This is a genomic window from Thiomicrospira pelophila DSM 1534, assembly GCF_000711195.1.
Lineage (GTDB): Bacteria > Pseudomonadota > Gammaproteobacteria > Thiomicrospirales > Thiomicrospiraceae > Thiomicrospira > Thiomicrospira pelophila.
In genome coordinates this window covers 1,785,533-1,843,203 of record NZ_JOMR01000001.1, presented here as the reverse complement: position 1 = coordinate 1,843,203, position 57,671 = coordinate 1,785,533, and the positions used below count along the sequence as shown (strand labels likewise).

General features: G+C 43.8%; 56 protein-coding genes and 2 tRNA genes (2 of these 58 running past the window's edge). 35 read left to right on the top strand and 23 right to left on the bottom strand.

Features of this window, described 5'->3' with window-relative positions:
• Nucleotides 1-198, top strand: partial view of a methyl-accepting chemotaxis protein gene (locus tag N746_RS10715; protein ID WP_051678605.1) — the final stretch only. 2,448 nt of this gene lie to the left of the window's left edge; 198 of the gene's 2,646 nt are visible here — the last part of the coding sequence; its start codon lies off the left edge, out of view; its stop codon occupies nt 196-198.
• Nucleotides 199-286: 88 nt separating this feature from the next.
• Here N746_RS10715 and rlmD read toward each other — a convergent pair whose 3' ends face one another.
• Nucleotides 287-1,564, bottom strand: a complete 1,278-nt coding sequence (gene rlmD / locus N746_RS0108870; protein WP_029935888.1) for a 23S rRNA (uracil(1939)-C(5))-methyltransferase RlmD — start codon at nt 1,562-1,564, stop codon at nt 287-289.
• Between the two features lie 68 nt (nt 1,565-1,632).
• Nucleotides 1,633-1,709, bottom strand: a tRNA-Arg gene (locus N746_RS0108865).
• Nucleotides 1,710-1,869: 160 nt separating this feature from the next.
• On the opposite strand from N746_RS0108865, the gene N746_RS0108860 reads away from it, so the two are divergent.
• Both N746_RS0108860 and N746_RS0108855 read left to right on the top strand, forming a co-directional pair.
• On the top strand, nt 1,870-2,817 hold the full coding sequence (locus N746_RS0108860) for a PilZ domain-containing protein (protein ID WP_029935887.1): 948 nt from the start codon (nt 1,870-1,872) through the stop codon (nt 2,815-2,817).
• Nucleotides 2,807-3,262 (top strand): hypothetical protein, encoded by a 456-nt coding sequence (locus N746_RS0108855; RefSeq protein ID WP_029935885.1) that lies wholly within the window; start codon nt 2,807-2,809, stop codon nt 3,260-3,262. The genes N746_RS0108860 and N746_RS0108855 overlap by 11 nt, the downstream gene beginning before the upstream one ends.
• An 85-nt stretch (nt 3,263-3,347) precedes the next feature.
• Here N746_RS0108855 and N746_RS0108850 read toward each other — a convergent pair whose 3' ends face one another.
• Nucleotides 3,348-4,529, bottom strand: coding sequence for a pyridoxal phosphate-dependent aminotransferase (locus N746_RS0108850; RefSeq protein WP_029935884.1), 1,182 nt, complete (start codon nt 4,527-4,529; stop codon nt 3,348-3,350).
• A gap of 131 nt (nt 4,530-4,660) precedes the next feature.
• Here N746_RS0108850 and uvrB point away from each other — a divergent pair, with 131 nt between their 5' ends.
• The 3 genes from uvrB to N746_RS0108835 are packed head-to-tail and all read left to right on the top strand — an operon-like array spanning nt 4,661 to nt 8,749.
• Nucleotides 4,661-6,697, top strand: a complete 2,037-nt coding sequence (gene uvrB, locus N746_RS0108845; protein ID WP_029935883.1) for an excinuclease ABC subunit UvrB — start codon at nt 4,661-4,663, stop codon at nt 6,695-6,697.
• 38 nt (nt 6,698-6,735) lie between these two features.
• A complete protein-coding gene (locus tag N746_RS0108840; RefSeq protein WP_029935882.1) occupies nt 6,736-7,650 on the top strand; it encodes a L,D-transpeptidase Cds6 family protein in 915 nt (304 codons plus the stop codon).
• Nucleotides 7,637-8,749, top strand: coding sequence for a L,D-transpeptidase family protein (locus N746_RS0108835; protein WP_051678604.1), 1,113 nt, complete (start codon nt 7,637-7,639; stop codon nt 8,747-8,749). The genes N746_RS0108840 and N746_RS0108835 overlap by 14 nt, the downstream gene beginning before the upstream one ends.
• Before the next feature lie 122 nt (nt 8,750-8,871).
• Here the strand turns inward: N746_RS0108835 and N746_RS0108830 are convergent, their stop codons facing one another.
• Together N746_RS0108830 and N746_RS0108825 are read right to left on the bottom strand one after the other, a co-directional pair.
• Nucleotides 8,872-9,741, bottom strand: coding sequence for a M14 family zinc carboxypeptidase (locus tag N746_RS0108830; RefSeq protein WP_029935879.1), 870 nt, complete (start codon nt 9,739-9,741; stop codon nt 8,872-8,874).
• A gap of 122 nt (nt 9,742-9,863) precedes the next feature.
• Complete coding sequence (locus N746_RS0108825; protein WP_029935877.1) at nt 9,864-10,907, bottom strand: type IV pilus twitching motility protein PilT; 1,044 nt, start codon at nt 10,905-10,907, stop codon at nt 9,864-9,866.
• 150 nt (nt 10,908-11,057) lie between these two features.
• Between N746_RS0108825 and N746_RS0108820 the strand changes: the two genes are divergently transcribed.
• A complete protein-coding gene (locus N746_RS0108820) occupies nt 11,058-11,687 on the top strand; it encodes a response regulator (protein ID WP_051678603.1) in 630 nt (209 codons plus the stop codon).
• Nucleotides 11,688-11,730: 43 nt separating this feature from the next.
• On the opposite strand, the gene N746_RS0108815 is transcribed toward N746_RS0108820, so the two are convergent.
• Both N746_RS0108815 and N746_RS0108810 read right to left on the bottom strand, forming a co-directional pair.
• Complete coding sequence (locus N746_RS0108815) at nt 11,731-12,156, bottom strand: DNA polymerase III subunit chi (RefSeq protein ID WP_029935870.1); 426 nt, start codon at nt 12,154-12,156, stop codon at nt 11,731-11,733.
• Between the two features lies 1 nt (nt 12,157).
• Complete coding sequence (locus tag N746_RS0108810; RefSeq protein WP_029935868.1) at nt 12,158-13,645, bottom strand: leucyl aminopeptidase; 1,488 nt, start codon at nt 13,643-13,645, stop codon at nt 12,158-12,160.
• 91 nt (nt 13,646-13,736) lie between these two features.
• Here N746_RS0108810 and lptF point away from each other — a divergent pair, with 91 nt between their 5' ends.
• The 3 genes from lptF to N746_RS0108795 are packed head-to-tail and all read left to right on the top strand — an operon-like array spanning nt 13,737 to nt 16,963.
• Nucleotides 13,737-14,813 (top strand): LPS export ABC transporter permease LptF, encoded by a 1,077-nt coding sequence (lptF, locus tag N746_RS0108805; RefSeq protein WP_051678602.1) that lies wholly within the window; start codon nt 13,737-13,739, stop codon nt 14,811-14,813.
• Entirely contained in the window at nt 14,810-15,904 is a 1,095-nt protein-coding gene (gene lptG, locus N746_RS0108800) for an LPS export ABC transporter permease LptG (protein WP_029935866.1), read from the top strand. The genes lptF and lptG overlap by 4 nt, the downstream gene beginning before the upstream one ends.
• 54 nt (nt 15,905-15,958) lie before the next feature.
• Nucleotides 15,959-16,963: a YbgA family protein gene (locus N746_RS0108795; protein WP_029935865.1), complete on the top strand. Its 1,005-nt coding sequence runs from the start codon at nt 15,959-15,961 to the stop codon at nt 16,961-16,963.
• A gap of 81 nt (nt 16,964-17,044) precedes the next feature.
• Here the strand turns inward: N746_RS0108795 and N746_RS0108790 are convergent, their stop codons facing one another.
• Nucleotides 17,045-17,692, bottom strand: a complete 648-nt coding sequence (locus N746_RS0108790) for a protein-L-isoaspartate O-methyltransferase family protein (protein WP_029935863.1) — start codon at nt 17,690-17,692, stop codon at nt 17,045-17,047.
• A 242-nt stretch (nt 17,693-17,934) separates the two neighbouring features.
• On the opposite strand from N746_RS0108790, the gene N746_RS0108785 reads away from it, so the two are divergent.
• The 14 genes from N746_RS0108785 (at nt 17,935) to N746_RS0108720 (ending at nt 30,809) form a co-directional block, all read left to right on the top strand.
• Nucleotides 17,935-18,786: an HDOD domain-containing protein gene (locus tag N746_RS0108785; RefSeq protein WP_029935861.1), complete on the top strand. Its 852-nt coding sequence runs from the start codon at nt 17,935-17,937 to the stop codon at nt 18,784-18,786.
• A gap of 98 nt (nt 18,787-18,884) precedes the next feature.
• Nucleotides 18,885-20,819 (top strand): threonine--tRNA ligase, encoded by a 1,935-nt coding sequence (thrS, locus tag N746_RS0108780; RefSeq protein ID WP_029935859.1) that lies wholly within the window; start codon nt 18,885-18,887, stop codon nt 20,817-20,819.
• 24 nt (nt 20,820-20,843) lie between these two features.
• Nucleotides 20,844-21,401 (top strand): translation initiation factor IF-3, encoded by a 558-nt coding sequence (infC, locus tag N746_RS0108775; RefSeq protein WP_029935857.1) that lies wholly within the window; start codon nt 20,844-20,846, stop codon nt 21,399-21,401.
• 201 nt (nt 21,402-21,602) lie between these two features.
• Complete coding sequence (gene rpmI, locus N746_RS0108770; protein WP_029935855.1) at nt 21,603-21,800, top strand: 50S ribosomal protein L35; 198 nt, start codon at nt 21,603-21,605, stop codon at nt 21,798-21,800.
• Nucleotides 21,801-21,816: 16 nt separating this feature from the next.
• Nucleotides 21,817-22,173: a 50S ribosomal protein L20 gene (rplT, locus tag N746_RS0108765; RefSeq protein WP_029935853.1), complete on the top strand. Its 357-nt coding sequence runs from the start codon at nt 21,817-21,819 to the stop codon at nt 22,171-22,173.
• Between the two features lie 143 nt (nt 22,174-22,316).
• The gene (gene pheS, locus N746_RS0108760; protein ID WP_029935851.1) at nt 22,317-23,315 is read left to right on the top strand and encodes a phenylalanine--tRNA ligase subunit alpha; all 999 of its coding nucleotides are present in this window, start codon (nt 22,317-22,319) and stop codon (nt 23,313-23,315) included.
• 57 nt (nt 23,316-23,372) lie between these two features.
• A complete protein-coding gene (gene pheT / locus N746_RS0108755) occupies nt 23,373-25,751 on the top strand; it encodes a phenylalanine--tRNA ligase subunit beta (protein WP_029935849.1) in 2,379 nt (792 codons plus the stop codon).
• A gap of 12 nt (nt 25,752-25,763) precedes the next feature.
• The gene (locus tag N746_RS0108750) at nt 25,764-26,051 is read left to right on the top strand and encodes an integration host factor subunit alpha (protein WP_029935847.1); all 288 of its coding nucleotides are present in this window, start codon (nt 25,764-25,766) and stop codon (nt 26,049-26,051) included.
• Nucleotides 26,044-26,442 (top strand): MerR family transcriptional regulator, encoded by a 399-nt coding sequence (locus N746_RS0108745; RefSeq protein WP_029935845.1) that lies wholly within the window; start codon nt 26,044-26,046, stop codon nt 26,440-26,442. The genes N746_RS0108750 and N746_RS0108745 overlap by 8 nt, the downstream gene beginning before the upstream one ends.
• 197 nt (nt 26,443-26,639) lie before the next feature.
• Nucleotides 26,640-28,238, top strand: a complete 1,599-nt coding sequence (locus N746_RS0108740; protein WP_029935844.1) for an ArnT family glycosyltransferase — start codon at nt 26,640-26,642, stop codon at nt 28,236-28,238.
• Between the two features lie 3 nt (nt 28,239-28,241).
• Nucleotides 28,242-29,243, top strand: coding sequence for a glycosyltransferase family 2 protein (locus tag N746_RS0108735; RefSeq protein ID WP_081836014.1), 1,002 nt, complete (start codon nt 28,242-28,244; stop codon nt 29,241-29,243).
• Between the two features lie 3 nt (nt 29,244-29,246).
• The gene (locus N746_RS0108730) at nt 29,247-29,606 is read left to right on the top strand and encodes a GtrA family protein (RefSeq protein ID WP_029935840.1); all 360 of its coding nucleotides are present in this window, start codon (nt 29,247-29,249) and stop codon (nt 29,604-29,606) included.
• Nucleotides 29,607-29,745: 139 nt separating this feature from the next.
• Nucleotides 29,746-30,381 (top strand): glutathione S-transferase N-terminal domain-containing protein, encoded by a 636-nt coding sequence (locus N746_RS0108725; protein ID WP_029935838.1) that lies wholly within the window; start codon nt 29,746-29,748, stop codon nt 30,379-30,381.
• 47 nt (nt 30,382-30,428) lie between these two features.
• Complete coding sequence (locus tag N746_RS0108720; RefSeq protein ID WP_029935836.1) at nt 30,429-30,809, top strand: ClpXP protease specificity-enhancing factor; 381 nt, start codon at nt 30,429-30,431, stop codon at nt 30,807-30,809.
• Nucleotides 30,810-30,814: 5 nt separating this feature from the next.
• Here N746_RS0108720 and mvaD read toward each other — a convergent pair whose 3' ends face one another.
• The 7 genes from mvaD to N746_RS0108685 form a co-directional block, all read right to left on the bottom strand.
• Nucleotides 30,815-31,828, bottom strand: coding sequence for a diphosphomevalonate decarboxylase (gene mvaD / locus N746_RS0108715; RefSeq protein ID WP_029935835.1), 1,014 nt, complete (start codon nt 31,826-31,828; stop codon nt 30,815-30,817).
• Complete coding sequence (locus N746_RS0108710; protein ID WP_051678601.1) at nt 31,825-32,808, bottom strand: mevalonate kinase family protein; 984 nt, start codon at nt 32,806-32,808, stop codon at nt 31,825-31,827. Before N746_RS0108710 ends, mvaD begins: the two co-directional genes overlap by 4 nt.
• Before the next feature lie 10 nt (nt 32,809-32,818).
• Complete coding sequence (locus N746_RS0108705; RefSeq protein WP_029935831.1) at nt 32,819-33,826, bottom strand: mevalonate kinase family protein; 1,008 nt, start codon at nt 33,824-33,826, stop codon at nt 32,819-32,821.
• 21 nt (nt 33,827-33,847) lie between these two features.
• On the bottom strand, nt 33,848-35,020 hold the full coding sequence (locus N746_RS0108700; protein WP_029935829.1) for a hydroxymethylglutaryl-CoA synthase: 1,173 nt from the start codon (nt 35,018-35,020) through the stop codon (nt 33,848-33,850).
• Nucleotides 35,017-36,066, bottom strand: a complete 1,050-nt coding sequence (gene fni / locus N746_RS0108695; protein WP_029935826.1) for a type 2 isopentenyl-diphosphate Delta-isomerase — start codon at nt 36,064-36,066, stop codon at nt 35,017-35,019. The genes N746_RS0108700 and fni overlap by 4 nt, the downstream gene beginning before the upstream one ends.
• Nucleotides 36,067-36,070: 4 nt before the next feature.
• Nucleotides 36,071-37,111 carry a hydroxymethylglutaryl-CoA reductase gene (locus N746_RS0108690; protein WP_029935824.1) on the bottom strand — a complete coding sequence of 347 codons (1,041 nt, stop codon included), beginning with the start codon at nt 37,109-37,111 and terminating at the stop codon, nt 36,071-36,073.
• Between the two features lie 147 nt (nt 37,112-37,258).
• Complete coding sequence (locus tag N746_RS0108685; protein ID WP_029935821.1) at nt 37,259-38,827, bottom strand: inorganic phosphate transporter; 1,569 nt, start codon at nt 38,825-38,827, stop codon at nt 37,259-37,261.
• 194 nt (nt 38,828-39,021) lie between these two features.
• Between N746_RS0108685 and N746_RS0108680 the strand changes: the two genes are divergently transcribed.
• Nucleotides 39,022-39,873, top strand: coding sequence for a 23S rRNA (adenine(2030)-N(6))-methyltransferase RlmJ (locus N746_RS0108680; RefSeq protein WP_029935819.1), 852 nt, complete (start codon nt 39,022-39,024; stop codon nt 39,871-39,873).
• Nucleotides 39,874-39,883: 10 nt separating this feature from the next.
• Here the strand turns inward: N746_RS0108680 and N746_RS0108675 are convergent, their stop codons facing one another.
• Genes N746_RS0108675 through N746_RS0108665 form a run of 3 tightly spaced genes read right to left on the bottom strand, consistent with a single transcriptional unit; the run spans nt 39,884 to nt 42,365 of the window.
• Nucleotides 39,884-41,008: a ChaN family lipoprotein gene (locus N746_RS0108675; protein WP_051678600.1), complete on the bottom strand. Its 1,125-nt coding sequence runs from the start codon at nt 41,006-41,008 to the stop codon at nt 39,884-39,886.
• Nucleotides 41,008-41,451 (bottom strand): NfeD family protein, encoded by a 444-nt coding sequence (locus N746_RS0108670; RefSeq protein ID WP_029935816.1) that lies wholly within the window; start codon nt 41,449-41,451, stop codon nt 41,008-41,010. Before N746_RS0108670 ends, N746_RS0108675 begins: the two co-directional genes overlap by 1 nt.
• Nucleotides 41,448-42,365, bottom strand: coding sequence for an SPFH domain-containing protein (locus N746_RS0108665; RefSeq protein ID WP_029935814.1), 918 nt, complete (start codon nt 42,363-42,365; stop codon nt 41,448-41,450). The genes N746_RS0108670 and N746_RS0108665 overlap by 4 nt, the downstream gene beginning before the upstream one ends.
• A 95-nt stretch (nt 42,366-42,460) precedes the next feature.
• Here N746_RS0108665 and N746_RS0108660 point away from each other — a divergent pair, with 95 nt between their 5' ends.
• The 5 genes from N746_RS0108660 to N746_RS0108640 all read left to right on the top strand — a co-directional run bounded on the left by N746_RS0108660 (nt 42,461) and on the right by N746_RS0108640 (nt 46,060).
• Nucleotides 42,461-42,955 carry a GlcG/HbpS family heme-binding protein gene (locus tag N746_RS0108660; RefSeq protein WP_029935812.1) on the top strand — a complete coding sequence of 165 codons (495 nt, stop codon included), beginning with the start codon at nt 42,461-42,463 and terminating at the stop codon, nt 42,953-42,955.
• A gap of 98 nt (nt 42,956-43,053) precedes the next feature.
• Nucleotides 43,054-43,527, top strand: a complete 474-nt coding sequence (locus N746_RS0108655; RefSeq protein WP_029935810.1) for a DsrE family protein — start codon at nt 43,054-43,056, stop codon at nt 43,525-43,527.
• Between the two features lie 48 nt (nt 43,528-43,575).
• Nucleotides 43,576-43,666, top strand: a tRNA-Ser gene (locus tag N746_RS0108650).
• A 198-nt stretch (nt 43,667-43,864) separates the two neighbouring features.
• On the top strand, nt 43,865-45,205 hold the full coding sequence (locus N746_RS0108645; protein ID WP_029935809.1) for a dihydroorotase: 1,341 nt from the start codon (nt 43,865-43,867) through the stop codon (nt 45,203-45,205).
• A gap of 9 nt (nt 45,206-45,214) precedes the next feature.
• Entirely contained in the window at nt 45,215-46,060 is an 846-nt protein-coding gene (locus N746_RS0108640) for a DUF6671 family protein (protein ID WP_029935807.1), read from the top strand.
• Nucleotides 46,061-46,071: 11 nt separating this feature from the next.
• On the opposite strand, the gene N746_RS0108635 is transcribed toward N746_RS0108640, so the two are convergent.
• Nucleotides 46,072-46,971 (bottom strand): LysR family transcriptional regulator, encoded by a 900-nt coding sequence (locus N746_RS0108635; protein ID WP_029935805.1) that lies wholly within the window; start codon nt 46,969-46,971, stop codon nt 46,072-46,074.
• Nucleotides 46,972-47,106: 135 nt separating this feature from the next.
• Between N746_RS0108635 and N746_RS0108630 the strand changes: the two genes are divergently transcribed.
• From N746_RS0108630 to N746_RS0108620, 3 genes are all read left to right on the top strand, one after another.
• Complete coding sequence (locus N746_RS0108630) at nt 47,107-48,120, top strand: sodium-dependent bicarbonate transport family permease (RefSeq protein ID WP_029935803.1); 1,014 nt, start codon at nt 47,107-47,109, stop codon at nt 48,118-48,120.
• A gap of 33 nt (nt 48,121-48,153) precedes the next feature.
• Nucleotides 48,154-48,447 (top strand): P-II family nitrogen regulator, encoded by a 294-nt coding sequence (locus N746_RS0108625; RefSeq protein ID WP_029935801.1) that lies wholly within the window; start codon nt 48,154-48,156, stop codon nt 48,445-48,447.
• 286 nt (nt 48,448-48,733) lie between these two features.
• On the top strand, nt 48,734-50,674 hold the full coding sequence (locus N746_RS0108620) for a TIGR00341 family protein (protein WP_051678599.1): 1,941 nt from the start codon (nt 48,734-48,736) through the stop codon (nt 50,672-50,674).
• A gap of 61 nt (nt 50,675-50,735) precedes the next feature.
• Here the strand turns inward: N746_RS0108620 and nrdB are convergent, their stop codons facing one another.
• The 3 genes from nrdB to N746_RS0108605 all read right to left on the bottom strand — a co-directional run bounded on the left by nrdB (nt 50,736) and on the right by N746_RS0108605 (nt 55,808).
• Nucleotides 50,736-51,869, bottom strand: a complete 1,134-nt coding sequence (gene nrdB / locus N746_RS0108615) for a class Ia ribonucleoside-diphosphate reductase subunit beta (protein WP_081836012.1) — start codon at nt 51,867-51,869, stop codon at nt 50,736-50,738.
• A 108-nt stretch (nt 51,870-51,977) separates the two neighbouring features.
• Nucleotides 51,978-54,263 carry a class 1a ribonucleoside-diphosphate reductase subunit alpha gene (gene nrdA / locus N746_RS0108610; RefSeq protein WP_029935797.1) on the bottom strand — a complete coding sequence of 762 codons (2,286 nt, stop codon included), beginning with the start codon at nt 54,261-54,263 and terminating at the stop codon, nt 51,978-51,980.
• Nucleotides 54,264-54,773: 510 nt separating this feature from the next.
• Complete coding sequence (locus N746_RS0108605) at nt 54,774-55,808, bottom strand: GGDEF domain-containing protein (RefSeq protein WP_029935795.1); 1,035 nt, start codon at nt 55,806-55,808, stop codon at nt 54,774-54,776.
• A 162-nt stretch (nt 55,809-55,970) separates the two neighbouring features.
• On the opposite strand from N746_RS0108605, the gene N746_RS0108600 reads away from it, so the two are divergent.
• Nucleotides 55,971-56,363: a winged helix-turn-helix domain-containing protein gene (locus tag N746_RS0108600; RefSeq protein WP_029935793.1), complete on the top strand. Its 393-nt coding sequence runs from the start codon at nt 55,971-55,973 to the stop codon at nt 56,361-56,363.
• Nucleotides 56,364-56,519: 156 nt separating this feature from the next.
• Complete coding sequence (locus N746_RS0108595; protein ID WP_029935790.1) at nt 56,520-57,218, top strand: TorF family putative porin; 699 nt, start codon at nt 56,520-56,522, stop codon at nt 57,216-57,218.
• Nucleotides 57,219-57,412: 194 nt separating this feature from the next.
• On the opposite strand, the gene N746_RS0108590 is transcribed toward N746_RS0108595, so the two are convergent.
• Nucleotides 57,413-57,671 carry the 3' end of an anhydro-N-acetylmuramic acid kinase gene (locus N746_RS0108590; RefSeq protein ID WP_081836011.1) on the bottom strand. It continues 836 nt past the right edge of the window, so 259 of the gene's 1,095 nt are visible here — the last part of the coding sequence; its start codon lies beyond the right edge, outside the window; it ends in the stop codon at nt 57,413-57,415.

Here is a 57,671-nt window from a genome sequence, read left to right as displayed (position 1 = left end):
ATAAAACCTCAAGCCAAAATTGGGGTCAAGCCAGCTACGCAAACTCAGCTACCGTCTGCTCGTTCAGACGAAAAAACTGAGGTTAAAGCTAAATCCTTAGATCAGCCAAAAATGTCTGAAACGAAAATTAAGACTAAGACAGAAGCAAAACCCCAAGCTAGGTCGGAAAAAAATGAGAGTGAGTGGGAAGAGTTTTAATAATAGCTTGTAACTTTTACAGCGATAAAAAAAGCACCGTAAGGTGCTTTTTTTATCGGTTAGCATTTAAAATGGCAAGCTTGCCTATTTAGGTTAGCTTTTCCATTAATACTAAACTTTCAATATGACTGGTGTTGGGAAACATATCGAACAATTGAATCCGCTTGAGGCGGTAGCCTTGCTGTTCAATAACCTGTAAGTCACGAATTAAAGTATCACTTTGACAAGATACATAAACAATACGCTGTGCATTTAACTCACCTATGTTCTGACACAATGTTTTCGCACCCAAACGGCCAGGATCAAGCAACACGGCATCGTAGTCTGACCACCAGGCCTGGTGGTCAGACTTTTCAAATAAATCAGCTTTGTGAAAGGTCAAATTATTTAATTTATTTAGACTAGCATTGCTTTTAGCTAGCTCAACCGCTGCGCTATTGCCTTCAACCCCCACTACTTGGTTGGCCATTTTTGCGGCAGGTAAACTAAAGTTGCCCACACCACAAAACAGATCAAGCAGAGTTGAACCTGGCGAAAGCGCTAACCAGCTCAAAGCTTGCTCGACTAATGATTCGTTCACAGGGCTATTAACCTGGATAAAACCTGTCGGGTCAAATTGGATTTTTAAGTCTCTTAGGTTGTAATAAGGCGGTTGATTTTTGGTGTTGTTAGGGCTCTTTTTATAAACGTTTGAATCCACCCAAATGCCTTGCTCCGATTCACTTAAATGAATTTCTTTAGATTGGCGGCTGGCCAACGGAAGCAGCTCAAAACGAATTGATTGCATAGTTTTTTGTAAAGCGGGCGTTAACACAGGGCAGTTTTCAATATCGACAACTTGTTCACTATTGAGTTCGCGAAACCCTAGTTTAGCCTGTTTATCGAGCCCTTTTGGTTGAGAGGCTTGCTTTACAAGAAACATTCGAGCGCGTCGGCGATAACCTTGGGGATCAGAAGTTTGCATAGGTTCGATAACCAATCGGCGAGTATCGAGACTTTTAGTGAGTTGCTCAATGAGATTTTTTTGTTTCCAAAAAACCTGTTTGTCATAGCTTAAATGCTGAAGGCTACAACCTCCACAACGATCGTAATTTTCACAAAAAGGTGTTACCCGATCAGCTGAAATCTCCAGCCACTTCATCACACGAGCTTGTGCAAATTGGGCTTGATCCTGCTGAATTTTTATATCAACCACTTCGTCGGGTAAGGCATTTTTAATGAATACGGCTTTGCCGTTAATATGACCCACACCACGACCATCGTGCGTAAGGCCTTCAATCTTTAAGCCAGAGTAAACTCCAGATAAAGTACTGGGTCTTTGGGTTTTGTGTTTTTTGGGTTGAGTACGTCTTTGGGGAAGTTTCATATTAAAACCAGTTGATGATTAAATGAGTTTTAGGATGGTAGGGTATAAAGGCTTGGGTTGATTCTTAATGGTGCGCCCGAAGGGATTCGAACCCCAGACCTCTGCCTCCGGAGGGCAGCGCTCTATCCAGCTGAGCTACGGGCGCTTATTCTTGTGAGCTCATTATAAAGGATTTTAAATACGAGTTTTGAAAACAATCTGCGAAGTTGGCGGATGGACTAGGACTCAGAAATTCCCTGAGTGTTTTTGCCAAGCGAAGCGAACTTTGAGTATAATCGGTATTAATGTATTAACAGGCGTTATAAATGAGTTCAAGCACAATAGATAGCCGACGTTTTTTTCGACTCGATATGCCGGTTTATGCTCACATTCTGCCGCGTAATCGTATTCCGGCTTGTGATTTCTTTGCGACGCCCACCATTTACTTGACTAAGCAACGCCAGGCTTTAGCTAGCGATAAACTAGTCGAAGCCAAAGATTGGTTAGCGAAAGTTAAAGAAGATACCGATTTAGCGGGTGTCGTATTAAAAGACATCATAAAACGCATCGCTTTTTTCAATGATGTGATGCAGGCTGTGCAGGCTGGGCGAGCTCCTTTTAAACTTGAGGACTATAGTCGAAATTTAAGATTAGCTAAAGCTGAAAATGAGCATCTTGAAGCCTACAAGGTCAGCGCGCCAAAAAGTTATGCCTTTTTTAAAGGCATTGAAAATAAAATAAAAGCTTACCTGAACGAACTCCATTATATGGCACAGAACTCAGACAGTCGTGAAATCAAATACCGTCAGCTTTTGTGCATTACACCAACGCAAGCCGATCAAAACTTATCAATACTAAAAAACTCAAAATTTGATGGCTTGGCTTTACCTCAGTTTATTCGCGTATTAACTGAGTATGTAAATCTAAGTTTAGACAGTTTTTTAGAATTTCAGAAAGACTCCGTATTGAAGCGCTATCCAACTCAATGGGAATCGATTACGGCCAACTTAAGTGAAGGTGGCATAAGGCTAGAGCAGTCAAAAGCGCTTAAGCCGGGTGAGTCAGTATGTGTGGCTTTTCATTCGGATAGTTATGCTTCGGTAATCGGTATTAAGGGTTCGGTAGTGGCTTGTGATCCGGTGGCAAAAACGGCTCATTATTGTTTGCGTATTAACTTTGATTTTCCGGATCGCTCGCAACAGATGTTAATTCAGAAAATCATGAATCAATTCGAAATTAGCCAGTGTGCTGACTGGATGGCCAATGCTGGATAAAAACTATAAACTCGAGAAAGGTTTTTTAGCAGAAATTCCGTTAAGATTTAGAAAGGGTTCAATGGCTATGTTGGGCATAGAACCCATGATTAATATTTTGAATTGGTCACAACCAGGCCTGGTTGAACGCTATTTTAAAGATAAAATGCCGGAAGGTGATGACTTGGATCTAGTTCGTTCACGCATTGTATTAAGTAAGATAACTTATTTTAATCCGCAAACGTTAGACGCAGATAATATGCAGATTATTTTCCGATTGGCGGCGCGTATGCTGGACTTTCCAAGTTCGGACCCAGAGAAAATGGCCGAGTTAACGCGACAAACTTATCCCGTTTTTTCTAACTGGATGTTGACCGCTAGCAAGTTCACCCGTCAGTCTAAAACAATGAATGGCAATGGTTCCGTGAAAGACAGCAGTGATGTTTCTGTGGATTGGTGTCGTTAAGGTAGGTTTGTATGTAAAAAAGCCGAGTAGATATTTAAATATTTTGCTCGGCTTTTTTGTTTAGCGGGAAAACATGATTGCGGAACTAGCTTTGCATGAAGTGATCCATGCGATCTAACGCCACTTTTAAATTGTCTAAGCTGGTGGCGAATGAAATACGTAGGTGGCCTTCAGCGCCAAATCCAGAACCTGGAACGGCCGCCACTTCGACTTCTTCTAAAATCGCCGTGGCCATATCCGCATCACTCGTAAAGCCTTTCATTTGCATCGCTTTGGCAATATTAATAAACATATAAAAAGCCCCATCGGCAGGCAAGCATTTAAAGCCAGGAATCTGGTTAACACGTTCAACCACGAATTGGTGACGCTGTTTAAACGCATCTAACATGGTGTTAATACAATCCTGTGGGCCATTTAAAGCAGCCACGGATGCCGCTTGTGAAATCGAGCAAGGGTTTGATGTGCTCTGTGACTGCACGGTTTTCATGGCTTTAATAATGGCTTCTGGACCAGCGGCATAACCAATTCGCCAACCGGTCATTGAATAGGCTTTGGAGACGCCATTTAAAACCAAGGTGCGATCTTTTAAGTCTGGACAAGCCTCAAGTAATGTCGTGAAAGGTGTGTCACCTAACACAATATGTTCATACATGTCATCACAAGCGATTAGTACCTGGGGGTGTTGGCGCAATACTTCCGCTAGGGCACTCAGTTCGTTGCTACTGTAAATGGCACCTGTTGGGTTAGACGGGCTATTGATAACAAATAACTTGGTTTTTGCATTGATTGCATCGGATAATTGCGCGGGTGTAATTTTAAAACTCTGTTCAATTCCGGTTTCGATAATCACCGGCTCACCGCCCGCTAATAATGCCATGTCAGGGTAGGAAACCCAATATGGTGCCGGGATAATCACTTCATCACCATCGTTTAGTACCGCTTGGCATAAGTTGTAAAAACTTTGTTTGCCACCACTCGAAACTAGGATTTCATTTAAATCGTAGTCTAAGCCGTTGTCACGTTTAAACTTAGCCTGAATCGCCACTTTCAGGTCGGGTGTGCCATCTACTGCGGTATAACGCGTATCACCTTGTTCAATAGCCTTGATGCCGGCGGCTTTGATATGATCGGGCGTATCGAAATCAGGTTCGCCCGCTCCCAAGCTTATAATATCTTTGCCAGCGCGTTTAAGTTCAGCCGCTTTAGCTGAAATAACGAGGGTTAAGGAAGGTTTTACGCGATTAACACGATCGGAAAGCAAGGCCATTTCTCTCTCTCAGGTTTGTATAATGGTGCACATCTGAAGCGCACAGGTTTTTTAGATGTAAAATAAGGTTTTATTTTACTGCATTTAAGCGTTATTTAAAGCCGTTTGCGAAATAAGTTTTAAGGGGTTATATGGCAAAAGCATTTGAATTGGTTTCACAGTATCAACCTGCAGGGGATCAGCCTACTGCTATTGCAGGCCTGGTGGAAGGTTTGCAGGACGGCGAAGCTTTTCAAACATTGCTGGGTGTGACCGGTTCGGGCAAAACCTATACGATTGCAAACGTGATCAAAAGGGTTCAGCGCCCTACCATTATTATGGCGCACAATAAAACGCTGGCGGCTCAGCTTTATGGGGAGATGAAAAGTTTTTTCCCAAATAATGCAGTTGAGTATTTTGTATCTTATTACGATTATTATCAGCCTGAAGCTTATGTACCAGCCTCCGATACTTATATTGCAAAAGATGCCTCGGTTAATGAGCAGATCGAACAGCTTCGTTTATCTGCTACTAAAGCTTTAATGGAACGCCCAGATGTGATTTTGATTGCCACGGTATCGGCAATTTATGGTTTGGGTGATCCTGATCAATACCTAAGTATGATTTTGCAATTACGCTTGGGTGACCCGATTACGCAGCGCGATATTTTAGCCAAGCTGGTGACGATGCAATACACACGTAATGATTTTGAAATGTATCGTGGTACGTTCAGAGTTCGCGGTGATGTGGTTGATGTTTATCCAGCCGAAGCCGAACAATACGCGGTTAGGATTGAGTTGTTTGATGATGAAGTTGAAGCATTAAGTTGGTTTGATCCTTTAACAGGTGAAATTATTAGTAAGGTAACGCGTGTCACCGTTTATCCCAAGTCGCATTATGTTACGCCCCGAGAGCGTGTGATCGAAACGATTGAAAAAGTCAAAGTCGAGTTAAAAAGTCGACTCGACGAGTTGCGTAGTTTAAACAAGTTAGTGGAGGCTCAACGTTTAGAAGAGCGAACTCGGCTCGATATTGAAATGATGATGGAACTTGGGTATTGCCAGGGCATCGAGAATTATTCGCGCTATTTATCTGGTCGAGAGGAGGGGGCGCCGCCACCGACCTTAATTGATTATTTGCCTAAAAATGCCTTGATGGTGATTGATGAAAGTCATGTGACGATTCCGCAAATTGGCGGCATGTATAAGGGAGACAGATCACGTAAAGAAAATTTGGTGAATTATGGCTTTCGCCTCCCGTCCGCCATGGATAACCGGCCAATGAAGTTTGACGAATTTGAAGGGCTAATGCCTCAAACCATATTCGTATCGGCCACCCCCGCAAACTATGAGTTAGAACACAGCTCAAAAGTCGTAGAACAGGTTGTGCGTCCAACAGGTTTGTTAGACCCTGTGATTGAAATTCGGCCCGCTACCACACAGGTAGATGATTTATTGGGTGAAATAAGGTTGATTGTTGAAAAAGGTCAGCGTGTTCTTGTGACAACTTTGACCAAGCGTATGGCAGAAGATTTAACCGATTATTTAGAAGATCACAATGTGCGAGTACGTTATTTGCATTCGGATATTGATACGGTTGAGCGGATTGAAATAATACGTGACTTGCGTAATGGTGAATTTGATGTGCTTGTTGGGATCAACTTGTTACGTGAAGGTTTGGATATTCCCGAAGTATCCTTGGTGGCGATTTTGGATGCCGATAAAGAAGGGTTTTTACGCTCAGAGCGCTCTTTAATTCAAACCATGGGACGAGCGGCGCGTAATCCAGATGGTCGGGCGATTTTGTACGCCGATAAAATGACCCGTTCTATGCAAGCCGCGATTGAAGAATCGGAGCGTCGACGTCAGAAGCAGGTTGAATTTAATTTGGAGCATGGTATTACGCCGACGGCGTTGCGTAAAAAAGTCGCTGATATTCTGGAGCACTCTCCCTATGCTAGCAAACCTTCTAGAAAGCCTGGAGAAAGTAAGGTGGCCGAAGCAACAGGTGATTATACAGAACAGGATTTATCGACTTTGCGCCCGGCTGAGTTGGCTAGGATGATTAAGCAAACTGAAAAGTCGATGTATGCGGCGGCTAAGTCATTGAATTTTGAAGAAGCAGCACAATTAAGAGATCAATTGAAAAGGCTGAAAGCAGGTATGGTGGGAATTGGTGATTTACGTTAAAATAGTTAAGTTATACCAAAAATTTAAAGGAAAGCTGTGTGTTAAAAAAAGTGGTGCAACCCAAATCGATAAAATGGCCTGTTGGCTTAGCATTAATGGCGGTTTTATCCCTGGCTCTTGCTAACTTAGATGCGGATAGCGGCGCCGGTTCTGTTGATCCGGCTTTAGAGGTTCAACAAGCAATTGATGATGAGCAGTTTGAATTAGCTAAAAATCTTTTAGACAAGGCCGAGCTTTCCAAGTTCCAACGAGGTTATTTACAAGGCTGGTTAAGTTTAAAACAACAAGATTCGAAGGCCGCACTAGAAACTTGGCAAGCGTTGCGTTTGCAGTTTCCAAACAGTTTAGAACTTGGCAACAATGTGGCTGTATTGTTAATGCAACAAGGTGAATATCAACAAGCGCAAACTATTTTAGAACAAAGTTTACATGCAAATAAACAGGTATCGAAAGCGCTGGGTAATCTTAATCAGTTGTACGCCTTCCAAGCGCAAAAAGCCTATAAACAGGTATTTAGCCGGTTAGATGTGGTTGCACCAAAAGGTCAATGGCTGGCCTTAACTGAAGCCTCAGACGTTAAAGTGGTTAATTCTGACTTTGCTGAGCAGCAACAAGTGACGCAGGCTGTTGAAGCGTGGCGTCAGGCATGGTCAAGTAAAAATGTAACGGATTACTTGGCGTCATATAGCGATAATTTTGTGCCAGCCAACAGCCAAAGTCTCAAAGCGTGGCGAAATGCACGTGAACGCAGTGTGACAGGGCCTCGTTTTATAGAGGTTTATGTATCAGATGTGAAATTGACGCCTTTAAGTGAAACCCTGGTAAGATTTACCTTTAATCAGCGTTATAGATCTAATATAGTGCAGGACGAAGTAATCAAAGTTTTGTTGTTGGAAAAAACAGCAGGGCAGTGGAAAATTGTGCAAGAGGTTGTTACCAATGAAATCCGTTAAGTCATGTTTTGCGCTTAGTTCCGTTTGGTGGAAAACCGTGCTTTTATCGGCTTGTATAGCTTGGGCTCCGGCAGCTTTAACTTCTGGTTCACCCGAGTCTGCGTTAGCTGAAAAAATGCTCATCGAAACGTTAAAAAATATTCAGTATTTAGAGTTGGATGAGGCTATTGCATTATCGGCCGAGTTAACCAAAAACTATCCGGACTACCGTTTAGCTCAGTTGATTCATGCAGATTTGTTATCAATGCGCGCAGGTAATTTCGGTTTACTTAATCAAATCCACACAAGTAATCCACGTACCGTTGGCCGTTATAAACAAGAAGCTGAAGTGCGTTGGCGTCATGCACATAGTGATGAAAATCAAGCGAACGTGACCTTAGCCCATTCAGTTTTAAAAGTGGGCAATCAACCTCATGTAATTGTGGTTAATTTAGCTAAAAGTCGCTTGTATTTGTATCAAAACAACCAGGGTCAGCTAGATTTGTTAACGGATTATTACGTTTCGATGGGGACGGCTGGTGGGGGAAAACAAGTTGAAGGTGACCGTAAAACCCCTATTGGGGTTTATCATATTACGGACTGGGTTCCCGGTGAGCGTCTAGCGGATTTATTTGGTGTCGGTGCGTTACCCTTAAACTACCCAAATATTTGGGATCAATCCCTGGGTCGTACAGGACATGGTATTTGGTTACATGGTACGCCGAGCAATACTTTTAGTCGGCCACCTCAATCTAGCCAAGGCTGTGTGGTACTCAATAATGATGAGATGAGTAGCCTAGTCGCAAAATATAACGTGAGCTTAGCAACGCCTGTTGTGATTCTAGATGAAAAGGTAGAGTCGGTATTTTTTGAGGCTGAGAAGTTAGCTGTACTAACAGAAATTAATGCTTGGTTGGTAGATCAAGGGCAAAACTTCGATTGGGGTAAAGTCAGTGTGTATCGTTATCCAAGTGAAGAAGGTTTGTATTATGCGACCTTTCCGTCAGTTGAAAACGATGGACATTTAGTTCACCAATATTGGCGTCGCGGTCATGATGGTGGTTGGCAGTTGGTATTACAAACCACGGATCCAGTGATGATTAAAACAAGCTTATCTTAATGAGTAGTTGAGTCATTTAAATCTACGTTGTGTTAATAAAAAAGCCTAGGTTGCTATTTGCAATCTAGGCTTTTTGGTTTGTAGAAACTTGTTTTGCTTGTTTGTGTGCTTTATAAAACGTGTTAAAAATCAAACTCGGTTGGTTTAAGTTTGCCGTCTATCCAAATACCCATATCATGCCAGATTTGTTTAATTTCATCTTCACTGGGTAGGCGTCCGGCGGAATCCAGTTCAATCGTTAATACTGGGATATTCAGTTCTTCACCTGCGTAACGACCAAGTGAGCCTGGAAAGGTACCTAGTTGATGAAGCCTTAAATGACCTACTTTATCTGGTCTTACAAAGTCTGGGCCATCGTAATCCAATAAACCATAAGGTGCGTGGATAGAAATAATGGCATCTGGCTGAAATGCTTTGATGATGCTAACCTGCCATTGGGTCTCTGGTTCGCTGGCTGGTCCGCTTCCGGGATTGCGTCTTGGGTTGGCAGCATAAAAACTATGCCAAAAACGTACAGCCTTTTCTTCCCAGTCGCTGGTTGGGAAGTTTCGGTTTAAGTCCACACCATTAGCGTTTTGACGAGTCGCCGGTTGCACAAATAATCCATCTGGATTAGCCAAAGGTAAGAACAACCAATGATGATCCACGTCTTGTGGATTTTTAAGCATCGTTTTCATCCACAAATAACTGATGCTAATAGCTGAGTACTCATCACCGTGTACACCGCCAATTGCCAACACACGTGCTTTAGGACGCTTACCGTTAATTGGGGTGAATTCGCGATGTAATAATGGTAACCCATGCACACTTTTGTGGTCGTTCCCAATTAGTTTAAACTCTTTACATTGCTCATATTCAACGGTGCGCAGCTTTTCAGACCAGTTCTGGCAAAACTCATCAATCGCCGTAATTTTAGTTTCGGCATGAAGTGGTAAGCCGAAGGATGCACCCAATAGGCAGCCTATGATTGTGCGTAAATAAGATGATTTCATCAACGACCCTTAGTATGCAATATACTGTTCATTTTAGCTTGTTCTTCTGTGTTTTGTTATTTAGATAAAACAAACTTAAAGGTTTATCTCGGATAAGGTTCTATTTTGACGCACCAAAAATACTATGCATCGTTAAAAAGCTGTTTGTTGACCGCTTTGTGTTTTGCTTCTTGAAAACTAATTTGCTGGCTTTCAACGAGCTTTTGCAAGTGTTGGTCAAGTGTTTGCATGCCAAGTTGTTGTGAGGTTTGAATCGCCGAATACATTTGAGGCACTTTATCCTCACGAATTAAATTACGAATAGCCGATGAGCCTAGCATGATTTCATGTGCCGCCACACGGCCACCATTTAGAGATTTAAGAAGGGTTTGAGATATAACCCCTCGTAGAGACTCAGCTAGCATTGAACGAACCATTTGCTTTTCTTCGGCGGGGAATACATCAATAATACGATCAATGGTTTTAGCGGCCGAACTAGTGTGTAGGGTACCAAATACCAAGTGGCCTGTTTCAGCTGCCGTTAAAGCCAAGCGAATCGTTTCAAGGTCACGTAATTCGCCTACCAGAATTACATCTGGGTCTTCTCTTAGTGCTGAGCGCAACGCATTGTTGAAGCTTAGGGTATCTCGGTGAACTTCACGCTGGTTAATTAAACAACGCATGGGTGTGTGAACGAATTCAATAGGGTCTTCTATGGTCAATATATGTGCATATTGATTTTGGTTAATAAAGTCCACCATCGCGGCCAGCGTAGTTGATTTGCCAGAACCTGTCGGTCCGGTGACTAAAACTAAACCACGCGGCATTAACGCGAGTTCTTTAAAAATATCCGGTGCGTTTAACTGTTCAAGTGTTAAAACTTGACTTGGAATAGTGCGAAATACAGCACTTATACCACGATTTTGCTTAAACACGTTTACTCGAAAGCGTGCGATATCTGGCAGCTCAAATGAAAAATCTGCTTCTAGGTCGCGTTCAAACTGTTGACGTTGAACTTCATTCATAATGCCGTATATTAGGGTTTGAATGGTGTCGGCGTCTAAGGCTGGCGTGTCAATCCGACGCACATCGCCTTGGGTGCGTAACATAGGGGCAAGACCGGCTGATAAATGCAAGTCGGAGGCATCTTGTTGAACGCTAAAAGTTAAAAGTTCGGTGATGTCCATATCAATCCTTGAGGCAATTGTGGTTCGATTATAGACGGATGGTTAATTTTTTGCGAGTCTGGTGCAGAATGAATCCCCTGCTAATTATCAGGTGATATAATCAAAAAAATTGGATGGAGTCCGCTCGGAATCCGCTTTAAAAGAGAGTGAATGGATATGCAACCAACGCAGTTACTGATTGTCGAAGATGATTTAGCTTTAAGCAAGATGTTAAGTTCGGTTTTGAGTTTAAAAGGCTACGATGTTCTAACGTCTGAAGATCGTTATAGCGCTTTGAAGGTTTTGGAAGATCATGTAGACATTCGTTGCGTGATTCAAGATTTGGGGCTACCGCCTAAACCTGACTCGATGGAAGCGGGGTTGGATACCATGCGTGAAATTTTGGAACGTCACCCGGCGATAAAAATTATTGTATTAACAGGTCGAGATAAACAAGAGGCCGCCGTGCAAGCGATTCGTCAGGGCGCGTTTGACTTTTTTGAAAAACCGGTTTCGGTGGAAAAGTTAGTCGACGCGATTGAGCGTTCTTTGATGTTCTTTGATGCGGAACGTAGTTTACAAGATGAAGGTACTTATGCGATTCACTTTAATTCGACTTTGGAAGAAGATGGCTTAAAAGTCACCAAAGACCATTTTGAAGCGCAATTGGTTAAACGTGTGCTTAATGAATCGGACTTCAATGTAAAAATGGCCGCTGACCGATTAGGTTTAAGGCGTGAAAATTTATATTATTTAATTCGTAAACACGGTATTGATTTGGATAGAGCAAACGCCTCTTAACTATGAGGCGCGTTAGAGTAAAGCTAAGCACCAGGCCTGGTGCTTAGCTTTCAATTTTATGCAGGGTTGGTTCAAAGCCTTGTTCTTTATATTCACGCCAGCGCTGGCGTCCTTTTTCAATGAGTTCCGCAGATTGATCTAATACCTCAATGGTGCGTTGATAATTTTGAAACTCCGAAGATAAGTTTGGATGTAAATTAATCAACACATCTTGACAGCTACGTGTAATTTCCGCCCCAAACAATTGAATAGGCGCAGGTAGCGCCTGTTCGACAGCGTGCGGCAGATAACTATGTGGCGGCTGAGCCCAAAGGGTCTGATCAAAGCGTTCAGCCTCTTGAATGTGTGCAAAACGCACGTCAACGCGACGTTTTTGCTGCTGAGTTTTAAGCAGCAGCTTAGTTAGAAAACGCTCACGCGAAGCTAGGTCGCTGCTGCTCAGCACATAAAAGACAACGTCTTGGCTCATTTTAGGATTGCGCTTGTTGAAGGATGAACTCAACTAAGGCGGGTACTGGGCGACCGGATGCCCCTTTGTTCGCGCCCGACTGCCAAGCCGTTCCGGCAATATCCAAGTGTGCCCATTTAACGTCTTTGGTATAGCGTGCTAAAAACTGAGCGGCAGTAATTGTACCGGCTTCGCGACCCCCAATGTTGGCCATATCCGCAAAGTTTGATTTAAGCTGCTCATCCCATTCTTCGCCTAGTGGCAGTTGCCAGAAACGATCATAAGTTGTGTTACCTGCTTTTAACAGTTGGTCAATCAATGCTTGGTCGTTCCCTAGTAAGCCCGAAACATGGTTGCCCAACGCAATAATACAAGCGCCCGTTAAGGTGGCGATATCAATCACCAGGCCTGGTTGGTAAGTTTGCTGTGCATAGGTGAGGGCGTCACACAATAACAAGCGACCTTCGGCATCGGTATTTAATACTTCAATGGTTTGACCCGACAAGGATGTAACCACATCGCCCGGCTTGACCGCATTGCCAGAGGGCATGTTTTCAGTAGACGGGATCACACCGACCACATTAATATTAGGCTTAAGCTCGGCCAATGCTTGGAATACACCTAGTACCGTGGCCGCACCACCCATATCGTATTTCATTTCATCCATACTGGCGCCAGGCTTAAGTGAAATACCGCCGGTATCAAAGGTTACGCCTTTGCCTACTAGTGCAATTGGGGCTTGATCCGCTGAGCCACCTTGGTATTGAATCGAAATCATTTTGGGTGGGGTGTCGGTACCCTGAGCAACTGACATAAAGGCCCCCATGCCCATTTCAAGCATTTGTTCACGCTCTAATACTTGAACGTTAAAGCCCGCCTGTTTACCGAGTTCAATCGCGGTTTCGGCCAAATAAGCGGGGGTGCAGAAGTTGCTCGGCATGTTGGCGAGGTCTTGGGTTAACGCCATGCCAATTGCGGTCGCTTGACCTTGTGACACCGCTAGTTTGTATTCTTGACTGTCTTCAGACATAAACGTGACTTGGCTTAATTTCGGGTCTTTGGCGGTATGTTCGCCACGGCTGGCGTGGGCATAGTCATAAAAACTACGTTGCAGAATTAAACTGTTTTGGAAAAGTCCCCACTGACCAAGCTGATCGCTTGGTGTCGCCAAATGAGTGGTGTCGAGAATCTGGCAAGCACCGCTGTTGTCAAGCGCTTTGGCCATCGCTTGGATTGCGCTAATATAGCTTTTAGCGGTCAATTTATCTGGGTCACCAAGGCCAACTAACAATAAGCGCGCACCATTGAGGAGGTTTTGATTTAATAGCATTAAGGTTTGACCGCACTTACCTTTAAAGTCATCTTGTGCATCAAGCTTTTCAATCAGTTCATGTAAACCAAAACTGGCGGCCGCACTAATAGATCGACCTTTGTCAAACACGGGTAAAACTAGGGTGTCGAAGTTAGTCAGGTTTGGATTGGGGATTAAGTTAAAATGGATTTTTTTCATTGTGTAATTCCTTTTCGGTCAGACATTTATAGACTGGGTTACTTTATAATGAACGAATTTATGAAACATTTTAACGTGAGCGAGCTCAATTTTGCGCATTCTCGATAAATATCTTTACAAAGAGCTGACGGCCACGTTTTTTGCGGTTTTGGCGGTGCTGTTATTAATCACCTTTGGTAGCGAAGCCACTCGATTATTGGCGAAAGCGGTAGAGGGCAAGTTGCCAGCCTCTATAGTATTTCAGGTTTTGCTGTTACAAATTCCGACGGCGCTGGAGTTGATATTGCCGTTGGTCGCGTTATTAAGCGTGATGTTAGCTATGGGGCGCTTATATCAAGACCGAGAAGTGGTGGTGTTAAATAGTTGCGGAATTGGCACGGGTTATTTTCAGAAAATCATGACGCGGTTTTTGATTCCGATGGTGCTTTTGACTGCGGCAGTAACCCTCTGGTTAACGCCTTGGGCCATTAAAACTGAGCGAGCTTTAATTGCCGAGGCGCAAGTGACGGCACCCTTAGCAGGCCTGGTGGAAGGACGGTTTAACACACTGCCGCAATCAAATGGTGTGTTGTATGCGCATACGATTGGTCGAGACGGGGAGATGACCGATGTTTGGATTCGTTTAGTTGAGGATGGGCGTGATCAAACGATCATGGCGCCGCGTGGCTTTTTTGAATGGAAAAAAGCTCGTCTCGCATTAGTGTTGTTGAATGGCGTGAGCTATGAAGGTTTATTAGGTGGTGAGCAATTAAGTGTGCGCGAGTTTGAGCGTTTTGATGGCTTTTTACCTGAGCTGCAGGCTAGTGTGGCGCAACCCAAACGCCAAGAAAAGAGTACACTTGAGTTATGGCAGAGCCAGGATATAGAAGAGCAAGCTATGTTGCAATGGCGTTTGGCCGTGCCATTAAGTGTATTGGTACTGGGCTTGGTGGCGCTTAAGTTGAGTAAGACTGAGCCACGGCAAGGTCGGTTTGCGAAGTTGTTTATTGCGATTGTTTTGTATGTGTTTTATATGCAATCCATGATTACGATTAGTGATTTGGTTAAATCCGGGAGTTGGCCTGTTGAGCTGGGACTGTGGGTGGTGCCCGTGTTGTTCTTGGTTTATGCGTTCGGTGGCTCATCCAAAATTTGGACAGGTGCTAATAAATTCAAGGCGGCAAAATGAATCGGATTGAGCGTTATTTAGGCGCGGTGGTGGTAAGCCATTCCTTGTTGGTATTGCTGGTATTGTTGGTGATTTTAGGGTTTGGCGAGTTCATGATGCAGTTAGGTCGCTTGTCGGACACCTATAGCTTATCGCAAGGCACCCTGTACTCCCTCCTTAAAATGCCTGTGTTTGGTTATGAAATTTTTCCGGTGGCTTTGTTAATTGGTACCTTGATTGGTTTAGGTGGCTTGGCGAATCATGCGGAATTAACAGTGTTGCGCGTGACTGGCTGGTCGATTGGTCGATTGTTCTGGGCGGTAATCAAAACCGTGATACTTCTTTGGGTAGTAGTGGCGATTTTTGGGGAATTAGTAGCGCCTAAAAGTGAGGCTTATGCGGTAAAAGTTCGAGCCGAAGGCTTGCAGAAAAATATATCGGTTGGGGGTGACGCCGGATTTTGGATGAAGGAGCCCAATCGTTTAATCAGTGTACAAAATGTGGTATCGACCCGTGAAATGCGAGGCATCACAATTTATGAGTTAAATGGGCAGTCGATCACGGGTGTGATTCAAGCTAAGCGAGCGCAATACGAAGGCGAGCAATGGAAACTTACTGACTTGAGCAGTCAAAAACTGGCGTTAGAGGATCAAGTGCGTTACGGTGAAGCTTTACGCAGTCTGAATTGGCAAGTATCTAAAAGCGCCAGTTTAATGGCGGTGTTTCCAGTCGATCCGGGGTTGTTAGAGCGACTACAGATTGAGTCGCGCTATCTTCGTGTAGATGAGCTGTACCGTTACATTCAGTTTTTACAAGCCAATGATTTGGATGCCAGTGTTTATCAATTAGAGTTTTGGCGCAAAGTGGCAACGCCGATTTCCATTTTGGGCATGATTGCGCTAGTGTTTCCGCTCATTTTTGGGTCTCAGCGCCAAGTTAGCATGGGGCAACGAATTTTTATCGGTGTATTAATTGGTCTCGGATTTCATTTGTTAAACCAAATGCTGGGTAATTTAAGTGTGGTGTATCAACTGCCGGCCATTATGGGTGCATTTGTGCCATCGTTGATTTTATTAGCGATTGCGTTTGTATTATTTAAGCGTCTGCGTTGATGCAATTACAACTCAACCAGCCGCTTAGCACCAAGCCTGGTGAAAGGAGTAGATATGACTAAGTCAACTTATCCAAAAGTTCAGTTAGCGGTGTCGAATTGTTTGTTGGGTGTGAAATGTCGTTATAACGGTGGTCATGCACAAGACGATTTTGTCACGGATCGGTTGGCCAAGTATGTCGACTTTGTACCTTTTTGCCCCGAAGATGCGGCGATGGGAACGCCTCGTGAAAGTGTGCGCTTATGTCGAGTTGACGGTGAGTTGCGAGTACTAGGTGGCAAGTCGGGTGCCGACTATACGGAAGGTTTATTGGATTATAATCATAAGATGGTCGCGCGTTTGCAGAAGAAAGGCATTGATGGCGCCGTGGTTAAATCTAAATCACCTTCTTGCGGCTTGGATCGAATCAAAATATATCGTCCAACCGGTGAGTGGTTGGGGTCTGATAAAGGTATCGGTCAGGGTTTGTTTACGCAAGCTTTGCAACAAGCGATACCCCACCTGGCGGTTGAAGATGAGGGGCGGTTGCAAGACCCTTGGTTGCGAGAAAATTTTGTTCTGCAGCTGTTTACGCAGGCACGCTGGCGCGTATTTTTGAGCCAAGCACCAGGCCTGGTGCATTTGCAAACCTTTCATCGTCAACATAAATTTTTATTGCTATCGAAAAATGAAGCGATTTACCGCAAGATGGGGCCGATTGTTGCTCAGGCCAGTTTGGATAACTGGGCGCAGGTTATCGAACAATATCAAACCTTGCTTTATCAAGCACTCGCGACTAAGACGCAGCGTAGTAATATGCTGAATGTTCTGGAGCATTTATATGGATTCGTTAAAAACCATTTAGGGCCTAGCCAGAAAGAATTGTATCGCGATACACTTGATGAGTTTCGGCAAGGTATTGTTCCCTTGGTCGCGATGATGAAGTTGTTACAACAATGGGTGGATGAATATGAAGTGGAGTATCTTCAAGATCAATTGATCTTTGATCCTTATCCAGCTGATTTAGCATTACGTTCGGATTTATTAGCCTTTAAAAATTTAATAAAAAAGACATCCTAATTGTTTAATTAACATGGCATTCCCAGATACAAAAAAGCCACGTTCTCGCGTGGCTTTTTTGTATCTCATTGATGTAGGCGTTTAAAACTCGAATTTTGGTTTAGCTTCAGCGTGAACTAAAGCGGGTACGTCGGTCTCAAATAAAGATTCTTCTAGCCACTCTTGGTCACTAATACGTGTTACCAATACGGCTTGCATAGCCGGACTTTGGCCTACAATTGCGAACAAGCGGCCGCCTAAGTTAAGTTGAGTTTTATAGCTTTCAGGTAGGGTGGCACAAGAGCCCGTGAGCACAATGACATCATAGGTTTGTTGATCCGGCCAAGCCTGGCTGGCATCCCCGAGTTTTAGGTCAATGTTATTAAACTGGGTTAAGCGTCCAGCGGCTGTTTTTTGTAGGCTTTCAAACAGTTCAACACTGGTTACTTGGTTTGCTAAGCTTGCTAACATGGCGGTCATGTAGCCACTTCCCGTGCCGACTTCTAATACCTTATCATCTTCATGCACATCCAGAGCCTGCATAATTCGCGCTTCCAACTTGGGAGCCAACATGAATTGGCCTTCTCCAATGGGTAGTTCAGTGTCTGAGTAGGCCAGAGTTTGTTGGTCAGCTGTCACAAAATCATGGCGTGGAAGCTCAGAAAGTAGATCGAGTACCAAGGGATCAAGGACGTCCCACGGACGGATTTGTTGTTCAACCATGAAAAAACGAGCTTGATCTAAGTTCATTGTATTACCCTTTATGTACGGTGTAACCGATTGAAACACGGTCGCTTTACACCTAAATAGTTTCGACTGTTTTGTGGACAGTATTTTGCAAAACGCTGATTATAGCGAAAATTTAATTCTATGGGGAGGAAACAGAGCGAATGCTTGACATGCTAGAGTTAAATTTGAAGTTCCATTTTTAATATTCGCTCAATTGTTTTGCTGTAAAATTTTAACCCTTTTGATTTGACTGGAGCGAGCGGGTGTCTCAAATTACAACCAAGCAGTTAGTGGGTGCACTGGCTGAAGTAAAGCGTTTGCCACATATGCCGGAGGCGTTACTTAAGCTTAATAAATTATTGTCAGATCCAGCCGGTGTACACGTGGATCGAGTGGCGCAAGTAATTATGCAAGACGTCCGTTTAACCACCGGCCTGCTTAAGGCGGTTAACTCCTCAAAATATCAAATGGGTAAAGAGATCACAACCCTGCCGGAGGCGATTGCGCGCCTGGGGGTGAATGATTTACGCGTGTTAGCCTTAGCCATTAATTATAGTGAGGCCTTTCAACCCGATCCGGCCTTGGATCAAGAGGTGTTTTTGCAGCATGGGCTATTGGCCGCGCATATTGGCTCTGGTTTAGCCAAGACAGCCGGTTTGAAAATGAACCCTTACTATGGGTTTATGATAGGGCTGATGCATGAAGTTGGCCAGTATATGTTGCTGCAAAGCGACCTTGTTGATTATAAAGCAGTACTGGAAGCCAGCCATCACAAGCTTTCAGCACTTGTGACCTTGGAGAATAAAATGCTGGGTTTTTCACACGCTAATATTGGCGCGCGTTTATTAAAAACCTGGGGGTTTCCTAAGGACGTTTACATGGGGGTGTTGGGTCATCACTCCCCACATTTGCTTGAAACAGACTTTCAGCGCCCGGCTTACGTAGGTTTTCTGGCCGAAGTCGGGGCCTTATATGTTCAGGGACGAAATGGGTTGGTTCAAAGTGATAGTGAAAAAATTAACGCTACAACCCTGCGGGTTTTAGAGCGTTTCAACCTAACCCAAGATACATTTTTGACGATTATTGACAAAGCTCAAGAGCTGGTCAATGCTTAGTTAGTCGACGAAATATAAGTTTAGCGGATTAAGTGTTTGCTTATTCCGTGCTATAATTTAACGTTTTCATTTTTCAATCAATTGGTTGTGAGAGATATATGCCCGTTATTACTTTGCCTGATGGCTCAAAAAAACAGTACGATTCCGCTGTGTCAATTATGCAGGTGGCGCAGGACATAGGTTCTGGCTTGGCGAAGGCGACGATTGCTGGGCGTGTTAATAATCGTTTAATGGACGCTTCAGATCTAATTCAAGATGATGCGAATTTACAGATCATCACGCTTAAAGATGAAGATGGCTTGCACATCATGCGTCACTCTTGTGCGCACTTATTAGGACATGCATTAAAGCAATTGCATCCAGATGCAAAAATGGCGATTGGTCCGGTAATCGATAATGGGTTTTATTATGATGTTGAAACCGAAGAATCGCTTACGCCAGATGACTTGAATGCCCTAGAGAAGCGTATGCAAGCTTTGGCCAAAACAGGTTACGTGGTTGAAAAGAAAATGACCCCTCGTGATGAGGTGATTGCCACGTTTAAAGCTCGTAATGAAGATTATAAGCTTGAACTGGTTGCTGATTTGCCGGATGAAAAAGCATTCGGTCTTTATCATCACGAAGAATATGTTGATATGTGTCGTGGCCCACATGTGCCGAATATGACACATATCAAAGCCTTTAAGTTGACTCATCTAGCGGGTGCTTATTGGCGTGGTGATTCTAGCAATAAAATGCTGCAGCGTATTTATGGTGTTGCATTTGCTTCAAAGCAGGAGTTAGCCGACTATTTAACCATGATGGAAGAAGCCGAGAAGCGCGATCATCGTAAACTTGGTAAATTGTTGGACTTATTTCATATTGAAGATATTGCGCCAGGTATGGCATTTTGGCACCCTAAAGGCACCACCTTGTATCGCGTGGTAGAAGATTACATGCGCGAGCAGCTGGGTCAGCATGGGTATGACGAAATTCGTACTCCGTTAATTATGGATCGTGTGTTGTGGGAAAAGTCCGGCCACTGGGACAAGTTTAAAGACAATATGTTCACTACGCATACTGAGCATCGTGATTATGCAGTCAAGCCGATGAATTGTCCCGGTCATATTATGGTTTATAACCGTCAGTTGCATAGTTATCGTGATTTACCAGTGCGAGTGGCTGAGTTTGGAACCGTGCACCGTAATGAATCGTCAGGTACGCTACACGGCTTAATGCGTGTGCGCTCGTTTACCCAGGATGATGCACATATTTTCTGTACCGAAGATCAGATTAAGTCGGAAGTTCAGGCTTGCATTGACATGGTTTACCGCACTTACGCTGATTTTGGTTTTGACCAAATTGAAGTTAAGTTCTCAACCCGTCCAGAAAAGCGTGTGGGTAGTGATGAAGTTTGGGATCGAGCCGAATCGGCTTTAGAGCAAACTTTGAAAGATGCCGGATTGAGCTACGACTTGCAACCCGGTGAGGGCGCGTTTTACGGCCCAAAGATTGAGTTTAGCTTGCGTGATTGTATTGGGCGTGTGTGGCAGTGTGGCACGATTCAATTAGACTTCTCAATGACACAGGCCGAGCGTTTAGATGCGGTTTATGTCGGTCAGGATAACGAAAAACATCACCCCGTCATGATTCACCGAGCCATTTTAGGTTCGTTGGAACGTTTCGTAGGGATTTTGATTGAACATTACGAAGGAAAATTCCCAACCTGGTTAGCGCCGACTCAAGTCGTGATCGCGCCAATTTCGCAAACCCATGCAGATTATGCGGCTAAATTTGCTGAAAATCTGAAAAAACAGGGGTTTAGAGTCGAAACAGACTTGAGAAATGAAAAGGTTGGGTTTAAAATTCGCGAACATACTTTACAACGTGTGCCTTATATTTTGGTCGTAGGTGACCAAGAAGTACAGGACGGCACGGTAAATGTGAGAGCACGAGGTGGAGATAACTTAGGAAGTTATTCTCTAGATGCCATGTTGGACTTGTTGATGCGAGATATTTCGAATCTAGGTCGTAATGTGGACCAAGTGCATTGAATATAATGGTTGGAGGATAAAACTATCGCTGTAAGAAGAGGTCGACCAAGACCACAACAACCCGAAGCACCTAAGGATAATATCAACGAAGCGATTACCGCTAAAGAGGTGCGTTTAATTGATCAGGACGGTGAGCAAGCGGGGATTAAATCCATTGCTGAAGCCTTAGAAATGGCGGCCGAAGCTGGTTTGGATCTAGTAGAAATTACAGCGAAAGCCGACCCGCCCGTATGCCGAATTATGGACTACGGTAAATATATTTATCAGCAACAGAAAAAACAGCACGATGCTAAGAAAAATCAAAAGCAAGTGCAAGTAAAAGAAGTTAAGTTTCGCCCAGGAACTGAGGAAGGGGACTATCAGGTAAAGCTTCGCAACCTGATGCGTTTTCTTGAACAGGGTGATCGCGTCAAGGTAACCATTTGGTTCCGTGGTCGTGAAATCACTCATAAGGAACTGGGAATGAAAATGTTGGCGCGTGTTCGGGAAGATGTTCAAGAGGTTGCGACCGTTGAACAAGAACCTAAGATGGAAGGTCGTCAGATGCAAATGATGATTGCGCCAACAAAAAAAGGTAAGTAAGTAAATTTTAATTTACTGAAACCCACTACAACAATCGGCTCTTAACCCTCGGGTTAATTGACTGGTGCAGCTCCCTCAGTGCTGTTCGTTGTTCCGACTGACCTCTTGACGGTGATACGTTGAGAGGTTGTTTGTTTAAAGGCAGACAAAATAGATAGGGTTGTTAACCACTAACTATAATGTCCAAATGCGGAGTTTGACATGCCAAAAATTAAATCACACAGTGGCGCAGCTAAGCGCTTCAAAAAAACTGGTTCAGGCCGTTTCAAGTGTAAACAAGCTCACTTGCGTCATATCCTGACTAAAAAGTCGACCAAGCGTAAGCGCCAATTACGTGCGCCTAACATGATCCATGACCACGATGTGGCAATGGTTCGTCGTATGCTACCGTACCTATAGTCAAGGAGATTAGAACATGGCAAGAGTGAAAAGAGGCGTTGTGGCGCGTAAAGCCCACAAGAAGGTAATGAAGGCTGCGAAAGGTTACTACGGTGCCCGTCGCAAGCAATTTACTACAGCCAATCAAGCGGTTATTAAAGCGGGTCAATATGCATACCGTGACCGTCGTCAAAGAAAACGTCAATTCCGTCGTTTGTGGATCGCGCGTATTAACGCTGCGGCACGCATCAATGGTATGACATATAGCCGTTTCATCAACGGCTTGAGCAAAGCGGGTGTAGCAGTGGATCGTAAGGTGTTGTCTGACATCGCAATTCATGATGCGCCAGCGTTTGCTGCGATAGCTGAAAAAGCGAAAGCGGCTTTAGCCTAAGCATCAAGCAAGGTTCAAAGGGAAGGGGCATCATGCCCCTTTTTTGTCACACATTTTAAAGTGAGTTATTTGTAAGTGGATTTAACCACCAGGCCTGGTGGCCTGAAATCGATTTACAAATGGTTTTACTATGGAAAAGTCTAATGCAATCAACCCTTCAAAACATTCTAGATCACGCCAAACAAACAATTGAGAAAACCACTGAATTGGCTGATTTAGATCAGCTGCGTGTCGAGTTCTTAGGTAAGAAAGCTCAAATAACTGGGCTTATGAAGACGCTCGGACAATTGAGTGCTGAAGAGCGTCCATTAGCCGGACAGTGGATTAACGAAGCGAAACAAAGCATTCAGCAGCTAATTGCTAATAAAAAAACTGAACTTGAATCGGCTAAGTTACAAGCTAAGTTGGCACAAGAGTCGATAGACGTCACTTTACCAGGCCGACGCTTAGACCTGGGTGGGTTGCATCCAGTCACACGTACATTGCGTCGTATTGAATCCTTGTTTTCTCGCTCCGGGTTTGAAGTCGCCACCGGACCTGAAATTGAAGATGACTGGCATAATTTTGGTGCTTTAAATATTCCAGAAACCCATCCAGCGCGTGCGATGCACGATACCTTTTATATTGACGAATCGACCGTATTACGAACTCACACCTCAGGCGTGCAAGTTCGTATTATGGAAAACAGTCAGCCACCGATTCGCATTATTGCGCCAGGTCGGGTGTATCGTTGTGACTCAGATCAAACCCATACCCCAATGTTTCATCAGATTGAAGGTTTGATTGTTGAAAAAGACGCCAACTTTGCGCAATTAATGAACTTATTGACGGACTTTTTACGTCATTTCTTTGAAGACGAAAAACTAAAAACCCGTTTTAGACCATCTTATTTCCCATTTACTGAGCCTTCGGCTGAAGTCGATATTGCGACTGACTTATTTGGTGACGGGCGTTGGGTTGAGGTGTTGGGTTGTGGCATGGTGCATCCAAATGTACTGAAAAATGTTGGCATTGACCCCGAAGAATATACTGGCCTAGCCTTTGGTTTAGGTGTTGAACGCTTAGCTATGTTGCGTTATGGCGTGAAAGATTTACGTCAGTTTTTTGAAAACGACTTACGTTTCCTAAAGCAATTTAAATAAGCAGGCCTGGTGCTTTGTTCGCAAGGCACAAAATCGAATTTTGAATGAGTTATAGCAATGAAATTAAGTGAACAATGGTTAAGAAGCTGGGTTAATCCAGATTGGGATTCAAATACATTGGCGGAAGCCTTAAGTTTAGCCGGACTAGAAGTCGATGCGCTTGAATCTGTTGCACCTGAATTTTCGGGTGTGGTGGTGGGTCAAGTGGTAGCGGTAGAGAAACATCCAGATGCTGAAAAATTGAACGTAACCAAAGTGGATGTTGACCAAGATGAGCTTTTGCAAATCGTGTGCGGTGCCCCCAATGTTGTGGTGGGGATGAAAGTTCCTTGTGCGGTAGTAGGGGCGAAACTGCCGGGTGATTTTAAAATTAAGAAAGCCAAGTTACGCGGTGTTGAGTCATTTGGCATGTTGTGCTCAGGCGATGAGTTGGGCTTAGAACAAGATTACGACGGCTTAAAAGTATTGGCCGAAGATGCCCCGATTGGTGAAGATATTCGCCGATATTTAAACCTAGATGACATGATGATTGATGTCGACTTAACACCCAATCGTGCGGATTGTTTAAGTGTTGAAGGTTTAGCGCGCGAGTTGGCGGTCGTCAGTGGTGCAGAATTCAAACAGCCTTATGCCGATTATCAAGTTAAGTCAGTAGGGGTGTGTAATCAGCAAGTCATGGTCGATAACCACCAGGCCTGCCCTAAATATTTGGGTTGTATCGTCGAGGGTTATGACGCCAACGCATCGACGCCGGATTGGATGATAGAGCGTTTAGAACGTTCAGGTTTACGCCCGATTAGTTTAACGGTGGATATCACCAACTATGTCATGTTGGAACTGGGTCAGCCGATGCACGCGTTTGATGCGGATAAACTCCAAGGCAAGATTCAAGTGCGTCTATCCAAACAAGGCGAATCAATTGTTACGCTAGATGGAAAACAACTCACGCTTAAAGATAATACCCTAGTAATTGCGGATGATTCAGGTGCCATTGCATTAGCCGGTATTATGGGTGGCCTGGCGACATCGGTAACCGATTCAACCCAGCGTTTATTTTTTGAATGTGCACATTTCTCACCTTTAGCGATTGTGGGTAAGGCTCGTCAGTATGGCTTGCATACCGATTCGTCACATCGTTTTGAACGTGGTGTCGATCCCTTGCTGCCTGAGCGAGCTTTAGCCAGAGCCTTGGACCTATTGGGGCAAATTGCTGGTGGCAAGGTTTCTGAGTGGGTAAAAGTAATGGATGTCAGCGCGATGCCACAAGCCAGCGTGATTGAATTACGTCGAGCACGCTTACATCAACTACTTGGTGCCGTAATCGAAGATCAGTTTATTACAGACATTTTGACTCGGTTGGGTTGTGATGTATCGTTAACTCAATCCGGTTGGCAGGTGGTTGCACCTTCTTATCGTTTTGATATGCAAATTGAAGTCGATTTGATTGAAGAAATTGCACGGGTGTATGGCTATAACAATTTGTCGTCATCTCAAGTGAATATGCCATTGAGTTTGAAGCCTTTACCTGAGTCGGAGCAAGACACACAAATGCTACGTCAGGCGATGGTGCAGCGAGGTTATCATGAGGTGATTACCTATAGTTTTGTAGAAGAAACTGCGTTGCAAAAACTTTCGCCTGAAATTCCTTATGTGTTGTTACAGAACCCCATTTCTGAAGACATGAAAGCCATGCGCACCAGCCTTTTCCCTGGTTTGTTGCAAAGCATTAGTTACAATCAAAAACGTCAACAAAGTCGCGTGCGTCTATTTGAAACCGGTTTGATTTTTAGCCGTGAAAATACAGAAATTCAACAAACCCCAGTAATCGGTGGTGCGATTTGTGGTGATGTGGCGCCTTTTGGTTGGAGTGAAAACTCGCGTTCGGTGGACTTTTTTGATTTAAAAGGTGATGTAGAAAACCTATTGGCGATGAGTCATTTGCACGGTCAAGTGCGTTTCGTCACTACTCAGTCACCAGAGTTTCATCCAGGTCAGTGCGCGGCGATTATGCTGGGCGACCAGCATGTTGGTATCATGGGTCAATTGCATCCACAGTGGCAAAAAAGCTTTGGTTTGAATGGCTCGGTATTTATGTTCCAGATCTTCATGGATAGTTTGTTAACCATGCAAGTACCGGTCGTGAGTGGCATTTCTAAATTTCCAGAAGTACAGCGCGACTTAGCCTTACTGGTGGAAAGAAGCGTCTCAGCCCAAGCCTTAACAGATGCGATTTATCAGGTTGATTCGGACTTACTTAAAAACGTGCAGGTATTTGATATTTACCAAGGACAGGGGGTAGCCGAAACTCATAAGAGCGTTGCCTTGAGTTTAAAAATCCAACACCATGATCGAACTTTACAAGATGAAGAAGTCGATGCGTTAATTCAAAAAATTATTGAAAAAACTCACCAAGCGGTGGGTGCCCAACTAAGATAAAGGATAAAATTCATGGCCACTTTAACAAAAGCCGAAATTTCGGAATCACTAGCGGATATGTATGGGTTTAATAAGCGTGAATCCAAAGAGTTAGTTGAACAATTTTTCGAAGAAATTACCGATGTATTGGTCGGTGGCGAATGCGTTAAAATTTCTGGGTTTGGAAATTTTGAATTGAGAGACAAAAACTCACGTCCAGGGCGCAACCCTCGCACTGGTGAAGAGGTGCCGATCACTGCTCGTCGTGTGGTAACCTTTAAGCCAGGACAAAAATTGAGAGCGCAAATAGATAATGCCTAGCACGAAATCCAGTACGCAACCGCAGTTAGAAATTAATCTACCGGACAAAAAGTACTTCACCATCGGTGAGGTCAGTCAGATTTGTCAGCTCAAATCTCACGTATTGCGTTACTGGGAGCAAGTGTTTCCTCAACTTAACCCGAACAAACGTCGCGGTCGGCGCTATTATCAAAAAGCGGATGTAGAGCTTTTAATTGAAATTAAAAGCTTGCTGCATGAGCAGGGCTATACCATTCCTGGTGCAAAAGCACGTTTAAGCCAAGCAAATTACACCCAAGACTTAATAGAAAGTGCGGTACAGGAAGATGTTGCTACTAATTCACTTGACAAAATTAAGCAGATCCATACCGAACTATTGACGTTTAAACGCTATATTCAACAACGCTACTGAGTTGAATGTTGATTTCAATGAACGCCTACTAAACCACTTGGTCGCCATTCCTGGTTAGACTTTCCAAATATTTCTGTTAACATTGCTTCGCTAAATAGGGCTTCTTTAAACTGGCTTAACGGCTGGTTTCAGATATTGAGCTATGTAGAATAAGCCCTAGTAATTGCCATTTTTTATTCTTTTCACAGGTAATCAGTGTGACGTCATCAGATCAAACCCCATCTCTCCAGTCGAAAATAGAAAGCTTTCTTATAGGGGAAAACCAAACTAAGTTAGTGCTGTTGGTTTTTTTCACGCTCATCATGATATTTTTATATTTATGGCCGGCCTTTTATTTACCTTTATTTGACATGGACGAGGGAGCTTACGCTGCCGTTTCTCGTGAAATGGTGTTAAGTGGACAATGGTGGGCCACTATGCTCAATGGCGAACCTTTCTTTCATAAACCCGTTTTGATGTATTGGCTACAATCAATTGGATTGGGTTTAGTCGGAGATGGCAACTTGGCTTATCGATTACCATCGCTTGTAGCGTTGGGTATTTGGTTGTGGGTCACTTTCAAGTTCTTACAGCGTCATGTCGACCACCAAACTGCCTGGCTAAGTATTTGGATAGGGTTTTTCAGCGCGGGCATGGCGGTAATTTTTAAAGCGGCCATTCCAGATGCATGGTTGATTCTATTTATTTCTTTAGCCATGTATAAAGCATTGGACTTCCTAACTAGTCAGCGTGAATCAGATTTAAATTGGGCGTTTATTTGGACCGGTTTTGGAATCTTAGCTAAAGGTCCAATTGCTTTAGTGGTTGTGGCCGGTGCGTTATTTGTACACCTGGTGATTGGGCGTAAGTGGATCACTTTAAAACAAATGATTTTAGCCTGGAAAGGGTGGTTATTACTGATACTGATTGCACTACCTTGGTATGTGCTACAGGTGGCGTTATTTGGCCAAGATTTTATTAACGAATTTTTTGGCGTTCATAATGTAGGTCGTTTTATGAACCCCATGGAGGGTCACAGTGGCAATCCACTTTATTACATTGTTGCTCTAGTATTTTTAACGTTGCCATTTTTTCCGTTACTGATTCAAGCTATGCGGCCTTGGTGGAACTGGTCTAAGCAGTCATCTCTATGGCAGGTGATGGGGATTTGGTTTTTATTGGTGTTAGTGTTTTTTACCCTCGCCGCAACTAAGTTGCCGCATTATTTAATGTATGGTGTGCCGCCGGTTATTATTGCGATGGCTTATTTTGTAAGACAAAACGGTACCCGTTGGGGCTTGGGATTAACCTTGTTGATAGTGGCTGCTTTCTTGGCTAGTGTACCTTGGCTTATAGAATGGTTAATGGCGAGCGAGAAAAACCCATATTTGGTTGAAACTTATGGTCAAGCGACACAATATATTACAGCCGGCTATTTTAGCTGGATGGCATTCTTAGCCATAGCAGGTCTATTACTTTTTTGGGTAAAGTGGGGGACTGCGACAAAAGTCGTGATGGCTGGTGTTGTAATGACCTTGGTACTGAACTACGCAGTTTTAAATTATGCAGCTGAGCTACAGCAAAAACCGATTGTAGAAGCCGCGAACTATGTGAAGGCAAATGAGCTTGAGGTCGTGACCTGTTGTATTGAAATGCCAAGTTTTAATGTGGTCGCAGAACAGTTGACACCGATGAGAATGCCAAAATCCGGTGAAATTGTATTTGGTAAAACCGACGTATTACAACGCAAATTTAAGGAATTAGAATGGGTATGGCAAGGCCGAGGTGTTGCGCTTGCTAAAGTCATTGAGGAATAAGTTATGCAATCAATAAAGTCGTCAATTTCCAGTCAGGGTCGTGGCGTGGTGTTATCGAATTTGGATCAGGATTTAGACTCACGTGTCGATTTATCGATTGTGGTGCCTTGCTACAACGAAGAAGCTGTCATACCGATTTTTTTAACGACGATTGAACCGATTCTAAAAAGTCTTGATTTAAGTTACGAGTTAGTATTTGTCAACGATGGCAGTCGTGATAACACTTTAGGTGTGTTACAGCAGGCCAAATTAGATTATCCGCAAATTCGCATCATTAACTTTTCGCGCAATTTTGGCAAAGAAGCGGCTCTATCGGCCGGTATCGATTTTGCTGATGGTAAGGCCCTGATTCCGATGGATGTGGATTTACAGGATCCGCCTGAACTTATTCCCGAAATGGTACGAATTTGGCGAGAAGACGGCATAGACGTGGTGCTTGCAAAGCGCACCGACCGGAGTAAAGATAGCTTTTTCAAACGCTGGAGTGCCAATTTTTTTTATCGCCTCAATAATAAGATTTCAGTTAACCGTATTCCAGAGAATGTGGGGGATTTTCGATTGGTATCACGTCGTTGTGTTGAAGCGATTAAGTTAATGGGTGAAACTCAGCGTTTTATGAAAGGTATTTTCGCATGGGTTGGCTTTAAAACACATACGATCGAATATCAGCGTGATGAACGTCAAGCTGGTCAAACCAGTTTTAACGCATGGAAACTTTGGAATCTAGCTTTAGAAGGGATTACCAGCTTTTCGACCGCACCATTACGAGTTTGGCTATACGTTGGTTTAGTAGCGTGGTGCTTATCTATTTTTTACGGTTCTTGGATCATTCTGCGCACCTTAATCTATGGTGTTGACTTACCAGGTTATGCTTCGATGTTTACCGCGATTTTGTTTTTGGGCAGCACGCAGTTAATTGTGTTGGGTGTCATCGGTGAGTATATCGGTCGCATTTACTTGGAAAGTAAAGGTCGTCCTTTGTACATTGTCGAAGACGAATACTAAGACGTGATCAAACAGTTAAGTCGTTATAGCTTGGTGGGTGTAGCGAACACGGCTGCGCATTGGATCGTATTTGCGCTGCTGTTTATGCTGGGCTTAAATCAAGCAACCTCAAACGGTCTTGCTTTTTTGGTGGCGGCTAGTTTGTCTTATGTTCTGAATGCGCATTACACTTTTGATAAGAAACCGCACAAAAAAGGCTATGCCTTCTTTGTCCTAAGCATGGGGTTGGTGAGTATTTGGATCGGTTGGCTCGGTGATGTGTTTGCCTGGCCAGTGATTCTTACGCTGGTATTGTTTTCATTGATCAGCTTAGTTTTAGGTTTCGCTTGGTCGAAATGGGTCATTTTTAAGCATTATCACTAGCCATTATTTCCAATAACGTCCTTTCAGTTACCGCTAAACAATCTCTTTATCTAATTGGCAATCGGCTTGGGTCTTGACAAGGGGTGTATAATATTCTTATTTAGTCGTTTTTATGCATTGGCCACTGAAGGAGCCTTTTATGTCGGATATTCCATTAACAAAACGTTCGGTTATGACCCTGTTTTCTGATCCTCGTAGTCCGAATTCTCATCGTGTCCGTTTGGTGGCAAAAGAAAAAGACATTCCAATGGATGTGATCGAAGTCGATCCAGATAATATGCCGGAAGATTTAGTGGAGTTAAACCCATACGGTAGTTTACCGACACTGGTTGATCGTGAATTGATTCTATATGATGCGCAAGTGATCATCGAATATTTGGATGAACGTTATCCACATCCACCGTTAATGTCGGTTGATCCGATCTCTAAAGCGCGCTCACGCCAGCAATTACGCCAAATTGAAACCGAATGGTATCCGTTAGTTGAAACGATTGTTCGCAATGAAAATGCTGATGCGGTCAAACGAGCGCGTCGTGATTTAACCGAACGTTTAATTCAGATGATTCCGGTTTTTGCACATAAAGATTTCTTTATGAGCGATGATTACACGCTGGTAGATGCAAGCTTGGCTGTATTGTTATGGCGTTTGCCTTCCTTAGGGATTGAGTTACCAAAATCGGCTAAAGCGATTACAGACTACTCAAATCGTCTAATGGAGCGTGAAATGTTTAATGAAAGCTTGTCGGATGACGAGTTGGATATGAATGACGCTTAAGCATTGCTTTAATCACTGATTAAGTTGCAAGTAATAGGATTTTTATCATGATTTCGAACCGCCCTTATTTGATCCGAGCTGTTTATCAATGGATTGTTGATAATGAGTGGACGCCTCATCTGCAAGTGGATGCTAACTACCCTGGGGTAGAGGTTCCGCGTGAATTTGTAGATGAAGGGTTTATTGTACTAAATGTGTCGCCTACGGCGGCTCAGGCGGTTGATTTGGGCAATGATTGGATTAGCTTTCGCGCGCGTTTTCAAGGTGTCGAACGTAAGATTGGGTTGCCGCCGCAAGCGGTGCATGCGATTTTTGCGCGTGAAAATGGTCAAGGTATGCCATTTCCACCGGAAGCTTACCCAGACGAATCGGCAACCCCAAGTAAATCTGACAAGCCTAAACGTCCGAGCTTAAAAATTGTCAAATAAGATCATTAACCAAACGGTTGAATCACATCTAACTCTTGAAACGCGGCCTTGACCGCGTTTTTATTTGGCTCCAGAAAAATCAGTTTTAAGTTCGGGCCCGCATCCATCGTAAAGTAAACCTCAACGCCTTGCTGGCGTAACTGCCAAACCTTTTGCATCGCCAATACAGACTCGGCTTGCCAGTACAATATAGGTGGCCAGGTTGCGATCATGGTGGCATGCATGGATAGGGCATTGTGTTCGGCGGTTTCGCCTATTAAGGTAAAGTCGTGCTCTTGAATCGCTTGTTGAATCAGCTTAACTTGACGTTCGGCCTGGGTTGGCCAGGCCTGGTAGAGCTCGCAAGTGTTGACGGTTTTCTGCATACCGGCCGTTGAACCTATCGGTTTTTCAGTCGTATCAATTTTGACTAAACCAATGCACAAGCCCGCCCAAGTTTCAGGTAAGGCTTCGGCAAACGAATCCATGCCATCTTCCGCTTGGCCTTTGTGCCAAATAGCGAAGCCATCAAACAAAGACCGACTTGCGCTACCACTACCTAAGCGCGCTAAAATCGACAGCGAACGCTGATTGAGCTGCCAGTCAAACAAATCATTTAAAGCTTTCACCAAGGCCGCATAACCGGAAGCGGATGACGCTAAACCTGCAGCCGTTGGCACGGAGTTAATGGTGTCGATTTTAAAATAATGATGAGCAGGACGAAACAAGTCCAAATAGCGGCTTAAACGTCCTGCAAATTCTGAATCCCCAGCTAAACGTTTGCCATTCAACCAGGCCTGGTCCTCAGTATTGTCGTTATTTTCAACTAAGCTCAAATGAGTTTGGGTTCCCAGCCCTGGCAAACTGATTGATAAGCTAGAATTGGTGGGTAAGTTAAGAGATACCTGACGTTTGCCCCAATATTTACTCAACGCAATATTAACCGGCGCTTCGCCAAAACCTTGTGCTTTAGTGGTTGATTTGCTCGGGATTAATTGCTTGATAATTTGTTGGGCGCTCAAGGCTTGGGAAGACTTCATAGGGTGACCTTGGGTTGGTGATTTGTAGTTGGCTGTGGAATACACTCAGCGGGACGTGAACTAATGCGGGTATTCATGATTTTATAGGGTGGCAGTGCGTCGATATGGCCGAAGCCTATAACGCAGTCACCCAATCCTGAACCGGATATCTTGGCAGCGGGCAAGCATTCGTTTAGTTGGTGAATAATGGCATCCAATGTCGGGTCGCTAACCCCTAGTTTGATCATGAGTTGTTGATAGTGTTTAATCTGCTGGTAAAAGGCTAGGTCTTGGGCTGAGTGTGTTTGCATCAAGACTTCATAAGCTGTACGCGTGCAGTCGCCCATTTGTTGATATAATTTTTCCAGTGTTTCGGGGCGATCCGCCCAAGTTTGGGCTACGTGGGCTAATACTTCGCTGGTGGGGGTTTTGTAGCCGCTATAAACCAGACAGACATCCAGCGGAATTTTGATGGGTTGAATGACTTGATGGCTGGGATCAAAATATACCAGTCCGCCGCTTAAGCTAGCCGCCAAATCCGCACCTGAACCACGACCTTGAATATCCAATATGCAGCGATGCCCAATCTCAAAACGTTGCCAAGTGGTTAAGGCTTGTTGGCTAATGCTTTCCAATCCAACTAGGCAAGCCGCTAACACCGCCGCCGAACTGCCTAATCCCCAATCATCTGGAAACTCGCTGTGAATGCGTAACGTCCAACCTTGAGATAGTTGAGGGGTAAAGGCTTTTAAAGCTGCCAGCACAAAGCGTAGTTTAGGATGATCTTCAATCTTGTTTAATGACGTGGTGAAATGTGCAAGTTCTGAAATAATCTCGAGCTGTTGATCGTCTCGTGGTGACCATTCAATATAGATACGCGGAATCAGGCTTGCGACTAGAGCGGGTTGGCCGTAAACCACGCTGTGTTCGCCCATAATCATAACGTTGGCGGGGGCGCTGCTTATATATTGAATCGTGTTTTGAGCAGGTTCAGACGGCATGAATTTTCCTCTAATCGGCTTGGCAGCGCGCGCCTTGTTGGTCGATTTGAATCTTTTGGCAAACAAAACCCCATTCCGTGCATAAGTCGGTCGGGTCTTGCTCGCAGATGGCCATCACTACCCCGGCTTGATCGCCTGCGATACTACCCGCGCCGCATACTTTGGCCGCGCAATTGGGGGTTTGCTGGAGTTGTTGAATGAATCGAACAACTTTATCAGGCACCACGCCAATTCGTTCCAACAAAGACTGATTCGTACGAATCGCCTGTTTTAAAGCCGCGCCATCGTGCGCGAGCCAAGCTTTATGGATTTCATTGGTACACTGGGTAAAGGTTTCCCATAAAGCCATATCTTCCGCATGCTGAGCTTTGACTTGGCTAACGCATTCACCGGTTGTCCGGCTGGGTTCACCGGTATCAATTAACCAGGCCTGGAAACGGTGCGAAGGTAAGTTTTGGAGTGCTTTGTGTTGTTGATAGCGCACTAATCCACCGTACAAAACACTCACTGGGTCTAAGCCGCTGGATTGACCGTGCTGTCGAGACTCCACAGTTTGCGCTAAAGCGAGTAGGGCGGATTCGTTTTGAATATTATGATGCTTAAACAGTCCACTTAACAGGCTTACAATAACCGATGCCGAACTGCCCAAACCACGCCCAACCCAAACATTGGAGTGGATATTGATTGTCCAGTGACCCGGCTCAAGTTGAAAATGCTGTTGGAAGTGAAATAAACACAAAAGTACCAGATCAAAAGGTTGCTGACAGACTTGGCGGATTGATTTTAAGCCTTTCTCGAAAGTCTTATAACGCGCTTCGATTTCTATAACTTGATCCCAAGCTTCGCTAAACGACCAGGCCAGGTGCTTGTCATAATCGGTTAATTGAATCTCGATTTTCTGATGTTTATTGGGTTGGAATGTGAGCTGAGACTCGGTGGTTAAATTAATCGCCATACTCAAAGCAGGCGCGCCGTATAGAACAGCATGCTCGCCACTGAGGATCAGTTTTGCGGGCACAGTACAGCGCGTTATCATGCTTTATTGACCCGTTTTAAGGTAACAACGTTTATGGTCTTGAATGCCGCTTAAACGGAAAGGCCCAGCATGGTATTCAGGGAAGGTAATATTGGCTTGGTTAGGCTCGCTGTGATGATACAAGTCTAGGTATTGTTGATAGGTGAGTGGACTGCGCGCTTCAATACTGCATTGATGCTCGCGAGTCATCAGCACGGATTGATAACCCGGCTGAATCACGCCACTAAAAAATTCGGCCACACAGCCAGAACCATAGCTAAAAAAGCCGATGCGTTGATCGTCTAAATGGGGTTTGTGGTCAAGTAGCGAGCAAAACCCAACAAACAGGGACGCACTGTAACTGTTGCCAATCACTCGGTTATAGACTTGGCTGGCGGCGACTTGTTGACTGGTTTGTTGATCCGTTTGCTTTAGACCGACTTGTTTAACCAATTGCTTGTGAGCTTTTTCAGCCATTTTTGTAAATGGAATGTGATAACAAAACTGTTGAATATCCTCAAAACTGCGACCGGTCTCTTCGGTGAAATGTTGCCAGGCAAACTTAAGGCTACTGAGATAAACTTTGGTGGAGTATTTACCGTCCACCAACGCGGTTTCGCGGTGATTGGGACGCCAAAAATCCATTACATCTTCTGTATGGTAACCCGATCCCGCCTCAATCGCTAAAATACGCGGCTCGGTTTTTATCAGCATAGCCACCGCCCCACAACCTTGGGTCGCTTCACCAGAAGTGTCTAAGTCGTAACGAGCGATATCCGCCGCAATTACTAATACTTGCTCTTTTGGATTGGCTTTAACGGTATTAACCGCCATCTGCAGGGCGGCGGCGCCAGCATAACAGGCGTGCTTGAGTTCAATCACGCGGCAACGATTTGGCAGATTTAACAGGCTGTGCACAAAGGCCCCTGCCGATTTAGATTGATCAACTCCAGATTCGGTGGCAAAAAAAACCGCACTGATTTTGTCGCGATCGACTTGGGCCAAAATAGGCTCGGCGGCTTTCGCTGATAAAGTCACGATGTCTTCATCCGGCGGAGCAATCGACATTTTTTCTTGGCCAATGCCGACCAGATATTTATCCACATCTTGGTTTTTTTGTTGCGCAAAAACATCCAACCCAAGATAAAAATCTGCGGTCGCAAAATGGATTAAATCTATGCCGACATTCTGACTCATAACCTAGGGTTCTTTCCGCCGTTAATGCGCAAAAGGTGCGCGTCGTTTAAAAATAGTGACTTTATGTTGGCCGCGCCCACTAAAAATTGCGCAACCTGAAACTCTTGTTTTAGTTGTTGTATCTTTTGCTCTACCGCTTGCGCTGACTCAATCGCTGGGGTGAGGAAGGGGGCGGCTAAACCACAGACACAGCCGCCCATTATAACCGATTTAACCATGTCAATACCATTACGAATCCCACCGCTGGCAAAGAACTTGGCTTGGTCTTGGTATGGGCGCGCCAGTTGCAGGGCTTGAGGGGTAGTGATACCCCAATCTTGAAACAACATGCCCAGATCTGACTGGGCACGATGCGCCTCTATCCGACTCCAAGATGTGCCGCCACGTCCAGCTAAATCAAAATACCGAATGCCCGCCTCTAAGCCGAGTTGAATATCGGCTGGTGACAGACCGCAGCCGACTTCTTTTAACACAATCGGCACCGGTAAATTTTGCGCTAGCTGGTGAATTTTATCGGCGAGCCCAGCAAAGTTTCGGTCTCCTTCTGGCTGAATCAATTCTTGCAACGGATTTAGGTGCAGAATGAGAGCATCTGCTTGCACAACATCTACCGCCGCGCGAGCTTCATCGACTCCAAACCCAGTGTTGAGCTGTACGGCTCCCAAATTGGCTAGTATTGGAATTGTGGGCGCATATTGGCGCAGTTCAAAACTTTTGCGCGCGTTTGGGTCTTGGATCATCGCTCGTTGCGAGCCGACTGCCAAAGCAACTTGTTGAGATTCGGCGGCTTGGGCTAAATGTCGATTGATGTTAACCAAATTATCCGAACCTCCGCCTGTCATGGAGGAAATCAGTAACGGAAAACTTAAGGGCTTTTCTAGTAGGGCACTGGATGAATCGAGTTGATCAAAATCGAGTTCTGGCAGGCCGCGATGGTTAAGCTGAATTGCATCAAAGCCGGATTGGGCGCGCTCAATTTCTCTATCTTGTAATAGATGATCAATATGGTCTTGTTTACGTTGGGTAATATTGTGCGACTGGCTCACGGGGCTAACGTTCCAGTTTTAGGTGAGCGGCCATAAGTTCGCCTGGGTTAGTTTGCGCCGCTAATAGAGACAGTTCGCCACATAAAGCGGTGGCGCCGGCAATGCAAGCCAGGCGTCGAGCATTGTCACCTGGTTGGGCTTGCGAGTTGGCGCAACCGAGTTGTTCTAAGTTGGCTTGCACAAAGTCCAAACCTTTGCCATTGCCTACTGTGCCAACAATCAAGTTGGGCAAAGTGGTCGAAAAATACAAGTCACCGTCAGGTGTCACTTCAGCATGGTTAATGGCTTGAGAGCCTTCTACGATATTGGCGGCATCTTGGCCTGTAGCTAAATAGAAACCCAGTAACATGTTGGCGACATGTGCATTTGCCGTACGTAAACCGCCGGACACGATTGAGCCGATGAGATCTTTCTTAATGTGTAAATCAACTAAGGCCTGCGGAGTGGTTTTCAAAAAACGGCTACAGAGTTTAGCTGGAATGGTGGTTTCGCAGACCACGTTTTTACCGCGCCCTAAAATACCATTGACCGCCGAGACTTTTTTATCCGTGCAATAGTTCGCCGAAATTGAGACATATTCCAACTGATTGTATTCTGCCAAAATCCATGGAATTAAAGTGTCGGCCGCTTGCGTTGCCATATTATGACCAGACGCGTCACCGGTGGTGAACTCCAGACGTAAATAAATCAAGTTGCCGATAATTTGGCTGTGGATATCAATCAGCTTGGCGAAGCGGCTGGATTGGCTCACTTGAACTTGCATTTCGTCTTTGCGCGCTTTCAAAGCCTGTAAACAACGATGGGCCTCCCCGGCGTGCGGCGCTTGCAACAAAATGGAGCGAGTCATGCGTTCATCTACCAATGTCACTCGAATGCCACCGGCATGTGCCGTCGTGCGTGCACCTCGTGCCACGGACGGCCATAAAGGGGTTTCATAGGTGGCCATTGGCACCATTAAGTCATCCGCAGTTACATCACCGATTAGCTTAAATGGGCCAACCGATTGCATCGGAATCTGGGCAAATTGAGAGGTCTGATTAGTCATGCGCGCCATTATAAACGAGAAACGCCAAAATACATAAATCCATTGAAAACAGGCTAAGAGAAAACAGAATTTGAAGTGAGTATCGAGTAAGGGGATAAGAATAACCACCAGGCCTGGTATGAGCACCAGGCCTGGTGGTTGAGTCGATTAAGACGTCATAACTAACTGAATTGAATAGAACACGCCCGCTGAGATTAGCGCGGTAGCGGGTACCGTGATGACCCAAGCCGCGATCACTTTTAGCATGATCGAACGTTTAACCAATTCTTCACGATAAACCTTTTTCAGGCCTTTACGTTCTTTTTTGGTTAAGTGTGCATTGTTATCCAAGGCATCATTTTTTAAATCTTGTAGCATACGGCCTTTTTCAGCCAAAGACGCTTTATCAAAACGACGAATAAAGGCTTCCACAATTGCACGATCTTTACCTTTATGGTGGTCTTCGATTTTCTGGATCATACGTTTGTAGTTGGCTTTTAGGTATTCTCGTAAGAAACCCACCCCAAAAATAGCGCCGATGGTAACGTGGGTGGTGCTGACAGGTAAGCCGAGCTGTGAAGCTAAAATAACCGTTATGGCAGCCGCCATTGCAATACTGTAAGCGCGCATTTGGTCAATATCGGTAATTTCGGTGCCTACGGTGCGAATCAATTTAGGGCCATAAAGAGCTAAACCAATTGCAATACCAAGTGCACCAACAAGCATAATCCAAAGTGGAATCGCCGCCTTGCCATGTATCTCTGAACCCAAAAGTGCATCGTTAATAGCCGCTAAGGGGCCAACGGCATTGGCTACATCGTTTGAACCGTGTGCAAAGCTTAGTAGGGCCGCTGCAAAGATAAGTGGAATCGTAAACATCTTGTTTACGCCATCTTTGCTATTGGCATTAACTTTAGAGGCACGGTCAACGATTGGTCGAGTGATAAAGTATACGATTAATGCAACCACAACACCTATTCCAACCGCACCGATAAAGCTTACCGGCATGACTTTTTTTAGGCCTTTCATCATTAAATAAGTACCAAAAGCCCAACCCATTAAAGCTAAAAGCCAAGGAACCATGCGACGCGAGGCATCCATCATGTCGGCCTTGTAGGTAATGGTGCGTTTAATCACATAAAGTAAAATAGCGGCAATCGAACCACCAAGTAATGGTGAGATCACCCAGCTGGCTGCAATTTGGCCAACGGTCTCCCAGTTAACAATCGCCCAACCGGCGGCCGCGATGCCACCGCCCAACACGCCACCAATAATGGAGTGGGTTGTGGAAACGGGTGCACCCAAAGCGGTGGCTAGGTTTAACCATAACGCGGCGGCTAATAGGGCGGCCATCATTAACCATACAAAGGTTTGGGCATCTGCAATATCATCTGGGCTGATAATGCCACCTTTAATGGTCGTTACTACGCTACCACCAGCGATGATTGCACCAGCGGCTTCAAATATCGCCGCGATCGCGATCGCGGTGGTTAAGGTCATGGCCTTCGAACCCACGGCCGGACCGACGTTGTTAGCGACATCGTTTGCACCGATGTTCATCGCCATGTAGCCGCCAATCATCGCAGCAATAACTAAGGTAATGCTAATATGGCCGTAGTTGACATAGGTAAACAGGATGACTCCGACAATAAATAACAGTGCTAATCCAAATCGGAATAACTCACTGCGGCTACGTTTACTGGCTTCTTCTATGGTTTGAATGTTTTTCAGTTCCATGCTTTTGGCTTCCTGTTTATCATCAAATTGCATCAAGTTGGATAAAATTATATGGATCGAATTGCGCGGATTGTAACATTTCTTTTATAGAGCTGTCATAAAACTGTAGGGCTGTGGGGGTGAGCTTTTCGAATAAGTTTCGAGTGCTAGTTTATAATCAAGAAATCATTGATTAATAGGAAGTTAGATTTATTATGTTGAGTTATCGTCATGCGTTCCATGCGGGAAATTTTGCGGATGTATTAAAGCATGTAATTCAGGTGCAATGTTTGGATTACTTACTGCAAAAAGATAAACCTATTTGGTACGCGGATACGCATGCCGGGGCCGGGGGTTATGCGTTGGATTCGAGTGAAGCGCAAAAAAATGCGGAGTTCCAAAACGGCATTGGTCAGCTTTGGAGTAAGCCAAACTTAGCCGCGCCATTACAAGCTTATGTCGATTTGGTAGCTCAATTTAACCAGCAGGCTGGCGCGAATCAAGGACTGAAGTTTTATCCGGGTTCGCCTTGGTTTGCTCAAAACCTATTGCGCGAACATGACCGACTCAGTTTGTTTGAATTACACCCAAAAGAGCAAGCGTTACTTAAACAAAACCTTGGTTCGCATCGACGGTTAAAAATATTTGATACCGACGGTTTTAAAGGCTTAATCGCACAGTTGCCACCGAAAGAGCGTCGAGGTTTGGTATTAATTGATCCGCCTTATGAAATTAAGGAGGACTATGGCACGGTGGTCGAAACCTTGGTGCAAGCGCATAAACGCTTTGCCACAGGCACTTATGCTTTGTGGTATCCAGTGGTGGAGCGCCGTCGCATAAATCGCCTCGAAAAAGCGCTGATTAGCAGTAGAATCCGAAATATTCAACTTTATGAACTGGGCTTAAGTGAAGATACCAACGGACGTGGTATGACCGCGAGTGGCATGATTGTAATTAATCCACCTTGGACATTGTTATCCCAAATGCAAATGCTGTTACCGGATTTGGCTAAACGCTTAGGCGGTCAGGCGGGCTGTTATCGTGTTGAGACGTTATGCGCCGAATAAGACGCGTTATTTAGTTAAACTGTATTTCAACTTGAATGGTTTCTTTTTGTCTTTTTAGCGTGAGCTTTGCAGAAGACTCGGCCGGCGTTTCGCTGAGTTTTAGGATTAAATCTGCATAATGGCTTAGGCGTGTCTCATTGAATTTAATAAGACAATCACCCACCATCAGACCAGTTTTCTCGGCGGCACTATCTGGTTCGATTGATTCGATGCAGGCATTTTGTGTGTTAAGTCGCGCACCAAGTCGGGCGTGGCGGGGTAGTTCAATCGGGTCGGTGAACACAAAATAATCAAATGCACCCGGCTCATAATCTTCAAATGAACCACTACTAATGGTGACCTGCTGTTCTTTAAGCTGGGGGATTTGGCGTGCCATATCTTCCGGAATCGCCGCTTGATAGGCTAGATGAAAGTTGCCAGCAAAGATTACTAATTTATGGTCTGGATTCTGTTTCAGAAAATCCACCGCGTTACGCGCCATGGTTTCGTCCCAAATACGCTGGGCAAAGATAAAATCTTCTATCTCACGATCGGCGGGAATCTTATCTTCAAAAATTCGGCTTAAACGTTGATGTTGTTCCGCGCCGGGTGGATGAATTTTGGGTAGGTTGGCGAGCTGCTCCATGCTCAAACTTTGGCGACCTAAGCTTGAAACCTGGCGGGTTAATTCAGCTGGCGCATTTAGCGCGAGAATGCGCAGTTGGTGTTGGCGAGCGTATTGCAAAATGGGTCGCAATAGCCGAAAGTCGACGCGCCAGCGTTGATAATATTGCGTTTGATGCAGCAGTTCAGCTTCATCAATCCGCCCTAAAATATAAGCATCTAACCAGGGTTGAAAGGGTTGTTGAAACCATTCCACCCCAATCGCAACGTTAGGCGAATGTTGGTGCAGACTTTGTAGCATTGCCAGTTGAATTAAGTGATCACTATATCGGGGATGAATTTCCCCGACATGAATCACGCGTTTTTCTTTTAGTTGGGATTTAAGTTGTGCAAGGGATAGGTCGGAAGAGGAGGTCGCCACTTGTGTTTCAAGTTGACTGACATATTGAAGTGGATCGCTGATCGCCAGCTCAGAACTCTGCGACCAGGCCTGGTGGTTAAGTATTAATAAACTTAGCACAATCCAGCGCATTAGGACTCCGCTTCAATCCAGGCCTGGTTGCTTTTGATTTGTGTTACTTTAATGTGTTGACCGGCGGTTAAGTCGTCATTTGGGTTTGCCACTAGCCAGTGTGTGCCGTGATAAAACACCATCCATTGGCCGTTGTGTTGTGACAATACACCAGTTTCACCTGCCTCGTAAGTAGATAAGGATTCGGTTTGCGCATTCTGCGGTGCGATCAGTTTTCGGCGTAACGCAAATAGCAGTACTGTGCCAATCGCAAACGCAAAGATTAGCTGAATTTCGCCATGACCAAAGTCGACAAAAAAGCTTAATAGGCCTACAAAAATCAAGCCCAAACCAAACCACAGCAAGATATATAACCCAATAAAAATTTCCACACCGATCAAAATCAATCCTACTGAAATTAACATCCAGCTAGGAATTAGCTCTAATAATCCGATACTGGTCATTTGATGTTTCCTGCATTTTGGCCAACAAATAGCGATTGCAATGCGCTTAATGAACCGATTAACTCTGAGGCTTCATACGGAATCACCACCTTGTTTGCCGAGTCACTCGCGGCAATGCCTTCCCAAGCTTTAATTCGGTCTTTAGCCAGCAAGAATTCAGCCGCGTTTGGGTTGGATTGCATGGCCAACGCCAGCATTTCGATGGCTTGTTGCTGACCTTGCGCAAGTTGAATTTGTTCGTAACGTTTTGCATCAGAGGTTCGTTCAATTGCTTCGGCTTCCTTAAAGGCTTTTTGGCGATCACCTTCGGCTTTCGCAATGGTGGCATTTTTTAAGCCTTCCGCTTCCGTTTCAGTGGCTCGGCGTTCACGTTCGGCACGTAACTGTAACTCCATCGCGTGCTGTACGGCTTCGGGCACAGAAATATCCGAAATTTCAACACGTGTCACTTTGGCACCCCAATTAGCCGATGCACCGTCTAACGCCATCAACAAAGTGGCGTTAAGTGTGTCACGAGACGAAAGCGTATCGTCCAAATCCATCTTGCCGATTTCAGAACGTAGCGTGGTTTGCGCTAACTGAGCAATCGCATGTTTAAGATTGAGGATTTCATAGGTAGCTTGTCTAGCATCGCTAATTCTTAAAAACACCAAACCATCGATCACAATGCTGACGTTGTCTTTGGTAATAACCTTTTGCACTGGAATATCAATCACCTGTTCTTGGGTGCCAAATTTGGAGCGCACGCGATCAATCACCGGAATAATAAAGTTTAAACCACCGTGCAAGGTTCGGTGGTAACGTCCAAGGCGTTCAACTACTTGCAATTCAGCCTGCGGCACAATGCGTACTCCTGAGGCCAGGTAGACAAAAATCACACCTAGTAAAATTAATGTAAAAAATGTGAATTCCATAACGGTTTATCTCCATTTAACCTGTGTGGTGTTAATATTCATAGCGCTGTTTAATTAAAATAAAATGTAACACAAAAACCATTCTGGGAGGATGTATGTTAAAGAACTCAATTAAGGCCGGTTTATTAAGTGCAGGTTTGATGGTTGGCTTATTGCCACAAGCTCAAGCCTTGACTGTAGATGTGCCACGTTTAACATCAGAAGTTGCGACAAAAATAGCGGTTGGTGCAGTAAAAGCGTGTGAAGCAAAAGGCATTCCGGTTACGGCTACCGTGGTTGATCGTAATGGTATTGTTCAAACCATTATTCGCGATACGATGGCGCCACCTGTCTCAATTTCTATCAGTCAGAAAAAAGCTTATACTTCGGTAATGTTTAATGCCAAAGGTTCACAGCTAACGAGTCAAGCTGAAGGTGCCTTACCAACTTTGGGTGAAGGGTTAGCCTTTATGGCCGGTTCGGTTACGATTTCAGCCGGTGGGCGTTTGTATGGTGCCGTAGGTGTGAGTGGTGCGCCAGGTGGTGATATTGACGAAGAATGTGCTGTTGCAGGTTTTGAAGCGGTGCAGATGGACTTGGAAATGATGTAATGTAATTTACATTTTTTGTAACGTTCAACCAGGCCTGGTGATATTGTTTAATACCACCAGGCCTGGTTTTTTTATGCCTCAAATAAAGGAGGTGCGTTATGTCACGTTTCATCAAGATGGTCGTATATTTAAGTTTAATGTTGGCTGGTTCAGCTTTGGCCAGTCCGAGTTTGCATCCACAAGTCGCAAATTGGATTGAGACCAATCAAGCACCAGCAGGGGTGGTATTGGAGTTATTAAGTCGAGAAGCCAATTTTGTTGAAAATCGCACGTCCTATATTCAACATCAAGTTACGGCTTTAAAACAGGCGTTTGCAGAGTTGGACGTGGTTATCATTAGTCACGGTCGAGAGCTGGAGGCGTTCAGTAAGAGCTTTAGCCGTCAGCCTTATCAACAGGCTTTTGAGCAAATGCACCAGCAGGGTGTGACGGTTCATGTTTGCGAAGTCGTGGCGGGGCGGGTTAATAAAACCATTGATGATTTCCCGTCTTTTATTGATGTCGCCCCATCAGGGACAGCCCAATTAAATGACTATAAAAAGCTAGGTTATAGCGTGATACGTGTGCCCTAGTTGTTCTGGACACAGATATGAATAGCCTATATAATCCGCACACAATTTGGAGAGCTGTCTGAGCGGTTGAAGGAGCGCGCCTGGAAAGCGCGTATAGGTTAATAGCCTATCGGGGGTTCGAATCCCCCGCTCTCCGCCAAATTACGTATAAGCTGAACAGAAATGTTCAGCTTTTTTTTTAAGTAGTGTTTTTACAGGTATTTGGTCTTTATTTAAAATCGTGTAAATAGGTTTGAGCTGAATGGCATATTGGCAGAACTGTTTTTTAGTTATCTTCTAAAGACTTTATGGTTTAATTTATCTTGAACAAGCCCAATCATTAGACGGATTTAAAACCATGTCGCAAAAATTTCTTATCAAAAAAGCCACCCTAGTTAATGAAGGACAGCAGTTTATAGCTGATGTGCTGATTGTAGATCAGCTCATTCATAAAATCGGTAACCTTAGTGAAGTTCCGGGTGCCACAGTGATCGATGCAACGGGCCTGTATTTATTCCCTGGTGTGATCGATGCCCAGGTGCATTTTCGTGATCCAGGCCTGACTCACAAGGGGGATATGCTGACCGAGAGTCGAGCGGCGGTGGCCGGTGGCGTGACTTCTTATATTGATATGCCTAATACCGTACCGAATGTGCTTTCAATGTCAGTTCTCGAAGAAAAATATGCCCTTGCGGCACAGAAATCCTTAGCAAATTATGGTTTTTTTCTTGGGGTTAATGGCGACAATATAGATGAAGTTATTCAAACGGACACCTCAAAGTTGCTGGGCGTTTCGGATGATGGTTTGTATTTTACTAAGAAGGGTAATTTATTAGCCGATAATCCCGAAATAATGGAAAAACTCTTTGCGAATTGTCGGTCAATTATTGCGATTCATTCCGAAAAAGAACAGATTGTTGAGGAAAATGAAGCGCGTTTTCGCCAAGAATACGGTGATAATGTACCGATTGAATACCATCCCATTATTCGGAGCGAACGTGCTTGTTTTGAGGCAACTGAAAGAGCCATTGCGTTAGCTAATAAACATCATGCCCGCTTGCATATTTTGCACTTAACCACTGCGGCAGAAACCGTTTTGTTCCGTAATGATATTCCGTTAACTGAAAAGAATATTACCACTGAGGTATCAGTGCATCATTTATGGTTTAGTGACAAAGATTATGCACGTTTGGGGACTCGAATTAAATGGAACCCGGCAATTAAAACCGAACAAGATCGTCAGGGCCTTTTAAAGGCGTTGTTAGATGATCATATTGATTTGATTACCACAGACCACGCCCCTCATACAGAAGCAGAAAAGGATCGACCTTACTTTCAGTCGATGTCAGGTGCGCCAATGGTGCAACATTCACTAAATGTGATGTTGGAGTTTTATCAGCAAGGCCAAATCTCGTTGGAAAAAATTATTGAGAAGATGTGTCATAACCCAGCTGTTTTGTATCGCATGACTAAAAGAGGCTTTATTCGCGAAGGTTACTATGCCGATTTAACTTTGGTGGACTTGAATGCGCAATGGACGGTTAATAAAGATAATATTTTGTACAAGTGTGGTTGGTCCCCGCTTGAAGGCACGCAATTTCATTCTCAGGTTACACACACCTGGGTGAATGGTCATTTGGTTTATGACCGTGGAGCGTTTGACGAGTCGGTTAAAGGGCTCGCTATAAGCGTTGAATAGGATCTAGTGGTGGATAATCTATTTGTTACACGACGTTTATTGATTGCAACGCAGCATCATAAAGAACAGGTGATTGCGCCGATACTTGAGCAAGCGTTGTATGTTTGCTGTGAAGTTGTTGCTGACTTGGATACGGATTTGCTTGGAACTTTCTCGGGTGAGGTTGAGCGCAAAGATGATCCTATTACGACCTTGCGCAATAAATGTTTAATGGCCTTAGATCAAACAGGCGGTGATTTGGTTGTTGCCAGTGAAGGGTCGTTTGGGCCTCATCCACAGATGTTTTTTATGAGTGCTGATGATGAGTTGGTGATGTTAATCGATAAAAAACATAACCTTGAAATTTTGGCGCGAGCCTTAAGCGTCGACACCAATTTTAATGGTAAAGAAGTGACCAGTGAGTCTGATTTGCTGGCATTTGCCGAGTCGGTTAAGTTTCCCTCTCATGGGCTTATCTTGCGTAAAGCACAGGGTGAAAATTTGGGAATTATTAAAGGTATTAAAGATCTTGAAGAATTAAAGTATCACTTTAGCAGTTTGTTTGAACAGTATGGTTCGGCCTTTATTGAAACGGATATGCGAGCGATGCACAATCCGAGCCGGATGAAGGTAATTGAAACGGCTACCCATAACTTGGTTAAACAATTATCATCCTGTTGCCCGCAGTGTGAAATGCCGGGTTTTGATATTGTTAAGTCTAACCCAGGCTTGCAATGTGCTGAGTGCGGGCTGCCAACGCAATCAATTCTGAATCATGTATACATTTGTCAGCATTGTCATTATGAACAAATGCAGATGCATCCTGCCAATAAAACGACGGCAGACCCTCAATATTGTGGTTTTTGTAATCCATAAGCCCTAGTCAATTAAACTTTGAATTGGTCAAGGTGTTCCAGCAAAAAATCATAAAAGGTTTGGGCTATGAGTGATAGATTTTTATCCTTATGTTGCACCCAATACCAATAGCGCTGAATCGGAAATCCCTGCACATCGAGTATTGCCAATTCATTCGCTTTTTGTTCATGAATTAGAGTGCTACTCGATAAGATCGATAACCCAAGTCCGCCTGCCACCGCTTGCTTAATAGCCTCATTGCTCCCCATTTCCATCCGAATGTTGAGGGGTAGGTTGAATTCACTGAAAAGCCTTTCAATTTGTACACGTGTGCCTGAACCCGGTTCGCGAATAATAAAAGGTTCTTTGGCGATCTCCTGAATAGGAATAGAGCGCCTTTTAGCTAATGGATGGTCCAGTGGTGCGATCAGCATTAAGCTGTTAGCGAGAAAGGGGTGGGCTAGTATATTGGGATTATCTGGCGGCACGCCCATAATATAGACATCATCTTCATTGCGCTCAAGGCGCTCCATGACCCGTTCTCGATTTAGAATTTCTAAACGGGCATCAACACCTGGATAGGTATGACAAAATTGTCCCATTATTTTTGGTAAAAAATACTTTGTGGTGGTAACAGTCGCAATGCGCAATTGCCCTGTAGTCATGCCTTTCATGTTGGCAATGTTTTGTTCAAATCGATCCCAGGTTTTTACCCAGTCTCCACAAGTCTGATATAAAAGCTTACCCGCATCTGTTAGAAAGAGTTTTTTGCCAAACTGTTCAATTAACGCCAAGCCTACTTCATCTTGTAATAACTTGATTTGCTTAGATACCGTTGGTTGGCTGACATGCATTTCCTGTGCGGCTCGAGAAAAACTGTTGAGCCTAGCCACCGCTTCAAAGGTTTGTAATTGCCGTAAAGTGACTCTCACTACAAAATCCTTATTAATCTATATAGCCAAATGGCTATGGTTATTATCAAAACAATTCATTATTTTATTTTATGGCATTAAATTATGATTGCACAGTAATTTTTTTGATGTGTTTAATTTCATGAGGACGTAACAATGAATTTATCATTGGTTAACAATCTGATCGACCCAGCCATATTATTTTTCTTTTTTGGGTTATTTGCGGCGGCGGTGCGCTCAAACCTTGAGATTCCGGCACCGATTGCGAAGTTTTTTTCCTTGTATCTACTCGTTGCTATCGGTTTTAAAGGAGGGGTAGCTCTCTCGGCGAGTGGTTTTAGTAGTACAGCTTTGATTGCAATAGGGGCCGCGCTTTTTATGGCTTTTTTAGTACCGGCCTACACGTTTTTATTTTTGCGAAATAGGACGAGCCCTTTTAACGCAGCGGCGATTGCGGCTACCTATGGTTCAATTAGCGCGGTAACTTTTATCGCCGCACAGCAATACCTGACTAAAAATGAAATTGATTTTGGTGGCTATATGACGGTGGCAATGGTATTGATGGAATCACCAGCCATTATCATGGCGGTTTTGCTGGCTACGTTGGTTAGAAAGCATCAAAGCCAAACAGAGATGGTAGGAGCTGGCCAGGTTGCTATAAACCAGCCAGGTAATTCTGTTTCGCTGAAAGCCGTTTTGCATGAAGCCTTTACTGATGGCGCCCACTTGCTTTTGATAGGTAGTTTGGTAATCGGGTATATAACCGGTGATGCAGGTAAAGCCATGATGGCTCCTTTTACGAGTGAAATTTTTAAAGGAGTGTTGGCTTTCTTTTTACTTGAAATGGGTTTATTAGTAGCGCGTCAACTTCGTCAAACCAAAGACTTGGATGTTTTTTTGATGAGTTTTGCTGCGTTTATGCCAATAGTGAATGCAAGTTTAGCCATAGGTTTGGCTTATGTATTAGGTATGGGACAAGGTGATGCTCTATTGTTAGCAGTATTGGTTGCGAGTGGTTCTTATATCGTGGTTCCAGCGATTTGTCGTTATGCCATTCCAGAGGCTAAGCCGGGTGTTTATTTTACGATGTCGCTGGGTGTCACATTTCCATTTAATATTGTGATTGGGATTCCTTTGTATTTTGCAGCAATTAGTATGTTGTGGACTTAAAGTTAACCTTAATAAAGAATATTGGAGTTGAAAATGAAACCAGTAAAACGTGTTGAATTTATTGTTGATACCCATGAGGTTGAAGCCTTATTAGAATCACTTGCTAAGATCAATATTAATAGCTACACAGTTATACGTGAAGCTCATGGTAATGGAGAGAGGGGCTTAAGAGGTGGAGATATTTTAAGTGGAATATTCGATAACAGCTATGTGTTAATTGCCTGTTCAGAAGAGGAAGCTTTTGCGATTATTGAAACGGTGCGTCCCGTACTGAAAAAGTTAGGTGGAATGTGTCTGGTTTCAGATGCCATGTGGGTGATTCATTAGAGTTAATGTTAACAAACCCGTTTATCTGTAATTGCGTAACTTAGGAGCTTCTGGTAAAGATAGGATAAAGCTATCTTTGCTTGTACGGCCAAAAAAGCCCGACTTAGTTCGGGCTTTTTTGGATCTAAACGTTATGAAAAGAGCCTAAATGACCGTTTCTTCAAGCTAACCAAAATAAGGCGGATGATAAATCTTTTGTAATAACCGCATTGAATCAGGATTTGTAGTTTAGAATCTGAATCAGAGTTTTTAACTAGCAATACAAATAATATTTAAAGGATTTTAGGTGTACCAAACGATCTATCTTTTGCTGGGTGAGTTGTCTACATCAGAACGCATTGATGAAATTAAATCGCTATTAAGTCAACATGGCGCTATGGCGCTGAATATTGTTGAACCTAATGCAGAGATTATGCAAACAGGTGAAATTTTATTTTTAAGTTATCTGACGGATGCTGAATTAAAAGGTTGGCTGAATAAAGCTAAGTTGTTGGATCAACCGCCTAGTGTGGCGATTTTACCAAACGAACATTGCCCCGCTGCGATGAAAAGCATGGGGATCAGCAAGGATTTAAGCCAAGCACTTGAGGATGCGCTGGACCTTGATCGTCGTCAATTGGTAGATGTATTGATTTGTAATGAAGAACCGGTTTTTCAACACGTTACAGCAGGGGATGTATTTGGCTTAAACAATGCGGTTGAAGCCACTATGTGGGACAAGATTAAAGCATTTTGGCATAACCTGCATGAAATTCATTTTGATAGCTACAGTTTAATTACCGCTAAGGATCAACATATTCAAACGGCCGCCACGGGTATTTTGGTGCTGGAGCATAACAGCCGAAGCCAAGGTGCGAATCATGTGAACGAAAACTTATCCAGCCAAGATGGCAAGTTAAATGCCTTTGTATTGGCGCCTAAAAGCTTGATTAACTATTTGTATTTTATGTTTGTGGTGTTTTTTGTACGCCGCTTTTCGATGGACGATTTATCCAGAATTGTGGGGGTCATTCAAACCAGTAAATTAACTTTGACTTCTAGTGGACGCGAATTTGAATATCGGATTGATGGTTATTCTTATCAAGCAAATCAGCTAGACTTAATGATTTATCCCAAAGCCGTGTGTTTCCACCTAGGACGGGGCATGGGTAACATCGAAGTGAGCGAAGTTGAGGATGAAGATCTTAAAAATCAAAAAGATAAAGTTCGCATTAAAGCTTTGCCACAAGGCGATTTAACCAGTGCGTTATTGACCAAACCCGTGCCTTTTTTCCCACGCGCCAGCGATGAAGATTTTAAAGATCTGTTTGTAACTTTGCGCACTGGAGCGTTATTCAGTGAAAGTTTTATTGTCTTAATGGTGTTGAGTACGCTGTTAGGCGCTACGGGTTTGTTTATGAGTTCAGGTCCGGTCATTATTGGTGCGATGATTCTGGCACCATTAATGGCACCGATTATTTCTCTGTCGATGGGAGTGGTGCGTTATGAGTTAAACATGATGCAAACCGCTTTAAAAACGCTATTCTGGGGTACGTCGGTGGCTTTGTTGGTAGGCACGATTTATGCCTGGTTGATGCCTTTAAGTACCGTCACTCCTGAAATTGCAGCACGCTTGAATCCGAATTTATTAGATTTAATGGTGGCTGTAATTTCCGGCATAGCGGGGGCTTATGCCAGTGCCCGAGCCGAAGTGGCGAAGTCACTGGCGGGTGTGGCGATTGCGGTGGCGTTAATTCCTCCTTTAGCGGTGACCGGTATTGGCCTGGGTTGGGGCGATTGGGCGATTGTTTTAGGTTCGTTCTTATTGTTTTTAACTAACTTAGTCGGTATTACCTTGGCAGCCGCCTTCACCTTCATTGTGCTGGGTTATTCGCCGGTTAAGCGGGCAAAGAAGGGCATCAGCTATACCTTGATTTTAATGGTGCTGATTTCGATTCCATTATTGATGTCCTTTTACGAGCTGGTAGAGAAAAATAACTTGATGCGTCAATTGCATCAAGTTGAGTGGGTGAGTGCGAAACAAAATGATGTTGAGGTAGATGTGACCGATGTGGAGTCGCGCTTTGGCGGCGATGTGCGTGTTTGGGTAGATATTACGTCACGCGAAGATTTGAGTGCGGAAACCTTGCGTGTGATCCAGCGTCAAATGCAGCAGAAAATTGGGCGGGATATAGAGTTGGAAATTACCCGACGAATTTTGTTAATGCCTGATCAGCCACCCAGTTAAATATGGATTCGATTATATTTTAGTCACCACCAGGCCTGGTGGTTGGCGTTTTAAGTGTGCTTTAGAGTGAGAAGTCGCCAAAGTCATCTTTGCTGACTTTGGAATTCACTTGCCCGACTAAGTAGGAGCTGATTTCTGATTCTTGTGGTGCGACCTGTACATTATCGCTCACCAACCAGTTATTCATCCAAGGTAGAGGGTTGCCTTTTTGGGGGAAGATTGGATCTAGACTTAAGGCCTTGAGTCGAACATTGGTAATGTATTCCACATAGCTCTGCAAGATACTGGTGTTCAGACCAATCATTGAGCCGTCTTTGAATAAATAAGCCGCCCACTGTTTTTCTTGTTCCGCCGCATCGCGGAAAATACTGATCACAGCTTCATGTTGCTCTTTAGCAATGTCCGCCATTTCCGGGTCATCCTCACCACTGCGCAATAGATTAATCATATGCTGGGTGCCGGATAAATGCAGGGCTTCGTCGCGCGCAATCAGTTTAATTATTTTAGCGTTACCTTCCATCAAAGAACGTTCCGCAAATGAAAAGCTGCATGCAAAGGAGACGTAAAAACGAATCGCTTCCAATACATTTACCGACACAACCGTTAAATATAACGCGGTTTTGATTTGTTTACGGAACTCAGCATCCTTTTCAATATCAATCGAATTGGCGTACATTTTATTAGTCAGATAAATCAGCTGATCGTAATGTTCGGTCACACTGATGGCGCGTTTAACAATCTCATCATTGGTAACGATGTCATTGAACACCAAGCTCGGATCGGTCACGATGTTGCGAATAATGTGGGTGTAAGAGCGACTGTGAATGGTTTCGGAAAAAGACCAGGTTTCAATCCAAGTTTCTAGTTCTGGAATCGATACTAAGGGCAATAACGCCACATTAGGAGAACGACCTTGCACGGAGTCGAGCAAAGTCTGATATTTTAAGTTACTGATAAATATATGCTTTTCATTCTCGGGAAGATTGGCGTATTCTCCGCGATCAGTCGATAAATCGATTTCCTCTGGGCGCCAGAAAAAACTCAGCTGTTTTTCTATCAGTTTTTCGAAAATGGGGTATTTCTGTTGGTCATAGCGTGCCACATTGACGTTTTGGCCAAAAAACATCGGCTCTTTCATTGCATCGTTTTGATTACGGCAAAAAGTGGAGTAGGTCATTTTTTCTTGGCAACTCATGATCCAGTGTTCCTATAGGTTTTAAATGATAATAATTATCAAAAAATTATACGCGAAGACCACCTGGCCTGGTGGTCTTTTTAAATCAGAGGTTGATCAAACAGCCCTTTAGAGCTTGCAAGCACCGCCTGCACAGTCATCATCTTCTTGCGAGTCGTCTGCGCCATCGCGAGTGTTGTGATAATACAAGGTTTTTAGACCCAGTTTGTAGGCGTAAAGTAAGTCTTGCAGCACCTGTTTGATCGGCACGCGTTCGTCTTCAAATTTAGTTGGGTCGTAGTTGGTGTTGGCCGAAATTGCTTGATCAACAAACTTTTGCATAATCCCCACCAGCTGCAAATAGCCTTTGTTATCTGGGATTTTCCATAACAACTCGTAATTATCTTTGACCTCTTTAAAGCCTGGCACAACCTGCTTTAAAATCCCGTCTTTGGAGGCTTTTACCGAAATATAACCACGCGGCGGTTCAATGCCGTTGGTGGAGTTGGTGATTTGTGATGAAGTTTCACAAGGCATTAACGCGGTTAAGGTTGAATTGCGTAGCCCATGTTTTTTAATCTCGCTACGCAAGGTTTCCCAATCGTAATGCAGTGGTTCGTCGCAGATCGCATCCAATTCTTTTTTATAGGTATCAATCGGCAAGATACCTTGCGCGTAGTGCGTGTCTGAGAACATATCACAGGGTGCAATTTCTTTAGCCAATTGGTTAGAAGCTTTTAATAAATAGTATTGAATAGCTTCAAATGCACGATGCACTAAACCATTAGCCGAGCCATCTGAATAACGTACATTATGTTTGGCTAAATAATAGGCGAGGTTGGTAACACCCACGCCTAAAGTACGGCGTCCGTGGCTTGAAATACGTGCGGCTTCGATTGGGTAATCTTGGTAATCTAACAAACTATCTAAAGCGCGCACGATCAAGTCGGATAAATCTTCCAGCTCATCTAGATTTTCAATCGCGCCTAGGTTAAAGGCTGACAGTGTACACAATGCAATTTCGCCGTTTGGGTCTTCAACCGAGTTTAATGGCTTGGTTGGTAGGGCGATTTCTAAGCATAAGTTTGACTGATGAATTGGTGCTTTTTTCGGGTCAAACGGACTGTGGGTATTACAGTGATCGACGTTTTGAATATAGATGCGACCGGTCTGAGCACGTTCTTGGGCTAATTGAGTAAACAAATCAATCGCTTTGACTTGTTTTTTGCGAATGGTTTCATCCGCTTCATAGATCTTATAAAGACGCTCAAACTCAACCTGATCTTCAAAAAAGGCATCATACAATCCCGGCACATCGGAAGGACTGAATAAACTGATGGTGCCACCTTCAATCATGCGCTGATACATGAGTTTATTGATCTGTACACCATAATCCAAATGACGCACCCGGTTTTCTTCAACGCCTCGGTTGTTTTTCAGCACCAATAAAGATTCGACTTCCAAATGCCAAATTGGGTAGAAAAGGGTGGCTGCACCACCACGTACACCGCCTTGTGAACAAGACTTAACCGCCGTTTGGAAGTGTTTGATAAAGGGAATCATGCCTGTATGGTAGGCTTCACCGCCGCGGATTGGGCTACCTATCGCGCGTAAACGTCCGATATTGACGCCAATACCAGCGCGTTGTGAGACGTATTTAACAATAGATGAAGAGGTCGCGTTGATTGAGTCTAGCGAATCGCCACATTCGATTAGCACGCACGAGCTAAATTGGCGCGTTGGTGTGCGAACACCAGACATGATCGGCGTAGGTAGCGACAGTTTAAATTGCGAAGCGGCATCATAAAAACGCTTGACCACATTCATTCGCAACTCACTTGGATAATGTGCGAATAAAGACATAGGAATCAGCATATAAATAAACTGAGGACTTTCATAAATTTCGCCAGTGACTCGGTTTTGAACGAGATATTTGCCCTCTAGCTGCTTAACCGCCGCGTAGCTGAATTCCATGTCACGTTCGTGACACATGTAATTATCCAATTCATCAATTTCAGCTTTTGTGTATTTTTCAAGCAACTCAGCATCGTAACGCCCGGCCCGAACCATTTTATTAATTTGTTCAAATAGCGCAGGCGGGGTAAAGCGTCCAAATGCTTTTTTACGAAGATGGAAGATCGCTAAACGTGCCGATAAATGCTGGTAATCAGGTGAGGTTTCAGAGATCAGATCGGCGGCGGATTTAATAATGGTTTCATGAATATCGGATGATTTGATCCCATCATAGAACTGAATATGTGAACGCAGCTCAACTTCAGAAACCGATACATCCTCTAAACCTTCTGCGGCCCAAGTGATAACACGGTGAATTTTTTCTAAGTCGATTGGCTCTTTTCGGCCATCACGTTTGGTGACCTGAAGAGTGGTTTTGGGAGCGCTGTCTTGGTTCGTCATGATGTCCTACTTTTTTACCTACGTTTTTAGCTGTGTATAAAATTTTTAACTGCTAATAGTGTGAAATTTTTTTCGCTTGGCTTTTCATTGGCTTAGCGGTACTTCATAAAAACAGAATTTAAATTTTGTCGATAATAAAGTTGTGCCTTATCAAGCATAATTCCACAACATGTAGTGATTTGTTTTTTATGTGTATCAAAATATAGTAAATTTTAGACGCTTGTGCAAGTGCTATTTTTGTAGGGTTTTACACAATTTAGGCAGAATTCTAACCGGTATAAATACAATCAAAACCTTGTTAATCAGCCTTTAAGGTTGTGGATAAGTTTGTGGAATGTGTCGCTGTTTAGCTGTAAATATATTTTTATTGGCTCATCAAAATTTTAAGTGAATTTGTTATGTTTAAGTGAGGGGGTGAAGGTCATACTTTTAGAAAAGAGGGGGGGGTGGTTTGAAATTGGATAACCGCTTTATCAATGATTTGGCGGCTATTTCATTTAATGAGCGAGCTCAAAGCTGGTGTTCTCCGCAGGTCTGATTACGGCCATTTTGTTTTGCTAAATACAGTGCGCGATCAGCTCGATCAAATAATTGATCCGCACTTTCTCTCGCCTTATATTGTGATACACCGAAAGAGCTGGTGAATTTTAATGGTAAGGTATGACCTTTTACGCTTAACACTTTGCTGGCGATGCGATGGCGTATTTTTTCACTGATATTGAGTGCATTCTGATAACTAATATCAGACAGTAAGATCACAAACTCTTCGCCGCCCAGTCTGGCAATGGCATCATGACCTTTTGTTTCTGCATGTAAAGTGCGTGCAATGTAACGCAGTACACTATCGCCAACTAAATGGCCGTAAGTGTCATTTATTTTTTTAAAGTGGTCTAGGTCTAACAGTACCATACACAAGCTTATGCCTTCTGATTGAACCGTTTTGATTTGCTCTTCAATCAGTTCATTAAAACCTCGCCGATTTGGAATGCCTGTTAATGAGTCGGTTTTGGCTAGAGTGGTAACGTGTTCTAGTTCACTCTTTAGCTTTTTTATTATCTGTGTAGAATCATTTATTTGTTGCTGGAGTTTTTGGTTATTGTTGGTTATTTTTTGAATCGGCGGCAATATATTTTGATTTAAACATTGCATGACTTTGTCTTGTGTTTGACAGGCTTGTAAACACGCCATATTCTCAATCAATAATTGATGATAGTGTTCAGACTCTGAAGACCAATTTTCAAGGTGCTCTAGCACCTCATTTATCAGTTGACTAACCTCGTCGGTCGGAAGATGTTGGTTAATAATGCGTTTGAGCAGTTCGCGAAATAGTGGACGAACTGACTCATCGGTATAATCATGGTGTTTGATTAAGTTAGAAAGTTCTTCGGCAAACTCTGGATCAGTTTGACTAACCATTTCATAAAGCAACGTAAAATGAACTGGAGTGGACGGGACGTTCAGCTCGTTTAACCGCTGTAAAACCTGGTTGGTGGTTTGTTTGGCTTGCTGAGTATTGTCAGTATAGCGACAGCTTTTGTTTGACATAGTGTGTCCGCAAAGTTAATAACACTCGTGAATCTAATGCACGAAGTTGATTTTGTTTATATTTGGCATAGGTCAGATTTATCTGCTGATTATCGCAATTAATTCAGAATTTGTCACCTTGGGGTTATTTAAGTAGCTTATAGAATATTAGGAAGTCGGTTTATGCAGAAAAGTAATGTGCAAAAGTTACCTGGTGACGCTTATTCAAAACGCATTCGGGCACGGTTTTGGATAGTAACCGAAGAAGGTGAGGGCTATTTAGGGATTGGGCGAATTACTTTGTTGGAAAATATTGATCGTTTTGGTTCAATTAATCGCGCCGCAAAAGAGATGGGTATGTCTTACAAGAAAGCCTGGAAGCTAGTAGAGGATATGAATAAGTTGACGCATGATCCTTTGGTTCTGAGTGAAAAGGGCGGAAAATCGGGTGGCGGTACTTTTGTTACAGCATTGGGTAAAGCCTATATAAAGCAGTTTCATGAGTTGGATGCACGCTTACGAGTGTTTTTTGAGGCTGAGTCAAGTTGTTTTGACAAGATCAAGGTGCATGAGTGAACCAGATTGGTGCATAAGGAGCGGTGATAAAAATAATATGCTCGTTATTTTTTAATTAACTTATTGTTTTTTATGTAAGTTTTAATGTGTTGGCATTTAATAAGCTTTATGTTTGTTGAGATTTAAAGTCTTTCACAACAAAAAAGGAAAACACAAATGAAACAGACAGCTAAATTAAAAACATTGGTACTTTCAATGGCAATGGCCGGATCTTCGTTAGCCGTTTTAGCCCCAGCTAGCGTACAAGCTGGTGTGACGGGTAATGCCGGTTTAGTTTCCCAGTATATTTTCCGTGGTTTGCCACAATCTGCTGGTGCAGCCGCCGCCCAAGCGGGTGTGGATTATGAAAACGAATCTGGCATATATGCAGGTTTGTGGGCATCTGAAGTTCAAGATGACGAAATTGAATATGATGTATACGGCGGCTGGTCTGGCGAAGTATCTGGTGTTGGCCTTAGTGCTGGCGTTACTTTGTATCGTTATACTGAAGAGGTATGGGATAAGGAATATGATGAAGTCAATTTATCAGCCTCTTATGGTGGTTTTTCACTTGGAATTGATGTTGGTAATCATACTGGACCAGCGGTTGGTGCAGAAGCACATGACTATAGTGTGTTAACGGCTTCATATGAATACGGTAGCGTGTACGGTTTATATGGCATCACGCAAGATTTTCTTGGTGAAGATACAGATTATAGCTGGTTGGAAGTTGGTTACTCAGCTGAACTAGCTCCAGGGGCAGACTTGGGTTTGTCATTGATTAATACAATGGGTGAAGATACAGGTCTGGGTAAAGATGGCGATGGCGATCTAATGATGGTAGTTGGTTTCACTAAATCGTTTGACATTATGTAATTGTTTAGCGCGCTATTTATCCTAAATAGCGCGTCCGACTTCCTCAGTCGGAATTCCTAATTGGTATCCTCGTATCCCTGTTTCGACAGGGTTTCTTCAGGCTCTTTTGGGCCTGCTTTTTTATCTATAATTATTAAGTTAAATCGGCTTGAACTGGTATGGAAGGGTTTGGGTGACTTTGATCTCCACAAAGATTAAGGGTGCCAGAGACCGCCTAATACAGCTGGCCTTGATGCGCCTGTAATCTTGGTTAAATCAATTTCAATATGATCTAAACGTTGTTTTGCGAGCCAGGCACACATCATCGCCTCAATTGCATTGGGATTGAGACCAAGTTGTTCGGTTGATTGGATGTTTAAATTGGGTAGTTTTGACTGTAAACGGTTTAATAAAGTTCGATTATAAGCGCCACCGCCACAAATTAAGCAAGCGGTTTGGCTTGGTAGATCAAGT

Coding starts and splice junctions, on each gene's coding strand:
- rlmD (WP_029935888.1), bottom strand. CDS start 1,564: ATGAAACTTCCCCAAAGACGTACTCAACCCAAAAAACACAAAACCCAA.
- N746_RS0108860 (WP_029935887.1), top strand. CDS start 1,870: ATGAGTTCAAGCACAATAGATAGCCGACGTTTTTTTCGACTCGATATG.
- N746_RS0108855 (WP_029935885.1), top strand. CDS start 2,807: ATGCTGGATAAAAACTATAAACTCGAGAAAGGTTTTTTAGCAGAAATT.
- N746_RS0108850 (WP_029935884.1), bottom strand. CDS start 4,529: ATGGCCTTGCTTTCCGATCGTGTTAATCGCGTAAAACCTTCCTTAACC.
- uvrB (WP_029935883.1), top strand. CDS start 4,661: ATGGCAAAAGCATTTGAATTGGTTTCACAGTATCAACCTGCAGGGGAT.
- N746_RS0108835 (WP_051678604.1), top strand. CDS start 7,637: ATGAAATCCGTTAAGTCATGTTTTGCGCTTAGTTCCGTTTGGTGGAAA.
- N746_RS0108830 (WP_029935879.1), bottom strand. CDS start 9,741: ATGAAATCATCTTATTTACGCACAATCATAGGCTGCCTATTGGGTGCA.
- N746_RS0108825 (WP_029935877.1), bottom strand. CDS start 10,907: ATGGACATCACCGAACTTTTAACTTTTAGCGTTCAACAAGATGCCTCC.
- N746_RS0108820 (WP_051678603.1), top strand. CDS start 11,058: ATGGATATGCAACCAACGCAGTTACTGATTGTCGAAGATGATTTAGCT.
- N746_RS0108815 (WP_029935870.1), bottom strand. CDS start 12,156: ATGAGCCAAGACGTTGTCTTTTATGTGCTGAGCAGCAGCGACCTAGCT.
- N746_RS0108810 (WP_029935868.1), bottom strand. CDS start 13,645: ATGAAAAAAATCCATTTTAACTTAATCCCCAATCCAAACCTGACTAAC.
- lptG (WP_029935866.1), top strand. CDS start 14,810: ATGAATCGGATTGAGCGTTATTTAGGCGCGGTGGTGGTAAGCCATTCC.
- N746_RS0108795 (WP_029935865.1), top strand. CDS start 15,959: ATGACTAAGTCAACTTATCCAAAAGTTCAGTTAGCGGTGTCGAATTGT.
- N746_RS0108790 (WP_029935863.1), bottom strand. CDS start 17,692: ATGAACTTAGATCAAGCTCGTTTTTTCATGGTTGAACAACAAATCCGT.
- thrS (WP_029935859.1), top strand. CDS start 18,885: ATGCCCGTTATTACTTTGCCTGATGGCTCAAAAAAACAGTACGATTCC.
- rpmI (WP_029935855.1), top strand. CDS start 21,603: ATGCCAAAAATTAAATCACACAGTGGCGCAGCTAAGCGCTTCAAAAAA.
- rplT (WP_029935853.1), top strand. CDS start 21,817: ATGGCAAGAGTGAAAAGAGGCGTTGTGGCGCGTAAAGCCCACAAGAAG.
- pheS (WP_029935851.1), top strand. CDS start 22,317: ATGCAATCAACCCTTCAAAACATTCTAGATCACGCCAAACAAACAATT.
- pheT (WP_029935849.1), top strand. CDS start 23,373: ATGAAATTAAGTGAACAATGGTTAAGAAGCTGGGTTAATCCAGATTGG.
- N746_RS0108750 (WP_029935847.1), top strand. CDS start 25,764: ATGGCCACTTTAACAAAAGCCGAAATTTCGGAATCACTAGCGGATATG.
- N746_RS0108745 (WP_029935845.1), top strand. CDS start 26,044: ATGCCTAGCACGAAATCCAGTACGCAACCGCAGTTAGAAATTAATCTA.
- N746_RS0108735 (WP_081836014.1), top strand. CDS start 28,242: ATGCAATCAATAAAGTCGTCAATTTCCAGTCAGGGTCGTGGCGTGGTG.
- N746_RS0108725 (WP_029935838.1), top strand. CDS start 29,746: ATGTCGGATATTCCATTAACAAAACGTTCGGTTATGACCCTGTTTTCT.
- N746_RS0108720 (WP_029935836.1), top strand. CDS start 30,429: ATGATTTCGAACCGCCCTTATTTGATCCGAGCTGTTTATCAATGGATT.
- mvaD (WP_029935835.1), bottom strand. CDS start 31,828: ATGAAGTCTTCCCAAGCCTTGAGCGCCCAACAAATTATCAAGCAATTA.
- N746_RS0108710 (WP_051678601.1), bottom strand. CDS start 32,808: ATGCCGTCTGAACCTGCTCAAAACACGATTCAATATATAAGCAGCGCC.
- N746_RS0108700 (WP_029935829.1), bottom strand. CDS start 35,020: ATGAGTCAGAATGTCGGCATAGATTTAATCCATTTTGCGACCGCAGAT.
- N746_RS0108690 (WP_029935824.1), bottom strand. CDS start 37,111: ATGACTAATCAGACCTCTCAATTTGCCCAGATTCCGATGCAATCGGTT.
- N746_RS0108685 (WP_029935821.1), bottom strand. CDS start 38,827: ATGGAACTGAAAAACATTCAAACCATAGAAGAAGCCAGTAAACGTAGC.
- N746_RS0108680 (WP_029935819.1), top strand. CDS start 39,022: ATGTTGAGTTATCGTCATGCGTTCCATGCGGGAAATTTTGCGGATGTA.
- N746_RS0108675 (WP_051678600.1), bottom strand. CDS start 41,008: ATGCGCTGGATTGTGCTAAGTTTATTAATACTTAACCACCAGGCCTGG.
- N746_RS0108670 (WP_029935816.1), bottom strand. CDS start 41,451: ATGACCAGTATCGGATTATTAGAGCTAATTCCTAGCTGGATGTTAATT.
- N746_RS0108665 (WP_029935814.1), bottom strand. CDS start 42,365: ATGGAATTCACATTTTTTACATTAATTTTACTAGGTGTGATTTTTGTC.
- N746_RS0108660 (WP_029935812.1), top strand. CDS start 42,461: ATGTTAAAGAACTCAATTAAGGCCGGTTTATTAAGTGCAGGTTTGATG.
- N746_RS0108655 (WP_029935810.1), top strand. CDS start 43,054: ATGTCACGTTTCATCAAGATGGTCGTATATTTAAGTTTAATGTTGGCT.
- N746_RS0108645 (WP_029935809.1), top strand. CDS start 43,865: ATGTCGCAAAAATTTCTTATCAAAAAAGCCACCCTAGTTAATGAAGGA.
- N746_RS0108630 (WP_029935803.1), top strand. CDS start 47,107: ATGAATTTATCATTGGTTAACAATCTGATCGACCCAGCCATATTATTT.
- N746_RS0108625 (WP_029935801.1), top strand. CDS start 48,154: ATGAAACCAGTAAAACGTGTTGAATTTATTGTTGATACCCATGAGGTT.
- nrdB (WP_081836012.1), bottom strand. CDS start 51,869: ATGAGTTGCCAAGAAAAAATGACCTACTCCACTTTTTGCCGTAATCAA.
- nrdA (WP_029935797.1), bottom strand. CDS start 54,263: ATGACGAACCAAGACAGCGCTCCCAAAACCACTCTTCAGGTCACCAAA.
- N746_RS0108605 (WP_029935795.1), bottom strand. CDS start 55,808: ATGTCAAACAAAAGCTGTCGCTATACTGACAATACTCAGCAAGCCAAA.
- N746_RS0108600 (WP_029935793.1), top strand. CDS start 55,971: ATGCAGAAAAGTAATGTGCAAAAGTTACCTGGTGACGCTTATTCAAAA.
- N746_RS0108595 (WP_029935790.1), top strand. CDS start 56,520: ATGAAACAGACAGCTAAATTAAAAACATTGGTACTTTCAATGGCAATG.